A 57,387-nucleotide genomic window follows, 5' to 3' on the forward strand; every position below is an offset into this window, starting at 1 on the left:
ATGTCGGCGGTGAAGTCCGGGTGGGCGGCGTCGATGGTCTGCTCGACGTTCTCCAGCCGTGTCTGCGGGGCGGCTTCGGCCGTGTCCCACATGCGCATGACCAGGCCCGCGAAGCCGGGCGGGTAGGCGGCCTGGGCGGCGGCCGGCGGCGTCCAGGTGGAGCGGGTGACGGGCAGCGCGGCCGTCATCGCCGCGCCCCAGCCGAGCGCGATGGCCGGCTCCCACCAGGGGCGTCCGGGCACGACGGCGGCGGCGGCGTAGACGGCGCCGCCGGTGACCGGTCCCAGCACCCGCTGGGCGGTGCGGATCGTGCGGCGGAAGTCCCGGGTCTTGACCTTGCGGTAGAGCCACCACACGCAGCCGCCGCTGACGGCGGTGGCGGTGAGGTGGGCGGGTGCCGATTCCAGGGAGGGGACGTAGGCCAGGGCGGCGGCTGATGCTCCGTAGGCGGCCATCTCTGCTTTCGCCCGCAGGGGCATCTTGCTCATCGGTCGGTTCCTTCCGGGTCGGCTCAGGGCGGGGGGAGCTGTCGGTGGTCTCTGCTTGCGGGCTGGTCGTGCGGGGCGCCGTACCGCCCGGTAGCGGTACGGCGTCCGGCGAGGCCAGTACGAAGCAGCGGCCCGGCCGCCCGGCCGGGCTGCTGGGAAGCGGGGTGGCGGGCACATGCGCCGGGGCCCGCGTCCGGTGTGCGGACGCGGGCCCCGGCGTGGTTGCGGGTTGTCGGGTGGGTCAGGTCTGCTGGTAGAAGCCGGGCTTGGCCTGCTTGGCCCTGGAGGAGGTGGCGGCGGCGTGGATGCCGCCGTACTCCGCCCGGTGCTCGCTCTTGAGACGCCCGGCGGCGGTGTGCAGCGTGTCGGCGGTGCTCATCACCTGCTGGTAGCCACCGGCCACCCGGGAGAACGCCACGCTGATGTCGGCGACGGCGGCGACGTGCCGGCTGTCGACCTCGGCGGCCGCGCAGAGGTCGGCGACCGTGACGGCGGCGTCGGCGTTGGCCCGCATGCGGTGGGCCATGCGTTCGGCCTCCTCCAGCAGAGCCGACGCGGCGTGCTGCAGCGCGGTGAACTTCGCGACCAGTGCGGTGTATCCGTTGTTGGCGCCGTCCCCGGCGACTGTGCTCACGATGCGTGACATCGGCAGCCCCTTTTCTCAGTTCTCGTTGTGGATACGGGCGCTGGGCGCGGCGAGACCGGCGTCGGCGGTCGCGGCCTGCACGGGCCGGTAGTCCCGGGCCATCGCCGTCTCCTCCGCCTCGGACATCTCGGCGGCGCGCAGGGAGGCCCGGGCCATGCGCTCGGACACCGCGACCAGCTGCGCGACGCTCTCCATCACCACCACCACGGCGGCCATGGTGCGCGGGCCGCGCACGTTGTGCGTGGCGGCCAGGTCCTGCGCCATCAGCTCCAGCTCGCCGAGCAGCTTGCGGGCCAGCCGGGCCAGATGCGCGGCGTCGTCGTGGCTCTCCATGCCGGCGGTGGTCAGCTTGGTGAGCGCCTCCAGAGCATGGTCGAGGCTGATGTCGGTGGCGTGCCGGGAGGCCGGCGAAGCCGTCACGGTCGCCGTCGTGCCGGCGGTCCTCGCGGGGGCAGGGGGCATGGGGATGGGTTCCTTCCTGCGGGTGGTGCCGGGCCGGGACCCGGCGGGACGCTGCGGGGCGCGGGGCAGCGCGGGGGCGCCCTGCTGCGGCAGGGCCTGCCGCGGGGGTGCGATCTGGTCCGGTTCCCAGCGCTTGGCGTGCGCGCCGGGCGGGTCGACCTGCTCCCAGGTGACCGTGATGCCGTGGCCGGTGTCCGCGTCGAACGGCGAGGACCGCTCGTCCTCGAACCACTCCTCCTCGAGCCGCTCGTCCTCGGCCTGCTCCTCCTGGTCCTGCGGGCCGCCGCGTTCACGGCGGCCCGGCTTGCGGCGTGGTCCGCCGGTGGCGTCCCAGCGCTCGCGCCGCTTCTCCCACCGGTCCGAGACCGTCTTGAACAGCGCGTCGAGGAAGGTGACGCGGTCGCCGGGCGCCGTCCAGCCGTCGTTGACGGGCTTCTTCGCCTTCCCGCCGGCCCTGTCCCGGCCGGCGGCCGGGCCAGGGCGGCGCTTCCACCGGTCCCTGACCCGGTCCCCGAGCGCGGCCCACGCTGTCGGCGCGGTCCGGGCGTTCCTGACCGCGTCACGGACCGCGGCCTTCCTGTCCGCGCCGCCGGAGGACTTCGGCCCCGGGCTCGAACCGCCACCGGAACCGCCCGGCCCCCGGGAACCGCCGCCGGCCTTCTTGCCCTTGCTCCACCAGTCGGCCACGGCCTGCCGGGGGGAGCGGCGCCCGCCGCCCCCGGCCGCGCCGCCGCCCGGACCGCCGGCACCCCGGGCACCGCCGCCCGTGCCAGTGGCGCCCCGGGTACCGCCACCGCCGGCCGAACCGCTCCCAGGACCGTCCTTGCGTCCCTGCGGGCTGCCGTTCCGTGAAGGACCGCCGCTTCGCCCCGGCCCGACGCCCGTCGAGCCGTTGCTAGTGCTGGTGCGGCCGTGCGCGGGCCGTCCCGCGCCGCCGGTGCCCCGGCCGTGCGCAGAGCCGCTGTGCGGCCCCGTGCGGCCCGTTCCGCCCCTTCCCGGACCGATGCCGCCACCGCCGCGTCCCGGGCTGCCAGAACCCCGCCCGAGGGCGCTGCGGCCGTACTCGTGGCTGGAGGGGACCCGGCGGGCTCTGGCGTTCTCCTTGTCGGCCTCGGCGCCCAGCCGGGCGGCGTCCGCGCGGGCCTTCGCGGCGAGCAGCTCCACCTCGCGCTCGTGCTTGGCGGCTTCGGCCCGGCGCGGCCCGGCCTCCTTCAGCCACGTCTGCAGCCCCTCGAACGCGGCCAGCGCGATGGCGAGGACCGCCGCCAGCGACAGCGCGCCGGTACGGGGTGCAAGGCCGTGCGGGTCCGGCGCGGCGGCGGGGTCCACGCCGTCACTGCGCAGGGCCGCCGGAACGCTGTTGGAGGTGCCCGGCGCGTGGGGCACGGCGGGCGCGTCGAACGCGGAAATTCGAACAGTCGCGGAGTCCGCGCCGGGCTCCGGCGGGGGGTCGTCGAGGGCCGGCGGGGGCGGGACGGGCGGAGGCGGCGGGGAGCCGATCCGGGGCATGGGGAACACGTTGTCCGGGCTGTCGTCGTCGGACACGCGCCCTCCTCTCCTGGTGACTGCCGGTGAGGGAAGGGGGCCGCCTCGCACGCGTACGCGTACGCGTGGTTGGGACCCCCGTCAACCCCCTTTCCGGCGGTGATGATGATGACGATGACGATTACTGGCAGTGATCCCGGTAAAGGCGTTCCAGCTCCGCCGACAGCGCGTTGAACACGGCGTGGTCGCCGGTGCTGCGCACCTTCTGGATCGCGGAAACCTTCACCAGGTCGAGCCAGGTCCGGAAGAACTCCTCCGGACCCTTCTCGCCCGCGGCCCGGGCCTGTTCGAATCGGGCGTTCCAGTGGGCCGCCTTCTTCGGGGACATCGCAGCGGGCATCAGGCCCCCCGCTGCTGCTTGCCGAAGTAGTCGCCGAGCAGCTTCGGCGCTCCGGCCGGCGCCTCGTCGCCCTCGCCCGGAACGAGCCTCTGGAGGGTGGCCTGGGCGCTGTTGTGGGCGGCCGCGCCGAGCTGCTGCTTGCGCTGCGCCTTACGCAGCGCCTTGTCCTCGCGGCGCCGCAGGACGGTCTCGGGCTGGGTCTCCTCGTACGCCGCGACCGTGCCGTTGATGGCCTTGGCGGCCTGCCGCATTGCCCGGGCGGCGTCCCTGAGCGGCTTGACCCGCTTCCGGGCCCGGGCCGCGGCCGAGATGCCCCACGGCAGGTCACCGTCCAGACGGCGGGCCTTCAGATCGGCCTGGATCGCATCGGCGAGAGCGTCGTAGGTCTGCGCGTCGGTCAGCAGACTCCCACGGTGCTGGGCCTGCCAGCCCTCACGCTGCCCGAGCAGCGCCAGTGCCTGCACGCCCGTGGTGACGCGGGTGGCAATGTCCTTGCTCATCAGGGGTTTCTCCTCAAACGAATCGGTGGGGGTGCTGTACTGGGGGACTGGGGCTGCTTCCGGCAGTCGCAGCGAGGGCCAGCCCGATTCGAGCGGGCTGGCCCTCACTGGTGTGTGCCGGACTCCAATGACCGGCTCAGCGCCGCTTGCGCGGCCCCAGCCGGGGGTGGCACCACCAGCAGCCGGGGCCGTGGTCGCGCAGCGTGCGGGAGTGGGCCAGAGCGAACGGCGTCGCCGTGATCAGGGCGAGGGTGATCACGGCGAGGATCAGGCCGATCGCGTAGGTCAGGGCGCTCATGGCGAGCTCCTCTCGGTCGGGTGGGTGTGCGGGTGGTGGCCCGGGGTCGGGCCGTGTGATCTCACGAGACGTTGCGGAAGCGGGTCCGTGCGATCTCAAGGCGGCGGCCGGCGGTGGCGCGTGAGACACCGAGGACGTCCTTGGCTTCGTCCACTGAGACGGTCTCCGCGCCCTGGCGCCGGTACATGAGACTGAGCAGCGAGGTGATCTGCCCCTCGATCTCAGCATCCCGGGCGAGTGCGGGGCGGCCGGTCTCACCGGAGCGCAGCGCCACCGGAGCGGTGCTGCTGGCCGGGGAGTTCGTCTCACCGCCTGACCTGGGCGTCTCACGCATGTGAGACGCCGTCTCAGTCGTGCTCACCGGGCCGCTGATCTCAGCGGTACCGGTCTCAAGTTCCCGGCGGGTCTCACCCTCACCCGTCTCAGCGGCGAGTGCCGGGGCGGTGCGCGGGTGGGGAACCGTCTCACCGAAGCCGGTGAGATCGGCGGCCCGGGTGTGCTCGGTCTCACCGGCGGGCACGGTGCGCGTCGTCTCATCCGGCCCGGCGCCGCCCGCGGTTGCGGTCTCACCGGTGCCGGTCTCACCGGGCTCCTTGGTGATCTGGTGGATGCGCCACATCACCCAGGGGGCGATGGCGGCGACGCCGACGATGAGCCACCACAGCGGGTCGCCCTTGGCGTTGACACCCATCAGCTTGGCGTCGGCGAGGTGGTAGATCGCGTTCGCGGCGACCATGAGGATCAGCGCGCCCGCGACATCGCGGTGCCGGCGGAACGCCTGCACGACGTAGACGTCGATCGCCAGCGGCAGCGCCCAGGCGACCTGGGCGGGCCAGCCGCTCAGCTGGGCCAGGGCGAACTCGCCGGAGGCGGTGAGGACGATCGTCGCGCCCAGGGCCACGCGCGGCCCCCAGGTGTTGACGAAGTTCTTCCTCTTCTCCTGCTTCGCGATGAGCGCCTGGGCGGCGGTGACCTCCGCCCGGGTGGCCTCCAGCTCCGCCCGTGCCTTCTGCTCCTCGGCACGGGCATGGTTGCGGACCTGCGCGGCCTCCCGCTTGGCGTCGGCGACCAGGCGGCCCGCCTCCTTCTCCGCCGCCGTGATCCGCTCGGCCGCGGCGGCCTCCGCGCTGGAGATGGCGCCGGCCGCCTTGGCCTCCGCGATCGAGCGGACCTTCAGGACGTCCTCTTCGGCGCGGGCCTGCGCGGCCTCGAGGACCTCCTGCGCCTCGCCGCGCGTGTCGTTGGCGTCCTGCTCCGCCTCGCGCAGGACCTCGGCGGCCTGGCCGCGGGCGTGGTCCAGGATCCTCGCCGCGTCCTCCTCGGCCGAGGAGACTTCCTCCCGGGCCTGGGCGCGCAGCTGCTCGGCGTCCTTCTCCGCCTGCTGGCGCATCTCGGTCGCGGCCTCGCGGCGGGCGCGGGCGTCGTCCTCGGCAGCGGCCACCAGGTCGGCGGCCCGCTGCTTGGCCTCGGCCACCAGGTGCGCGGCGTGCGCGGCGGTGGCGTCGGCCTCGGCCTGGACGCGGTCCTTGTCCTGCTCGGCCTCGGTACGCAACTGCGCCGCGCGGGTGCGGGCGGCCTCCACGATCCGGGCGGCTTCCGCTTCAGCCTCGGCCTGGAGCTTCTCCGCGGCCTGGCGGCGGCGGGCGAGGGTCTGCTCGGCCGCCGCCAGGTCACCGTCGGCGATCGTGCGGGCGCGCTGCACGGTCTCCTCCGCCGCCGCGATCTGCTCCTCGGTGAGCTTGCGCATCCGCATCGCCTGGTCCCTGGCAGCCGTGAGGATGCTGTCCGCCTCCGCCTGCGCTTTCTCCGCGGCGGCGTCGGCGTCGGCGCTGTGCTGGCGGGCCTGCGCGAGAAGGGCCTCCGCCTCGGTGCGGGCAGCGGCGAGCAGCTGGTCGGCCTCCGCGCGGGCGGCGGCCACGATCGCCTCGGTGTCCACCTCCGGCACCGGCGCGGGGGAGGGGGAGGAAGGGGCGGGGGCGGGGGAGGAAGGGGCGGGGGCGGGGGAGGTGGCCACCGTGGTGTCGGTGCCCTCGCTCGGGCCGCCGGCCGCCGCGGCCGCTGCGGCCACCACGGTGGCCGTGGTGGTCTTGGCCCTGGTCGTTGTCTTCTTGGCGGGAGCCTTGCGGGCGGGCTGGCGTCGGGTACTCACAGCCGGGGTCCTTTCTGGGGGTGCCTGCCGGGCCGCCGCCGGCCGGGGGAGCGGCGGCGGCCTGGCAGGGCGTGAGGGGAGGGCGGGTCAGTGGGGCGGCAGCTCCGGGCTGCGGTTGGCCGTCGTGTGCTGCTGGGCGAGCCAGGCCATCGCGGCCGCCGTCATGCCATCGCCGGCGTCGGCGGCGTTCAGCGGGGCGGTGTCGATGTCCCGCATCGCGTCGAGCGGCGGCAGCAGCCGCATGTAGTCGCCCATCGCGTTACGGATCAGACCGCCCGTCACCGGCACGAGCGTGTAGCGGGTCTTGCCGCTGCTGTACCGCTCGGCGTTGGTGACGCGGCAGACGACCGTGTGGCCGGGCTCGCCGCGCCAGAACATGACCGGGTCCCGGTACAGCACGAAGTCGTCGACCCGGAACGTAGTGGTGGCCGTCGTGGTGGCGGCCGGGGTGGAGATGGGCATCCGTAGCTCCTCACGGATCACGCGGGCCGGGCTGTCCGGCTCCCCGCCACCGCCCGCCCGCGCCGCCGCGGTGGCGGGCGGTGCGGGCGGTGACGGGGAGCCGTCAGACCAGGGCGAGGTGGCGGTGCGGGGTGACGGCCCGGCCGTCGGGCAGGAGCTCGCCGGTGTCCTCGAAGAGCAGGACGCCGTTGCACAGCAGGCTCCAGCCCTGCTCCGGGTGCTCGGCCACGGTGCGCGCCGCTTCCCGGTCGGGGCTGTCGGCCGTCGGGCAGGCCGGGGTGTGCGTGCACAGCGACGCCGGCAGCCGCCGGGCGCCGGTCGGGGTGGTGCGATTCATGAGATCTCCCGAGAAGGGTGGGGAAGGCCCGAGGCTCTCCCGGGCCGGGGTCGTACGAAAGACCGGCCGCCCGCGGTGCGGGCGGCCGGGCGACAGCAGCACTGCGGGGCGGGCGGTGACGTGCCGACCGGTCCCGTACGGCGGGGAGTCAGGCAGCCCCGGCCCCGGCCCGGGCGCGGGCATCGCGGCGCCTGAGGGAGCGGCGCTCCTGCTCGGACAGGCCGCCCCAGACGCCGGCGGCCTCGCCCCGCTCCAGCGCGCCCTGCAGGCAGGGCTCGATCAGCGGGCAGCGCGCGCAGACCGCTTTCGCTTCCCGCTCCTGGAGGAGGGCCGGGCCAGTGTCTCCGACGGGGAAGAACAGGTCGGGTTCCTGGCCGGCGCAGGCGGGCTGGGGCCGGTCGGGGGCGGCGGTGGACGTGGCGCCGTAGCTGTAGCGGGCGGTGCGTACGATGGTGTGCATCAGGGCCTCCCAGAAGGTCCGGTAGGTGTACGAGGGCGGCCCCGGGGATGCGACCCCCGGGGCTTGTCTGTGTCGGGGGTCCGGCGAGACGCCGGGGAGCGGCGCGGTCAGCCGCGTCGGCGCTTGAGGTAGGTGTCCTGGGCCCGCGCGAACGCGGCCCAGACCTCCTGGCCCTCGACGCAGCGGTCCTCGTCGGTGCAGGTCGAGCAGGCCGCGCGATGGTCCCGGTGAGCGCGGTACGCCTTCATGTAGCGCTGGTAGAGCGGTGATTCAGGCACTGGGCATGTCTTTCGTGCCGACGGGTCGGATGGAGGTCGGCGACGCGGTGGCCCGCCTCCCACGCGGCGGCCACGGCCAGGGCGGCGGCCGCGAGGAGCAAGCGGGTCAGGGGATGAGCGGCGCCGATGCTGGCGGCGGCCCGGGCGGCGCGGTGCTGCGCCGCCCGGGCCGCCTGTATGAGGTGCGGCATCAGCTGCCGAGGCGCTGGCAGGCGCTGCACACCCAGGCCGTACCCGTACCGGCCGGTGTCGGGACGGTGCCGAACCTCCCGCCGCACACCGCGCACTGCAGCGTGGTCCCCGCCGTGACGGGCGCGGGCGCCGTGGATGCGGGCGGGCAGGTGGACGGGTCGCAGCCCCACCGGCCGCACAGGAAGCAGGGCTCGTCGGGCTCGTCGGGCTCGGCGGCCATGACCGGGCGGTGCAGCACCAGCACGGGCTGCCGCTCGTAGCCCGGCATCATCTCCTGGAGCGTGCGGCGGGTCCGGCGGTCAGCGGGGATGCGGGCGTCGGCCTCGTCGACGAGGCGGGCCAGGAGCTCGCCGAGCCGGCGGTCGGCGGTCAGCGGGGTGGTCGCGGCCTCTGTTGTCGGGGCCGCGGGGCGTGTCATGATCGCGGTGGTCAAGAGGATCTCCTAGTCAGGTTCCGTTGACCGGACAGCCCCGGAGCTCTCACCTTCCGGGGCTGTCGCCGTGACCGGCCGGGCGGCCGGCCACGGCCCGCCTCCACCCCCTGGGACGCCGATGAGGGTGGAGGAGGACCGTGGCCGTCCGTCAGGCAGCGGCGGCGTAAGGGGGCTTGCCGGGCCGCAGCAGGTAGTCCTCGTTCGTCCAGACCATGCCGACCGCGTGGGGCTGACCGTCCGGGCGGAGGGTGTCGCGGACGATGACCGCCCAGCGGGCGCTGTTCCGGCGCAGCAGCCGGGCGGCCTCCGCCGGGTCCGTGATGAGCGCCAGGACCTCGTAGCGGCCGGTCGTGTTCTGGTAGATCGCGCCGGGGTAGCGGGGGCCAATCTCGTCGACGACGGCCGGCACGGGGACGATCCTGGGCACCGTCACGGCGTCCTCGGGCTCGTAGCCCTTGGAGTCGTCCTCGCGCTCGATGTCATCGATGATGCCGGCCGACGGCTGTACCACCTGGCGTGTCATGCTCTGCTGCATCAGGTCCTCCGAGTCAGGTCCTGGGCAGCTCCGGAGGCCCTAATCTCCGGGGCTGCCGTCCTGCACTCCCCAGTCGGGGAGTCGACTGCTGTACGAGCGACCACGGCCCGGCCGCCCCTGTAGAAGGGGCGGCCGGGCCGTGGTCGCTCGTCCAGAGCGCGTCAGGACGTGCGGCGGCGCTGGGGGTGCAGCGTCGTGAGCGGGACCGGCGGCGCACCCAGCGGCGCGTCGCCGCCGGGCAGCTGCGCGCGGCGGGCGTCGGCGTCGCGGACCCGCTTCTCGGTCGCCGCCCACTGTTCCTTGCGCACCATCCACAGGAGCCGACCTCCGTCTTCCGACGCCGCCACCCGTGCCGCGATCTGGCTGACGGCCAGGGCGGGCGCGACTTTGGGCTTGCGCCGCACGGTGGTCTTGCGGCGGTGGCCGGTCTCCGCGTGCCCGTCCTCCAGGCGCTCCTGCCACGACCGGACCGTGACGTCGACCGTGATGAGGCGGTTGCTGCCCAGGCGGCAGCGGACGGCCGGGGCCTGGAGCGCGCGGCCGGTGTCGTGCGGCACCACCTTGGGCGCCTTGGTCCCGAGGCCGGTGATCGGCACCCACGTCCCACAGTCGGGGCAGACCAGCGACGTGCAGGCGGGGCGTAGGTCGTACTGGTTGGGCTTGAGGGTGGAGAGGACGAGCGCCGGGCGAGCGTTGACGGTGCGGGAGCGGGTCCGGCTCCTGCGGGGCCGGGCGGTGCGCTCAAGGGTCGAATCAGACATCTGGACTCCTCGTGACGGAGCGGCAGGGAAAGCGTCGCGATGCTCTCTCCGCCCTCCGGGCCGCACGGCACAAGGCCGGCCTCCCGCAGGACAGACAGCGCACAGCGCTGCGACCTACACACAGTCGTCATGCGGTCAGGCCCGGGGGAGTTGGATGGTGCTCTCAACCCCGGCCGCCCCGAAGGACGGACGACTACTGCGGTCTTGCGGCTGATGGGTGTTCCGAAGCGCGCGAGCACACCACCGACTACTCCCTGCATCCGGCTACTCACCGCTTGCTGGGGCACCTCGATTAGAACCCTCGTATCCACCTTGAGTCAACCTGTCTAGCTAACCTGCCCCAGTAACCCACTCTGACCTGCTATTTTCTGAAGCAGATCACATAGAGACGAGCCCTAGCTTTCCGGAAACAACTAGTCATGCCATGCTGTGCGTATCGGGTAGTGAGATCCGCTAGCCCGCACGATGCGTACGAGAGGGGGAGCGGTGGCCGCCAAGCAGAAGGAGCCAGGGAAGGTCGAACGGATCGCAGCCGAGATCCGAGACAAGATCGCGCGGGGCGTACTCGCGCCTGGGTCGCGCCTGCCTGGTGTGCCTCAGCTGCAAAAAGAACACGGCATCGCCTACCAGACGGCCCGCGACATCTATGGCCTGCTGGAGAGGGAGGGCCTGCTGTTCTCCAAGCAGGGGAAGGGCACCTACGTCTCGCTGGTGCTCGGCAAGATCGTGAGCGAGCGAAACCGGCGATACCTGCCATCGCTGCGGGAGGCCGGCGGGGCCGTCGGTGCGTTCGAAGCCGAGATGCGCGCGATGGGGTTCGAGCCGCGACCGGTGATCCTCACCATCGCTAGGGACGTGCCTCCGAAGAAGGTTGCCGAAGCCTTCGGCATGCACCATCGCGCCAAGACCCTCAAGCGCGAGCGGATCATGCCTGTCGGGATCCCCGGCAACGATGAGGCCGAAGAGGTCATCCAGGTTGCCACGTCGTGGTTTCCACAGGACGTAGCGGATGCCTGCCCGGTACTCGCTGAGAGCAATACGGGTACTGGAGGCAGCAAGTCCCGCCTGGCGGAGGCCGGCTTCAGGCAGGTACGTCTCCGAGAGGAGATCGAGGTGCGATCTCCAACCTCAGCAGAGGCAAAAGCACTCGGCGTCCCAGCCGAGCAGGCCGTCATGGAGATCACGCATAAGGGACTGACCGCTGAAGGTCGTGTTGTCGAGATCGGCCTACATGTCCTGCCTCGGTCCAAATGGAGGTTGGCGTATGAGTGGGTGATCGAGACGCCTGACGCGATCTGATCGCGCCTTCGCGCTGATTCAGCTACATACCGAAGACCCTGAGCACCAATAAGGAGCACGCACCACATGCCCAGCAACAGCATCGACAGCACCGGCACGATCCTGCGTGACGCACGCACTCGGTACACCACCGGCCAGCGTGAAGAAGACGGGGCGCATGGCGCCTTTGACGCCGAGCTGCGCCGCACTGGCCGCACTCCGCGCACCGACGTTTCTGTGAGCCGCGTCGCCGCGCCCGCCGACGTCGCCGAGCTCCTGGGCTCGAACACGGTAGTGGTTCGTAGTCGGGAGATGTTCGACGGCGACCGCCTGGTCCAGCTCGCCAAGACCTACATCCCGGTTGATGTGGCCGAGGCTGCGGGCATCGAACAGGTGGACACGGGCGTCGGCGGCATCATCAGCCGGATGAAGGAAGCTGGCTTTGATCAGGGCGACACGGCCGTCGAAGACATCGAGCTCCGCCTCGCCACACAGGAAGAGGCTTCCCGCCTCGGCCTGGCCGAAGGCGAGTCGGTCATGACCATCACCCACGTCGGCCGCACGGCTGCAGAAGGCCGTGTTGTCGAGGTCACCCAGCACGTGCTGAGCAAGGGCTGGAAGCTCCGCTTCGCGGTTCCGCTGGCCTGACCACCAGGCGCCCCAGCCAGATGGCTGGGGCGCCTGGTCGTACCCCCTTCAAGCATCAGGAGTTCACTTTCATGACCGCTGAGAGGCGCCTGACCAGCGAGGAATTGGTGCGGGAGCTTCGCAGCGCCTTGGACGCTGACACCGGTTGGCTCCCCGCCCTCTGCGTGCCCAACGGCCCGGCCGGCCTACCTGCCGATGCGAAACTTGAAGCGGTCGTGGAACGACTCCTGGCTTTCGCCTCTGCTCCCGAGGTGCCGGCCGCCGTAGCGCCGACCCTCCAGCGCGCCGCAGACGCTGCGGACATGGCACTCGTGACCGTAGGTGCAGCCCGCTACCACCATGTGGGCATGGCTTACGCCTACCTGACGCAAGCTCAAGGGTTCATCGGTCGGGACGGCCAATGAACAGCTTCCCGGGACAACCCGCGCCTCCCCGAGGTGACTTTCTACAGCGCGCTGGTGCCCTCTTCTCAGCAGCACTCGCCGCGCACACCGATCAGGCAGCAACTCCTCGAGGCGAGGTAGGCAGTGAAGACACGTGAGACCGAGCGGCACCGCGAATCTCAGTTGGCCGGTAGAGTGGCCCCGATCGTTGATCAAAAGAAAGTGGCCCCGGTCATCGCCCTTGAGCAAGGCGAGAGGGGCCACGTGGCCGACGGACCTTGTAGGAGGGGTCCGAGAGCCTGCCGAGCACCCTTTTCGCAGAAGGAAGGTGCCGACGTGACCAGGGTACCCGTACCTGTCACCCGACACACCGCACCCCGCCGTGGGCACAGCAACCGTGGTTGCTGGTCCTTCGACGGGGTGTTCGTGATGTCCGCGCACGCCCGGTTCCGCGCCTTGAGCGAGGAGGCCGGGATGACGTGATCGTCGAGGGCGGCGCCCATACGGGTCTTCGTGCCGCCCCGGGTCGCTCAGCCAGGTGATTGGGAGTCACCTCGGCTCAGCGCCCATCTGCCACCGGAAAGGGCTTGGGAGGCCCTTCCGAAGGAGTCGTCCGTCCGGTTGGGAGCCGGTCGGACGGTTCTCGTAATTCAGGTTTCGCCGAGAAACCGGAAGCACCTTTACGGGGGCTTCGTCATGCCGTAGGCGGGAGCCCCGGCAGGAGTCATTGTGCATGACCATCCTGCGGGCCGCCAGCTTCGGCATGCCTGCACATACCGGTACTACCGCACAGAGCAGTCATTTTGCCGCGCGGTCATGGCCGACATCACACCGTCAGCAGTCACCGGAGCCGCCAGGTCCGGCTTGCCAGCGCACCGGTCGTCGCCCGCCACCGCGCGGGGCGGCGTCCCGTCCGACGGGACGCACTTCAAGATCCTTTGTCGTCTGGCGGGAGGGATGGCCGCAGCTGGCGCTGGCCGGCCTCTGTCCACAGGCAGCCTCGGGCACTCTCGGCGGATGGATCACGAAGCACGCGTTCTGCCTGCTCAGGGAGGTGTCCGCTTTGGCGTGTACACCGGCCCGATGACAACACAGATCGCTCAGGCTCTCGAATCAGTCGGCGGTGGTCTCCAGCGGTGCGTCCGCTTTCTTCTCCACGAAGACCCAGCGGTCGTTCGTACCGGTCCCGGGTGGCACGGTCATCCACAGGGAGCCGTCGTCGGCGATCAGGAGCTCTCCCCGCGCGTGGAGAGTGTGCAGGTGCTCTCGCGCCTCTTCTGGCGGGATGTCCATGGTCTGAGCAAGGCCGGTCGCAAGGTCTGTCCGGACCACGATCTGATCGAGCTGACGTGCGGCCATGACTGGAACGCGCGGCCCGTAGGTCTTGCGGTACTCCAGCACGAAGCGCATGCCGAGGGCCGCATCGGAGTCCGGCCCGAAGGTGTCGTTGACCTTGTGCATCACCTCTTCGTCCGTGCCATTCGGCGTGTCCCACTCTCGGTAGTAGGAGCCCGGGGGGTTGAGGTCGTAGAGGTGCCGCGGGCGTGTCGGCCTTGCGGGGCGCGGACCGATGCGTTGTGCTGCTGCGGCTCGGCGGGCGGCTTCACCAGCTCGGCGGGATGCGGGGTTCTTCTTAGCTGCCATGTCCCGCACAACGATCGGTTCGGCAGCAGGTTCCCGTTCACCCCGGTGTGCTGCGTGGGCGGAGGTGCGTTCCTGTGATGTCGAGGGCGGCGCTCGTCGCGATGCAGTCTGACCCGGCCGACGGCCCTGTGAACGGCTCTGCAGTCCTTCCGCGGCAGCGGGCCGCGCTGCGGTCGGTTCCGGCCTCCGGGCAGCCGAATGACGGCTGCCTGGACGACCCTCTGCACCTCGGTCGGAAGATGCGACTGCGGCTGCTCGCCGCGGTCCAGGCGCTGCTGTCGCATCCGTCGATCGCCGGGCTGAAGGATGCAGCGAAGTTGGCGGCGGTGGTGTTGTACGCGAAGTCGCGGGCGCCGCAGGGCGAGAAGAACGACCTCCAGACGTCCATCTGGGGCTCGGAGCTTGGCCGATGGATGGGCGTGAAGGAGTCGACCGTTCACCACAAGGTGCTGCCGGTGCTGCGTGGCTCGGGCGCGCTGCGGACCCGTGTGGTGAGGGACGCGAAGGGGCACCCGACCGGGCTGGACTGCCTGGTCATGCCGCTGTGGAACGCCCACCACGGCGGGGGAGCGGGGCACCCGCTGGCGCTGGACAAGGTGGAGCTGGCGACGCTGCTGCGCCTCATCGAGGCACTGTTCGGGCACGGCTGGACGCCGGAGAACCGGGAGGCGACGCCACCGGGGCTGCTGGCCGGCCGTACGGGCAAAGGGGCTGCGACCGACCGGCTCGGGCTGCTGCTGATGGTGCTGAACACGCGGGCGTCGGGCTGGCTGCAGCTGTGCGGCGGCTCGGTCAAGAAGAAGGAGGGGCGCGGGGCGGCGACGCTGGCCCGGCTGCTCGGCTGCTCGCCGTCCGGGGCACGGAAGGTCCTGGCGCGGCTGACGGAGGCCGGTGTCGTGGCCCGGCAGCGTCGGGACACCAAGACGCGGATGAACGGCCGGGGCCGGGTCATGTTGCTGCCGGTGGCCCGCGCGTATGGCCGCACCGTGGCCTCTGTGGAGGCTGTTCAGAGCTCCGGGACCGTGTTTTTGGCGCGTCCCGATGGTGCAGTCAGAGATCATGCTCCTGCCGATGCTGCTGGTTCCCTTGGTACGCCTGGGATCAGCGGTACTGAGGGTGCCGGGAGTGCGGGAGATCAGGAGCGTCCCGATAGTGCAGAGCTCCACACAGACCACGCTTCTGTGGGTACTCCCGTCCTTCCTCCGCAGCTTGCTTGTGGTTTTTCCGGCGAAGGCCGTGGGGGTGAAGGCCGTCGGCCGGAGCGCGCGTGCGCGGGCGAGGACCAGGCCGTCGACGGCAAGGACGGCGCTGTCTGTCCGGTGTCGCTAGTGGCTGTGGGCGGCCCGCTTCGCTGGGAACAGCTGAAGGAGTCCCCGGTCGATGAGCGGGGTGGGCAGCGTGCTGCCGGGGCTGGTGCCGGTGGCCGGCCGAAGGCCGTGGGCTGGCAAAAGGCGCAGCTGCAGCGGAGGGTGGGGCTTCCGGCTCGTCCTGCTCTGCAGGTTGCGCTTGGGCCGGTCGCGGGGCTGTGGGCGCAGCTTTCCGGCTGGCAGCAGGACCAGGTCCAGGCGGCTGCGGAGGCGGAGATCATGCGGCTGGAGGGCCTGCTGGAGCACCAGGGCGGCGGGCCGCGGCTGCTGGCCGACCGGCTCACCGACCGGCTGGCGGAGACCGGCGGTGAGGCGCTGGTCGACAAGCCGTTCCCGTGGCTGATCCGGCGCGGTCTGGTCCAGCGGCCGGCCTGCGCGGACCCGCGGTGCGACGACGGGACCCGGCTGGACACCCGCAGCGAGTGCCCCTCGTGTGCCACGGCCATCGCTGACCGCCGGATGCTGCGGGCCCGGGTCCGTGCCGTCATGACGGCCGAGCAGGGCCAGGGACCGGTGAGCCGGGCCGCCTATGAGGAGCGGCTGCGTGAGCACTCCGCCCTCGAAGCGGACCGTGCACGTGCCCGGCACGCTCGTACCGCCGTCGAGGTGGAGCGCCGTCGTGCGGCCGTGGCCCGACGCCGGCAGCGGGAGCAGGAGGCTGAGCAGGCCCGGCTGTCCGCGCCGTGTGCCGACTGCGGGCTCGCCGACGCGGCGGGGCTGTGCCCGCGCTGCTCCTGGACCCGGCGTACGGAGGTGCTGGTGGCGGAGGCGGTCGACCTCGCGGTCGCGGCGCGCTCCGCCCTCGACAACCCGGAGAAAGTCGCCGTGCTGAGCGAGACTTGCGAGGCCCGTATCCGGGCGCTGGTCACCGAGGGCTGCCGCGGGCAGGTCGGCGACAAGGCCGACAAGACCCTCACCGCCTTCACTGCGGTGCAGGTGGCCGAGCGGGTCCGTGACGAGGAGCAGGCCGCTGCGCTGCGACGCCTGACCGCGGGCCCGGAGGCGGAAGCGGAAGCGGCCGCTGTGCTCGCCGCCGAGCTGCGGCGCAGTCCCCGGCGGCCCGAGACCGCCCGGGCCGCCGGGGAGGCCGCGCGGCACCGTACGGCGGAGTACCTGCTGCGCCACAGGCTCGGGCAACTGCGGGTACTGCGAGCTCGGCAACGGCCATGTGAGCCGGCCGCTGCTGGGCAGAGCTTCCCCGCCCGGACGCAGGGATGACACAGCCATCCAACCGAGCTGCCACCCGTCCATCGAGCTACCCCCGCGGGCGCGGGGACGACTACGGCGTCGACACCCCGGCCGTGGCCGACGTGAAGCAATCCCCGCGGGCACGGGGACGACCAGGAGGACCGTGCGCAAGCCCTGGAGCCCGAGGAGCAACCCCCGCGGACGCGGGGACGACAGGTGGGTGAGCACCGTACGGGCGAACTCGCTCGAGCAACCCCACGCGGACGCGGGGACGACTCGGTGGGACGATCCCTTTGAGTTGGCTGCCAAAAGCTCATGGCCAGTACAGCTTTACGTCGTCGTGTGACGCTCTCGGCCGGATGACCGTTGGGGACTTCACCTCATAGCCCAGCGCCCGCAGCACATCCGCTGCGGCTTCGGGTGCGTCCCGGACCGCAGACATCAACTGGATCTCTCGCCAGGTCCGAAGCCGTTCTTCGATCACTGTGCGCCAACTCTGCACCGTGTCGATCGCGAACTCCCTCTTGAGAAAGAGCAGTACGTCCTCCAGAGCCGGTCTCATCCGATGCCCACCGACGGGGATGTGCATTTCCGAGAGCCGCGGGAGCCTGCGCCGTCTGAGACCCTGCTTCGGCCGGCCCGCGTCAGCCAGGCGCAGCAGGTAAGCCATCTCGTCCCGGTGGGCGTGTACCTGGATGTGCGCGCCGGGTGGCTCCTTGCTGTCCCGTACGTACTCGAAGCGGATCAGTGGGTCCGTGATGCCCGCGTAGTGGATGTGGACGTCGGCCTGGTCAGTGGCCAGAAACGTGCTGGTGCCGTCCCAGCAGCAGAAGTAGCGCACTTTGAGACTGAGTACCGGCTCGCTGTTGATCGAGACCGGAATACGCAGTTCCGTCTCGTCTGCAGATATGGGTGAGACCCGCACGCGCTTGCCCATGTTCAGGGCAGCGAAACGCGGGGTGTCATCACCCAAGACACCCCGCGTGAGAGCAGTCAGGTCATCCGCAAACGCGGCCGCTAACTCGTCCAGCTTCGACGTCTCCTCGGTCACCGTCGAGAAGGTAGTCGATCCCCTCGATCGTGTGCCACACGTCCAGCTGATCCAGCGACAGGCTGTACACCTCGGCCCGGTCACGAAGCTGCTCATAGGACATGCCCGTTTCAGCCAGCAACCTGTCCCGCTGCTCCCGTAACTGCTCCGGCGTCTTGTGAATCACCGTCGTCATAGCGAACCCCCAATTCGTTTCCGGCTGCCAGTCAAGCAGCTGCCACTGACAACCGGTTAGCCACCAGGCCAGGGCAACATCCGACCGAGTGAAACTCACAGATCAGATACCCACAAGACCAGCTTAAGAAGCACAGGCCACCCCCCATGCCAGCACAACGGCCGGGCTCCTGCCGCGTTAGGCCGTACGAGCCGTGCCCCGCTCAGCACACAATCGACAGTAGGACTGGCGGTCGATACAGCGACTTCCGCACCAGCCGAACCGCAGCCTCACGGCGCAGAGGCGTATCCCGCGCGCGGGGATCACGGGCTACGACGACGCAGGACACATGCGGTGGCAGGGTCCTCCCTGCGGACGCGGGGAGCAGCACACCACGGAGAGCGGGGCAGGGGATGCGGCGGGACCATCCCCGCGGGCGCGGGGACGATTATCAACGGTGACACGGCCGTTGAGCCGAAGGGGAGCTACCCCCGCAGGCGCGGGGACGACATCCAGGCGCCGCGTTCGAGGGCGCGGATGAGGGAACAACCCCCGCAGGCGCGGGGACGACAGCAGCAGAGCCGGGTGGGCCTTCCGGCTGATCGAACAACCCCCGCGGGCGCGGGGAGGACCCCGGCCAGGACCGGGGCCGGGGCCGGAGCCGCCGAGCTACCCCCGCGGGCGCGGGGAGGACAGTTCCCGCGGGGTCAAGTACCGCCGCATGAGGGAGCTACCCCCGCGGGCCCGGGGAGGACCGGACACTGTGAAGCAGAGGGTGTGAAGCACGAGAGCTACCCCCGCGGGCGCGGGGAGGACCCGAGGGGTGGACGGCAAGCACAGCCGCGAGCCGAGCTACCCCCGCGGGCGCGGGGAGGACCCGAGGGGTGGACGGCAAGCACAGCCGCGAGCCGAGCTACCCCCGCGGGCGCGGGGAGGACGCGGCGATCAGCGCGGCCGAAGCCGAGATCAGCGAGCTACCCCCGCGGGCGCGGGGAGGACCAGAAAACCCCCGCCCGGGAGTCGGGCGGGGGCGAGCTACCCCCGCGGGCGCGGGGAGGACCATGGCGCGGCGTTTCGGGGACACCGGTCCGCGGAGCTACCCCCGCGGGCGCGGGGAGGACCTCCGCTCGCTCCCGCAACATCCGGGGAGTCAGGAGCTACCCCCGCGGGCGCGGGGAGGACACTTCTTGAGCTGCGGTGATGCATGCGAGGGTACCTGTTTTCCTTCACCTCGTTTGGCCTGGCGTGAGTTGCGAGCAGCTCGGTGGGACGACAGCCGGCCGATCTCGGAGTTACCTCCTTAGCCGGAGACGACCGAGGCGTCCGGCTCCGGCCTGGCCCTGGTGCAGCACGACGTGCGGGAGCCACTCCCATCGGGTGCGGGGAGGAGGACGGCGGCCTCGCCGAGGTCCGGGAGGACATCGTCGAACTACCCCCGCAGACGCGCAGACGACAACAGCCGCCGCCTTCGACGCCGAGCGCACGGTGGCGCTGACCAGACCATGCCGGATCAGCCACGGAAACGGCTGGTCGACCAGCGCCTCACCCCCGGCTTCCGCCAGTCGGCCGGTGATCCGGCCGGCCGGCATCTGCGGCACCGCCTCCGGCCGCCTCACCAGACCCGAGCTGGCCAACCGCGCCACCGTTGGCGACTTCAACCGGCTGCGGACTACCCCGCGAGCGCGGGGACGACGGCACCGACCGCAAGCAGTCCGCCCGCCGCGGAGAGCAACCCCCGCAGGCGCGGGGACGACACGTCCATGGTCTGGGTGGGGACGTCGCCCTCGGAGCAACCCCCGGCGCGGGGACGAGCCAAGCTCCTGCGCGAGCTGGGCGACGACGTGGAGCAACCCCCGCAGGCGCGGGGAAGACGGAACCCGCTCTCCGGCCGGCACGGGGCACTCGGAGCTCCCCCTCCTGCGGGCTCAGGGACGATTTCGCTTTGATCCGCTCCCGCTCCGCGTGCTCGAACTACCCCGCAGGCGCGGGTACCACCCCCGGAGGCTGCCGATGCTGCGCCCGGTCCACGAGCAACCACGCCGGTGCGGGGAGGACGCCCAATAGGTGATGTTCCAGCGCCGTTCGTTCGTTCGAGCTACCCCCGCGGGCGCGGGGAGGACGGAGGAGGCCGGATGGGTACAGCGGAGGATCGCCACAGAGCTACCCCCGCGGCCGCAGGGACGACCGAGCTGGTCGACGTAGGCGGCGTGGTCAGGCAGAGCTACCCCCGCGGGCGCGGGGACGACCCCTCCGTGGCGACCGCATGTGGGAGTTCCTGGGAACAACCCCCGCAGGCGCGGGGACGACCCAGCCCTGGCTCATGGAATGCCGCCTCTGCGGGAACAACCCCCGCAGGCGCGGGGACGACTTGATGCACGCCTCGATCGACGCGGACAGCACCGAACAACCCCCGCAGGCGCGGGGACGACGATGTGCATCTGGTCCCAGGGGTGAACTCCGCCGAACAACCCCCGCAGGCGCGGGGACGACACTTCTTGACCTGCAGCGATGCACGCGACGGTACCTGTTTTCCTTCACCTCGTTCGGCCTGCTGTGAGGGGGGAGCAGCCTGGCGGGACGACAGCCGGCCGATGTCGGCGAAGTCTCCGAGCTACCTCTGCGGGCACGGGCCCGTCCTGACCGGCCCGCCGGGGAGCAGCTCATACGGCGAGCCCCCAAACGTGAGGACGACATCGCAGCCACGCACCGGTAGACGACGGCGCTGGAGCTACACCCCTGCAGACGCAGGGACGACGCGCTGCGTTCCTAAACGCGACGAGCCGCTCCAGGGATACCCCCGCGAGCACGGGGACGACTCGGTCGGTCGTGCAGCTCCGCCGTACCGCCGGGAGCAACCCCCGCGGGCGCGGGGACGACCCGCTGTCCGCCGGGCCGACGCCGCCCGTGCGGGAGCGACCCCCGCAGGCGGCGGGGACGACGTGGTGTCCCCGGCGATCCGGAGGACGCGCATCGAACAACCCCCGCAGGCGCGGGGACGACGTACAGGGCCATGTACCGGTCGATCAGGCCGTGGAGCTACCCCCGCGGGCGCGGGGACGACAGGACGACCGGTCGTCCCGCGGGCACGCCTCGGAAGCTACCCCTGCGGGCGCGGGGACGACTCTTGAGCTGCGGTGATGCATGCGAGGGTACCTGTTTTCCCACCTCGTTCGGCCTGCCGCGAGTTGAGAACAGCCTGGTGGGGCGGCTGCGCCCTGGCAATGCCGCCAAGCTAGCCCTGCGGGCGCGGGCACGACCCCAGTACGTTCGCCGGCAGAAGCCCAATGCCGGAGCTACCCCGCGGGCGCGGGGACGGACGACGACATCCTGGGTAGCGACGCTGACGTTGACCGGGAACAACCCCCGCAGGCGCGGGGACGACTGGGCGACGGTTTCGAGGTCGGTTCCGGCCAGCGAGCGCCCCCCGCGGGCGCGGGGAGGACACCCGGCCGAGGTCCGCGTGGACGACGACGACCGAGCTACCCCCGCAGGCGCGGGGACGGCATGGGACGTCCCATCGACGCCCGTGGGTGGGACGAACTACCCCCGCGAACGCGGGGACAACCGAGGCGTCTGGGCTCCGGCCAGGCCAGCCCGAAGAGCTACCCCCGCAGGCGCGGGGACCACGGGGGTGTCGTCGTGGTGGCGCGGGGCCAGGTGTCGAGCTATCCCCGCAGGCGCGGGGACCACTTCCGCACCAGCCGGACCGCAGCCTTACGGCGCAGAGGCGTATCCCGCGCGCGGGGAGCACGGGCCACGACGACGCAGGACACATGCGGTGGCAGGGTCCTCCCCGCAGACGCGGGGAGCAGGATCAGGGCTGGATCGAGGCGCCCGAGCGGGAGGGACCATCCCCGCGTACACGGGGAGCAGTTCGCGGAGTATGCCGCGCGGGCCTACGGCCTGGGACCCTCCCAGCGTGCGCGGAGAGCAGCCGGTCAAGTCCCGGTCCGCCATCGCCGCCGTGGGACCATCCCCGCGGGCGCGGGGACGACCATCCGCACAGTTCGCAGCGCAGGTACCACGGGGGACCAACTCCGCGGGCGCGGGGACGACGGCCTCTACGCGTGCGCGCGCGAGGCGGGCCGAGGACCAACCCCGCGGGCGCGGGGACGACGTGAGCTGAACGAAGAAGCGGGCGAGCTCGGTCGGACCAACCCCGCGGGCGCGGGGACGACCCCCTGGCACTCGGCCTGCACGGTGGCCGCGGCGGACCAACCCCGCGGGCGCGGGGACGACCCCAAGCTGTCCGACCTCGCCAGGGTGCAGTTCCTCTGAAGTGAAGGTCGTGGATCAGGCGGTCAGTCTGTATGTGGCCAGGCCAGAGCTGGGGTAGAGGCGTTCGTGTTCGCGGGCGGTGTGGTAGGTGAAGTAGGCGTCAAGGTGTCCGTTGCTGGTGACGGCGCGGAGTTTGAGGACGGCTTCGGCGCCGGCGAGGCCCCAGCGGGCGCCGGTGATGTCGAGGCGGTCGGCGATGAGATGCCGGCAGGCTCCTTCGATCGCGCCGGTGGCGATGGGCCAGCCCGCTGCGAGGGCGGTGTCGTAGTGGAGTTGGTCGAGGTGGCCGGTGAGGTAGCGGTGGCAGGTGATGACGGCTTCGCGGGGTGAGGCCGCCAGGTGGGCCTGGTCGGCTTGTGCGAGGAGTTCGTCGGCGACGCGGGCGGCGTGACCGGCGAGGATCGCGGTGAGCCGGTCGGCGGTGAAGGCTTCGGCCTCACGGCTGCCGGGCTTGTGGAAGGCGTGCGCGGCCGCCCAGACGTATTCGGTGACGTGGACGAAGTCGATCAGGACGTGGATCGTCACGCCCCGGCGGGCGGCTTCGGCCTGGACGACGTCGAGCTGGTGTCGGGCGCCGTCGACCAGGACGATCCAGTGGCGCAGGTGGTGCGGGTCGCGGGCCTGGGCCTGGTCGAACGCCTCGGCGATGACCTCCTCGGGGGGTTTGACCAGGGAGGCGGTCAGCCACTTGTTCTCCGCCCTGGGGTGCGGGCGGCGGGTGCGACGGTGGCTGCGGCCCTCGGGCGGGCCGATCACGTCGTGCGGGCGGCGCGGGGCCGGGCGGATGTCGAAGACGCAGGCGATGGTGGCCATCCGTTTCCGGTTGGGTTTCTCGCCCGGGGCCAGCCGCCCCCGCCGGCCCGCGGCGGCGGCCCGGGCGGCCTTGCGGCGGGTGGCCTCGCGCAGGGCTTCGGGCCGCATGACCACACCCTTGCCGTCGGCCTGGATGACCAGCGGCATGTCCCGGCTGCAGGGCAGCGCGGTCTTCGCCCGGTAGAAGCCCTCGACATCCGCGGCGGTCTCGACGACGAGTTCCTCCAGCCGGCGTTTGCCCAGCACCGGCCCGCACTGCCGGCCGACGGCAGCCACGGCCTGGTCGAAGGAGCCGCGCACGGCCTCGGTGACGGCCAGGCGGCGCAGACCGGCCGAGTGCCGGCCCGCGGGCAGCGACAGAGCTACGTCCGCGGGATGCACGTTGCTCACCCCAGGTCCACGATGCGCGACCCGTCGTACCCTCACGTGGCCGAAGACGGTGGACAGCCACCGCTCATGCCCCTTCTCCCGCCACGGACGCGGGATGCCGTCGCCACCCGTCACCCTCAGGCAGGGACGGGCCGCGAGGTGTTCTTCCTCGCGCAGCGCGCGCAGGTCGAGGTGGTCCTGCAGCAGTTGGCGTATCAGCGCGCGTCCGGCTTCCTGGAGGTGTTCCTCCAGCTCACCATGGGTCCACTCTTCGGCCTCGCGGCCTGACAGGGTGGCCGTCAGCAGGTCGAAGGCACTGACCGAGCGTGCGAACGCCTCAGGCGTGCCCCGCATGTCGTAGGGTTCCATCCGGGCTCTTCTCTCGCAGGTTCGTTCTGGTTCGCACCTTCGAATCTAGAAGGAAGAGCCCTTCTTTCAGGGCGTGTTGGACGAATGAGTCTTTCTCGTGGCGGATGGGGTGAACAGGCCGGGAGTGGTCTCGTCCAGCCAGCCCCGTACCACCAGACGCTTCAGCTTCGACCGCGTCACCTCGATCTTCCCGTTCTCCACCGGCAACCCGATCCTGGGCACGATCTGCTTGGCCCGCACCGGCCCCGGCGCATCATCGACGACCTCGAGAATGTCCTGGTAGACCCGCGGCAGCACAGTCGCGGCCATGCCCGGCTGCCACTTCGGCACCGACAGCACCCCCACGACCTGGCGCTCGGCCCCGGCGAACGGCGATACGTCCGCCGCCGCCGCCGTCGGCGGCGTCTCGTCCGCAGCGCTGCCGTCGCTCATCCTCGCCAGGAGTTCCCCTGCCGTCTCACGGGTGATCACCAGCCGTGACAGCCTCTCCTGCTCAGCCTCCAGCCGCTCGGTCAACTCGGCCAGCTGGGCCTTGAGTTGTTCCACCCGGCCCCGGACCTCCGCCTCCTCGGCCTCGATCGCCTCGAACAACGAGCCCACCGACACCACCTCCTCCCCTCAGGGAGAAGACCTGCCCACCTGGACGCCAATCAACGTCTCCCCAGGTCAGCCCGTCCCTCGAAACGAGCCGCACCCACCTCGCCAAGCTCCTCGCCGGACCAACCCCGCGGGCGCGGGGACGACCGTGGCTACGGGTGCGAGAGCCAGTCGTGCAGTGGACCAACCCCGCGGGCGCGGGGACGACACCTCCGGGTCGGGCGACTGGTGCCACTGGACGGGACCAACCCCGCGGGCGCGGGGACGACGTGCCGCTCGGGCCGGGGGTAGAGGAAGCCAAGGGACCAACCCCGCGGGCGCGGGGACGACTGGCGGCGGCAGACGGCGAAGGTGCTGCGGCCAGGACCAACCCCGCGGGCGCGGGGACGACGCGAGGTCCTCGCCGAGCAACTGCGCGACCCGGGGACCAACCCCGCGGGCGCGGGGACGACGCTCAGACGGGCGCCTACGGCCTCTGTGGGCGGGGACCAACCCCGCGGGCGCGGGGACGACTGGACCAGCGGCACCCTCCACGGCGGCATCCACGGACCAACCCCGCGGGCGCGGGGACGACGGCCGGCGAGTACCTCGGCCTCGACTCCCACCAGGACCAACTCCGCGGGCGCGGGGACGACCCCTCCCCGATCGTGAACTCGCGGCGGCGAGGCGGACCAACCCCGCGGGCGCGGGGACGACCGGTGTGTGGAAGCCCGGCCGGGGCTCGTTCTGGGACCAACCCCGCGGGCGCGGGGACGACTGGCCGCCGCAGAACAGGGAGTGGAACCGCGGGGGACCAACCCCGCGGGCGCGGGGACGACAACCAGGTCCTCGCCGTGAAGACCCCCGAGTCCGGACCAACCCCGCGGGCGCGGGGACGACGGGCGACTGGACGGGTGTGTGGCAGCACGTGATGGACCAACCCCGCGGGCGCGGGGACGACAGCTCAGCAGCCCCTGCGGGCAGCTGTCCACGCGGACCAACCCCGCGGGCGCGGGGACGACGCGCCTGGCTGACGCGGGCCGACCGAAGCAGGGGGACCAACCCCGCGGGCGCGGGGACGACACTTCTTGAGCTGCAGCGATGCGTGCGAGGGTACCTGTTTTCCTTCACCTCGTTCGGCCTGCTGTATGTCGGCAGCCCGGTGGGACAGCCGACCGATGCCGGTGAAGTCTCCGAGCTACCTCTGCGGGCGCGGCCTCAAGCCACCCCGACGGACGCAGGAACGACTGGAACGGCAAGCGGAAGCACGACCGTGACGAGAGCTACCCTGCAGACGCGGGGACGGCCCGCTGCGTTCCCGTACGCGACGAGCCGCTCCAGGGGCACCCCCGCGAGCACGGGGACCACTCGGTCGGTCGGGCAGCTCCGCCGTACCGCCGGGAGCAACCCCCCGCAGGCGCGGGAAGGACGCGCAGCGCTGCCGGAAGGTCGGCCTGGTCCACGAGCTACCCTTGCGGACGCGGAGACGACGAGGACGAACCGGCGGCGAGCAGGACGACGGCGACGGCGAGGGAGCTACCCCCGCGGGCGCGGGGACGACAGGCTCCCGCACGGCGGACACCGTGTACGACCGGAGCTACCCCCGCGGGCGCGGGGACGACCCGCGCAGGAGCTGACGGCGGGCGCGGGCGACGGAGCTACCCCCGCGGGCGCGGGGACGACGGGACACCGAACCGGGAGAAGGTGAGCTGCCCGGAGCTACCCCCGCGGGCGCGGGGACGACCCGGGGCACCCCCCAGGCGCGGGCGGTCTCTAGGAGCTACCCCCGCGGGCGCGGGGACGACTCCTCCACGGAGTGGCTCGGCGTACTGAACCGCGAGCTACCCCCGCGGGCGCGGGGACGACGCGGGGAGCGTGCCGCAGCGCGGCCCGGTCGGGGAGCTACCCCCGCGGGCGCGGGGACGACGATCTCGGCGTCACTCACAGGAGCGCCTCCGGGGAGCTACCCCCGCGGGCGCGGGGACGACAGCAGGCCGAAGATGAAGAAGTAGACCGCCGCGTGAGCTACCCCCGCGGGCGCGGGGACGACGTGCAGTGCGCGAAGATCTCCAGGGCGCGCCGGGAGCTACCCCCGCGGGCGCGGGGACGACCCGCTGCTCCACATCGAGCCGGGGACCCCGAACGAGCTACCCCCGCGGGCGCGGGGACGACTGTCCGCCGGGGTCGGCACCGAGCCGTCGACCGGAGCTACCCCCGCGGGCGCGGGGACGACGGAAGGTCCGTTCGCTTGCCCGGCGTCGGCGGGGAGCTACCCCCGCGGGCGCGGGGACGACGGGTACAGCACGGAGCCGCCGAGCGTGACGGAGGAGCTACCCCCGCGGGCGCGGGGACGACCCACCGACGGCGGCGCGGCCGCCAGCGGGCTTGGAGCTACCCCCGCGGGCGCGGGGACGACCCGATGAAGTACCTGAACGGGGGAGGCGGAGGCGAGCTACCCCCGCGGGCGCGGGGACGACCAGCACGGCCACCCCGAGCACGACGTAGAACAGGAGCTACCCCCGCGGGCGCGGGGACGACACTTCTTCACCTGCGGTGATGCACGCGAGGGTACCTGTTTTCCTTCACCTCGTTCTGCAAGCCGGGAGTTGCGAGCAGCCCGGTGGGACGACAGTCGGCCGATGTCGGAGTTGCCTCCGCAGACGCGGGGACGACCTCGACGCCGCCCTCGATGTCGAGCGTACGGTGGCGCTGGACCAGACCGCGCCGGGTCAGCCACGGAAACGGCTGGTCGACCAGCGCGTCACCCCTGGTTTCCGCCAGCCGTTCGGTGAGCCGGTCGGCCAGCATCTGCGGCACCGCCTCCGGCGGCATCACCAGACCCGAGCTGGCAAACCGCGCCACCGATGACGACTTCCCCCGGCTCCGAGCCACCCCCGCAAGCGCGGGGAGGTGACCAGGGCGACGCCGTACAGGAGCACGAGCCGGGAGCTGCCCTGCGGGCGCGGGGAGGACGCGAGGATCGGGCGGACCGTCACGCCCGGTACTGGGCCAGGCGAAGCCGCCCGGTCGGGGTCAGCGGGGCATTGCGGTGGAGCACGAGGGACTCCTGCGGTCGGGGCGTAGATGTCGCGATCCACACCGAAGTCAGAAGGCCCTCACCCGTTCGAGCATCCAGCACGCGTGTCACCATCGTTTCGGAACAGCGCAGCCAGGCGTTTCTCCGGGCGGGGGCTTCCTCCCCGCCCTGCCCCGGCGCTTACGGTTGTCTTACGGGCTGTGTGCGCCCTGCGTGTGCGTTGTTCAGCTGACGGGGATGACGTAGGCGCGGGCGAAGTGGGTGCCGATGTGCGCTTCGTGGAGGTGCCCGGCGATGGCGCGGTCGCCTTCGACGCCGATGACGACGTGGATGTGGGCGAAGCCGTTGCGGATCTCGCCGGTGCCGGTCATCTCGCCGGGCAGGTCGTACTTGGTGATGTTGTCCTTGAGCGCATCGTCTTCGGGCATGGTCGAGACGGTGAAGGAGTCGGCGGCCCCGATCAGGGAGACGATCGCCGCGTCGGTGATACCGGCCTTGGCGGCCTGGCGGTTCAGCTCGTCGATGAGCTCGCCGGCGGGGACTTGGAAGACGATCATGCGGGACTCCGTCCGATCATGGGGCTCAGCTCCCGCAGCATGATTGAGGAGCACCAGCGGGCGCCAGAGTCCTTGGGGTTGAGGGCTTCCCTCGCGAAGCGGGTGGCCAGGAAGTCCGCGCGGTGGCCGTACGAGGCGGGCTGGGAGACGATCCGGCCGGCCGTTGTCCAGTCCACGGCGCATACGCGGGAGGTCACGGCCGTCATGTAGAGGTGGCGGGCTTCCTCGTCGTGGGCCAGGGCGCGGGCGACCTGGTCGGCGTGGTCCTGACCGGGCAGCTTCGCGAGGATGCCCGCGGCGTTGACCCGCAGGATCGGTATATCGCCGTCCAGCATCCACCGGCGCAGGTGCACGGTGGACGCTTTGTCCGCCATGGAGGCGGTGACGATGTCTGCGCCGTGCGTGGTCTGGACGCGGCCCAGGGGGACCGGGTCGCTCCCGGCGATGCAGGCCGCTATTTCGGTGGCGAGCGCGCCGTGCGTGACGGCAAGGGCGGACAGTCCCAGGAAGGCTCGTCGGTTCACGCGATCGAGCCTAGCTTCCGCTTGCAACTGCTCGACAGGGAGGCCCAGTACGCGAGACAGGTGCCCGATCCAGTACCTGCCGGGGATGACCTTTCCGCTCTCCCACCGTTTGACCGCGTCCCGGCCCGGCGCTCCGGCGGGGTCACCTGCACAAATGGCCAGCTGCTCGGCGAGCTGGACCTGGGTCCAGGGCTTGAGTAATCGCAGATCACGGAGCAACTGTCCGATCGGCATGGGCACATGATGCCCCACGGGATGCCCCTCCGTGACGGTGTCGGCATGGTTCACCCTTGCGGGAGCCCGACCGATGGAGGTTGCGTCATGAACACCGCGCGCAGGCCCGTCTCCCACCGGCAGCTGCCCGACTGGCTCACCGAGGACGCTACGGCTGTCGACGAGGGCGGCCACGGCCGCCGAGGCATCGTGCAGTTCATCGGCGAGTGGGGACCCCTCTACCTGGCGCGTCACCGACTGCCGTCGTCTTCCTGCGCCCCGAAGGCGGCGGCACGGAGTGGATCGTCGCCGACCACCGCACGCACCCTCACCCAGGGCTGAACCCCATAAGCTCCCCGCCCCAGCCAGAGGCGGGCAGGCGGGCCCCAGGGGGGTCCGCGGCACTACCGGTTACGGGCAGCCGTCCCGCACCGCCGTTTTCTCCGCAGAGAAGGAGCCCTGCCATGGAGCAGTCCAAGTCCACCATCGCCGTTATCAGCGCCCAGTCGCCGGCCCAGGAGACCGACGAGGTCACCGGGCCCGTCGTGGTCGCCGTCGACGTGGAGGACGAGGAGTAGTCCTCGCCCCTCGCCCGCGCCCTGACCTGGGCGCCTCTTCCCCGGCCTCTGGGCCCGGGAAGAGGTGCTCCTCAGGCTTCACCCTGGAGGCCGATAGTGATTCACGTGTTCGTCGGGCCGACGCTGCCGAGGTCCGATCCGCAGCTTGCCGCGCCGGGTGTGCGGGTGTGGCCGCCGGCGCGGCACGGCGACCTGTTCGACACCGCGGTCCGCAGCGGCGACACGGTGGTCCTCATCGACGGCGTGTACCACCAGGCGCCGGCGCTGCGGCACAAGGAGATCCTGGCCGCGATGGGCCGGGGCATCCGGATGGTCGGGGCGGCGAGCATCGGAGCGCTGCGGGCGGCCGAACTGGCGCCGTACGGGATGCTCGGTGTCGGCCACATCTACACCGGCTACGTCCGCGGGGACATCGACGGTGACGACGAGGTGGCGATCGGGCAGGCCCCGGACGGGGAGTTCGGCGCGCTGACCTGGCCGCTGGTCAACCTCCGGCACGCCCTTCAGCTCGCGGTCGCGGACCAGGTCCTCGACGCCGAGCGAGCCGCCGGGCTCTTGTCGGCGCTGCGCGCGGTCTACTACCCGCAGCGCACCTGGGCCGCCGTGCGGGCCGTGTGCTGCGGCTGCGGTGAGAGGGCGTTTGCTGACTGGCTGGCCGAGCGGCGCGAGCAGGACCGGCACTTCGGTGACCTTAAGCGCGCCGACGCGCTCGCTGCCGTGCGGACCGCGCTCGACGGTACCGCGGCGACGAGCGTGGTGGCCGCCCCGCCGCCGGGGTGGGAAACGACCTACTTCCGTCGCTGGTCCAACGCCGCCGTGCGGGAGCGGGTGTACGGCCTGGAGCTGTCCACCGAGGACCGCCTCGTCTACCAGCAGGTGTTCGACCCCGCGTTCCGCGACAGGTGGGCGGCCTACCTCGAACACCTCTCCCGGCACCCCGCGGACGGCGAGCCCGGGCTGCCGCTCGCCGTACGCCTGGCCCGGGCGGGCGTCGGGGGCCTGCCCGCCGACCGTGTGTTCCACCCGAGGCTCGACCTGCGCGACGAGCAGACCGTGGCGCTGCTGCTGGCCGGCGAGACCGCAGAGGACCGGCGCGCGGTCGCCCGGTACGCCGATGCCCTCGCCTGGGCCCGCCGCAGCCGGCCCGGGTTCTCCACGGTGGCGGTCCGCGACGAGGTGGCCCGCGACTTCCTGCTGCGGGTGTGGCGGTGCGACGAGGGAGGATTCGACGCGGAGGCGTCCGCGCGGGGACTGCGCCGGGAGGCGAGCGCGGTGGATGCGGCCAAGCGGTTCGTGCCCGGGGTCTGGGAAGAGACGAAGAGGATGGAGACGGCCCGTGGTGGGCGTTGACAAGCTGGTTGCGCTGCCGGGCACCGTACGGGCCCGTACGCCTGAGGAGACGTGGAAGGCGGTGGCCGGCCGCCTTCACGAGTTCGGCATCACCCGCCTCGCGAACCTGACGGGCTTGGACGTGATCGGGATGCCGGTGTGGACGGCGATCCGGCCTGCGTCGAAGACCTTGTCCGCGTCGCAGGGCAAGGGCGCCACCGTGCTACTGGCGAAACTGTCGGCGGTGATGGAGGCGATCGAGCTGTGGCACGTCGAGCAGCCGGTGTCCGTCGCCGCGGTGGGCCCCGCCGCCGAGGTCGCCCCCCACTGCCCCGTGACCGCGCTGCCGACCACCGCCCCGTACCCTGAAGAAGCCCTCGCCAGGGTGGTGTGCGAGTGGACGCACGCCGCCGGCCTGGTGAGCGGGGTGAGGGTGCTGCTGCCAGTCGACCTGGTCCGCCGCCGCGGCCAGCGCCCCGACTGGACCCCGGACGTGTGGCGGGCGACCAGCACGGGCCTCGCCTGCGGCAACACCCGCGCCGAGGCGGCGGTGCACGCCCTGCTCGAGGTGGTCGAGCGCGATGTGCTGTACCGGGACACGCTGGTGGGCGGACGGCGGCGCACGCTGATCGACCTCCGCACGGTCGACGACCCGCTCGGCCAGGAGGTGATCGCCCGCCTCGCGGCCGCGGGCATGGCGCTGGAGATCGCGCTGGTGGACGGCCCATACGGGCTGCCCGTGTGCGTCGCGTATCTGTGGTCGGAGGACTACCCGGTCGTCTTCGCGGGCGGCGGCTGCCACAGCGACCCGGCCATCGCGCTGACGCGGGCGGTGACCGAGGCCGCGCAGTCCCGGCTCGCCGCCATCGCCGGAACTCGCGACGACCTGACCGCCGACCACGGCAGCTTCGACACCTCGCCCTTCCACCCCGCCCAGACCGCGGGACTCGCGCCGTGGCCGGAGGCGACGGCCCGCTTCACCCCGGCCGCCGACGGCTTCGCCAGCCAGGCCCGCGACATCGCCCGCCGCCTCCAGCACGTCACCACCCACGAGCCGGTCGTCCTAGACCTGTCCGCCCCGGACGCCCCCATCCGCGCCGTGCAGGTCGTCTGCCCCGGCACCCGCTCCCGGATCAGAAGGTCAATGCCCCGATGAACCCCACGGCCACCAGCCCGCCCCCAGCGCCGTCCGCACCCGCGCAGGGACGCTCGGCCCAGTACGACGCCTTCCACGCCGCCCGCGCCCGCACCAATCTGGTTGCGAGCCTGTACGCCCAGGCGATGGGCGAGGACTACCCAGTAGAGGTCGCCGCCTCCAGCTCCTGTGACTGGCCCCTGCTGGGACTGCTGACCGCGCGACTCCGGATGCATCCCGGACAGGTCCTCGTGGACGCCGGTTGCGGCGCCGGCGGCATCGGCCTGTGGCTGGCCCGCGCCCTCGCCGTCCGCCTGACCGCCTTCGACTTCTCACCCGTAGCCGCCGCCCAGGCCACCGCCCGCCGCGCCCACTTCCTCGGGCCCGCCGCCGACCGCGCCGTCTTCCACGTCGGGGAGCTGGAGAACACCGACCTGCCCGACGGCTGCGCCCACGGCATCGTGTGCGTGGACGCCCTCGGTGGCGCCGCCGACCGCGGGGCCGCTTTGCGCGAGCTCGGCCGCGTCCTGGCCCCAGGCGGCCGACTGGTCGTCACCCGCGCCCTGCGGCAAGGCGCGGAACCGGCGTGGCACGAGCAGGTCGCCGCCGCCGGCCTGACGCAGGAGCACCTGGACGAGCGGCCCGGCGAGCCCGCGATGTGGGAGCGGCTCTACCGGCTGTGGATCGCCCACACTGACCAGCTGCGGCGCGAGCTGGGCCAGGCACCGGCCGAGAACATGCTCCACGAGGCACACCGGATGCTCCCCAAGGTCCGCGGAAGGCGGGCCGTCCTGCTGACGCTGCGGCGCCTCCCATCAGCCCCGGCCGGAGAAGGGGCGGCCGATAGGATGGCCGCGCCCGACCGCCATCCCGGGGACAGGCCCGCGTCCAGCAAGGAGACCCCGCAGTGAACCAGCACCACGCCCGTACGGCGGTGTTCTCGGCTGGTTCCTGGGGCACCGCCGTGGGCAAGATCATGGCCGATGCGGGCACCAGCGTGATCATGCACGCCCGCCGCGATGAGATCGCCGACGCGATCAACGCCACGCACCGCAACGCTGGGTACTTCCCGGACGTCGAGCTGCCCCACACGGTGACCGCGACGACCGATCCGGCCACCGCGCTGGACGGCGCGGACTTCCTCGTGCTGTCCATCCCCGCGCAGTCCCTGCGCACCGGCCTCGCGGCCTGGGCCCCGCACATCGGCCCGGACACTGTGATCGTGTCGCTGATGAAGGGCATCGAGATCGGATCCGGGCTGCGGGCGAGCCAGGTCATCACCGAGGTGACCGGCATCGGCGCCGAGCGGGTCGCGGTGCTGTCCGGCCCTAACCTCGCGCGCGAGATCATGGATGGCCAGCCCGCCGCCGCCACCGTCGCCTGCCCCGACGAGGACGCCGCCCACCGCGTCCAGCGCGCCTGCCACACCCCGTACTTCCGGCCCTACACCTCCACCGACGTGACCGGGTGCGAGCTCGGCGGCGCAGTGAAGAACGTCATCGCCCTCGCGGTCGGTATCGCCTCCGGCATGGGCATGGGCCACAACGCGCAGGCCATGCTCATCACCCGGGGACTCGCGGAGACCACCCGGCTGGCCACCGCGATGGGCGCCCACCCGGCCACCCTCGCCGGGCTCGCCGGCCTGGGCGACCTGGTGGCGACCTGCTCCTCCCCGCTGTCGCGCAACCGCACCTTCGGCACCCACCTCGGCCACGGCCTGACCGTGGCCGAGGCGACCGCAGCGACCCGCCAGACCACCGAGGGTGTCAAGTCCGCCGAGGCGATCCTCGCCTTGGCGGGCGCCCACGATGTCGAAATGCCGATCACCGAGATCGTCTCCGACCTGCTGCACGAGAAGGTCACGCTCGACCAGGCCGCGTCCGCGCTGATGCAGCGGCCCCCCAAGCCCGAGCGCTGACCCCCGCGACGCCCCGGCCCACGGGGCCTGCCGCACCTCGCCTTCACCCTCCCGACACGGAGGTCCTCAACTCATGCGCGAATCCGTGCTGTCCGCTGCCCACATCGTGCTCACTCTCGCCCTCCTCACGTGGATGATCACCGGCTTCACCCCTCTGCCCGGCCGCTGGCTGCGATGGAAGATGTTCTGCCGCGCCACCTTCACCATCGTCCAACTCACCGGCACCAAGGACGGCCACGCCGAACCGGTCAACGTCTACGACCACCTCTCGCCCGGCTCCTTCATCCTCGGCCCGCCCCAGCTCAAGGCGATCCTCGACCACCTCACCAACAGCGGCCAGTACGACCGGATCGACGGCACCGGCCGCGTCCTGTCCGCCCGCGGCGAGCAGCCCGTGAAGGTGGTGGCCAGCCGTGTGGTTCTTTGACCATCTCGCCTCCGGCTTCACCCGCCCCACCGACCCTGGCCGGCTCCAGTTGTTCCGGATCGTCTTCGGCACCGTGCTCACCGCCCGGTTCGCGCTCGCCCTCGGCCAGGGCGGCTGGGGCCGCCTCGCCCCCGGCTCCCTCGGCCTCCACCTCGCCGAACAGCGCTTCGGCCCCCGCCGAGCCCGGCTCCTCGTACCCGTGTACCGGCCCGCGCTGATCACCCGCACGATCGCCGCCGCCGTTCTGGCCGCCGGGCTCATTCCCCGCCTCGCCCTGCTGGTGGTCCTGGCCGGCGCCGCCATGGAACTGCTCTACCTCAAGAGCCCCAACGCCGTGCGCTACACCCTCCTGACCGGCACCTGTCTCCTCGTCGCCGGCGACCTCGGCCACGGGCTGAGCATCGAGCATGCCCCGAGCGCCTCGAACGCGTGGGCCCAGTGCCTCCTCGTGCTGATCACCACGAACCTCTACTGGAACAGCGCCTGGCAGAAGATCCGCAGCAGACAGTTCCGCAGCGGCCTCTACCTCGCCCAGTGGGTCCACACCTACACCCAGGTCAGAGAACACCTCCCGTACCGCCGCGGCCAGTACATCGTCCCCGCCATCGTCCGCCGCCACCTGGGCAACCTCACCGACCGCGACATCCGTATCTGGCGCCAGATCGCCGCCACCGTCATCGCGGCGGAGCTCGCGCTGCCCATCGCGCTCCTCATCCCGCAGACGATGCCGTACGCCGTCGCCGCCGGAATCGCGATACACGCCGCATTCAGCTGCCTCAAGCCCCGACAACTGATCACCTTCTCCGGCCTGACGACCGGCACCTACTTCGCCTTCGCCGCCTGACCCTGGCCATCAGGTCCACCGGGTGCCCCGTATCGTCAAGCTGCTGACCTGCGGGTCTGCACACCAGGTGGGGACTCCACCCTGTCAGCAGGGGATTCGCGAGAGTGGCGGGGCCCTGGCGCGGGCCGGTCCCGCTCCAGGCGGCGCACCCGGTCGTGGACGCACTCCAGACCGCCGGTCCCCAGCCCATCGCCGTGCAAGTAGTTGAGGCCCTCCTCACCATCGAGGGCGACGGGTAGGGCCGCCACGCTGCGGATCTAGTGCGACCACAGGACGCTCTGCACGAGGTGACCCTGCAAGTCGTGGCCGAGGAGATCGGCCAGCTCCAAGGCGGCGGCGCCCAGGTACACGCACCCCGCAAAGGGCTCTGCCGACAGCTCGGCCTTCGCCTCATCGAGGAGGCGCTCGTACTCCCCGGGGTGCGCGGAGAACAGGCACCGGACCGCGATGTCCTGGGCCGGGAAGTAGCTCGGCTCGGTGGTACCCCAGACGGACCTGGGACCATCCCCGCGGGCGCGGGGAGCAGTTAACCAGGCCCGTAGTCGTGGGGAGCAGCGCGGGACCATCCCTGCGGGCGCGGGGAGCAGACGGCAGCTCAGGCTGTGTGGCCTGCGGCAGAGGGACCATCCCCGCGGGCGCGGGGAGGACAAGCTGCGGAATTGGCGCGGCCCGTACGACCGGGAGCTACCCCCGCGGGCGCGGGGAGGACGGGGGTGTGTTGCGGAGGCGGGGCGGGTGCGGGGAGCTACCCCCGCAGACGCGGGGACGACAGCCGCCGCCTTCGACGCCGAGCGCACGGTGGCGCTGACCAGACCATGCCGGATCAGCCACGGAAACGGCTGGTCGACCAGCGCCTCACCCCGGCTTCCGCCAGTCGGCCGGTGATCCGGCCGGCCAGCATCAGCGGCACCGCCTCCGGCCGCCTCACCAGTCCCGAGCTGGCCAACCGCGCCAGCGTTGGCGACTTCAACCGGCTGCGGGCTACCCCCACGAGCGCGGGGACGACGGGGTGATGTGCGCGCGGACGTACGGGGTCGCGGAGCTACCCCCGCAGACGCGGGGACGAAGACACAGGTGTCGTCATTCCAGCCGCCCTGCTTGCGGTTTCTGCAAAGGCAACCGCCTTTCGTGACGGGCCTGCCCTCGCTCGGCGCGGCTTTCTCTCCGGTCCCGTCTGGTTTGCGTCCTACTGGCGGCTGGCATACACCCGCAGGCTCGCGGTATGGGGCTTATCGAGGAGCGGCCGCGACGGATCGGCACTGGCCAGTCGGCATGCCCGTATTGCGGGCTGCCGCAGGATCGGGCGGTGACGCTGGACGGCGACTGGGTGCTGCTGGAGCCGAGGGTGCGGGTGCTGGCGCACCTGGTGCCGGCGGAGCATCGGTGGATTGAGCTGTCGGATGGCCGGGTGACGGTGTACGGGACGTTCCCGGCAGCGCGGGATCAGCAGTGCCGGATCGAGCACCGTCTGGGTTGCCCACGGCAGGCTCTGCCGGATCTGTGGCCGTGGCTGACCGCTCTGCGTGCGGAGAACGGCTTGGCGGCGGACCGGCGGGGTGAGGAGCCTCCGTCGGAGCCACCTGCCGCTTTGCCGAACGTGGGGTAGCACGCCATGGCGCGGGGACGACGACCTGGCGGTCTGGCGCACGGCCCGGGAGTCGGAGCTACCCCCTCAAGCGCGGGGACGACCGCAGCGACTACACCGCACCGATCTACGACATGGAGCTACCCCTGCGAGCGCGGGGACGACCACGTCTCGGCCGCACACACCGGCTGGACCGTGGAGCAACCCCCGCAGGCGCGAGGACGAGGGCTGGGCCGGAACCTCAACCGCGGGCGCCTCCGAGCTACTCCCGCGGGCGCGGGGACGACCCCGCCACCCTCAGCGAGAACCGGGTGAGCAGGGAGCAACCCCCGCAGGCGCGGGGACGACGCGCCCACAGAGAGGACGCCGCCCCGTGGCATCGAGCAACCCCCGCAACTGCCGGTCAATCACAGCCCAATCAAAGGGCGCGGAGCAACCCCCGCAGGCGCGGGGACGACGCGGCGAAGGCTCCGATGGTCATCAGGACCATGGAGCAACCCCCGCAGGCGCGGGGACGACGGTCTGCTCCTCGTGGTCGGTGGTGGTGGCTACGAGCAACCCCCGCAGGCGCGGGGACGACGCGTCGACGATGCCGCCCGACGTGGCCGACCCGGAGCAACCCCCGCAGGCGCGGGGACGACGGCATGTCGCCCCAGCGGTAGACGAGTCCGGGGGAGCAACCCCCGCAGGCGCGGGGACGACGAGCCGGCCGCCGGGGGTGGTGGTGTCGAGCGCGAGCTACCCCCGCAGGCGCGGGGACGACGACCCGGCCACCGTCTCGGCGGCGCTGGGCGAGGAGCTACCCCCGCAGGCGCGGGGACGACGGATCAGCAGGGACGCCTCGATGCCGAGGATGAGAGCTACCCCCGCAGGCGCGGGGACGACGGACCGCCCCATCTCGTCGGGCTCGCGGGGTCAGAGCTACCCCCGCAGGCGCGGGGACGACGTGGTCGCTGATCGGCTGCCGATCGACTGCCGAGAGCTACCCCCGCAGGCGCGGGGACGACACTTCTTGAGCTGCGGTGATGCACGCGACGGTACCTATTTTCTTTCGCCTCCTCCACCCTGCTGTGAGTTGGCGGCCTGGGGGCAGCCGGCCGTTGTCGGCGAAGTCTCCGAGCTACCTCTGCGGGCGCGGGGGCGACCTGACGGGCCCGCCGGGGAGCAGCTCATACGGCGAGCCCCCAAACGTGAGGACGACATCGCAGCCACGCACCGGTAGGCGACGACACTGGAGCTACCCCTGCAGACGCAGGGACGACGCGCTGCGTTCCTGGACGCGACGAGCCGCTCCAGGGATACCCCCGCGAGCACGGGGATGGCTCGGTCGGTCGTGCAGCTCCGCCGTACCGCCGGGAGCTACCCCCGCGGGCGCGGGGACGACCCGCTGTCCGCCGGGCCGACGCCGCCCGTGCGGGAGCGACCCCTGCGGGCCCAGGGACGATCCGTAGGTCAGCGAGGCGCCGCCGCCGGCCGGGGAACTACCCCGCGGGCGCGGGGACGACGGCCACGACGGCGGCGCGCACGACAACGGCGAGGAGCAACCCCCGCGGGCGCAGGGACGACCTGCCGGGCGGCCGGTGTGACGTGTCCGGTGCGGAGCAGCCCCTGCGGGCGCGGGGACGACGTGCCGGGCGACACGAGATCGACGCTAGAGCCCGAGCAACCCCCGCAGGCGCGGGGACGAATTCTTGACCTGCGGCGATGCGTGCGAGGTCACCTGGTTTCCTTCACCTCGTTTGGCCTGCCGTGAGTTGCGAGCAACTCGGTGAGACGACAGCCGGCTGATGTCGGCGAAGTCGTGCGGACGACGTGGCATCGGAGACGCGCTCCAACATGGTCGGGGAGCGAGCCCCGCAAACGCGGGGCTGACTCGGCGGCGAGCAGGACGACGGCGAGGCGAGGGAGCTACCCCCGCAGGCGCGGGGACGACGCGGTGCACGTCGTGCCCGCGAACATCTGGCGGGAGCTACCCCTGCGGGCGCGGGGACGACGACGCCGAAGAGGCCGTCGTGGGTGCCGAGCGCGAGCTACCCCCGCGGGCGCGGAAACGACGGGCTCACCGGCATGCAGCTCTACGAGTACCAGGAGCTACCCCCGCAGGCGCGGGGACGACGAACTGGTGGTCTTCGGGCAGGACGCCCGCGTGGAGCTACCCCCGCAGGCGCGGGGACGACTCAATGCTGTCTAGGGCAAGCTCAGCCGCCATGGAGCTACCCCCGCGGGCGCGGGGACGACCGTGCCCAGGGGCTGGGCTGGCGGCGCGGGGCCGAGCTACCCCCGCGGGCGCGGGGACGACAGCCAGGGCCGGGGCTCACTGGTCATCGTCGGGGAGCTACCCCCGCGGACGCGGGGACGACATCACGACCGAGGCCCTCGTCGGGGCGCCCACGGAGCTACCCCCGCGGGCGCGGGGACGACCGCGAGCGCTTCCGGGTTGGTGCTGGCGCGGCGGAGCTATCCCCGCGGGCGCGGGGACGACACCGCCGGCCTGGTCAGCTCCTCGGGCAACATCGCGCTACCCCCGCGGGCGCGGGGACGACACTTGATGACATCGCCGGAGGCGAGCTTCTCCAGGGCTACCCCCGCGGGCGCGGGGACGACACACTTCTTGAGCTGCGGTGATGCACGCGAGGGTACCTGTTTTCCTTCACCTCGTTCGGCAAACCGGGAGTTGCGAGCAGCCCGGTGGGACAACAGCCGGCCGCCGTCGGAATTGCCTCCGCAGGGGCAGGAACGGCGCCGCAGTGACGATGTTGGCGACGGGCCCGGAGAGCTACCCACTCGCGCTGGCCTCGAGGACGACGTCCCGATCAGGGCGGCGGGAAGTCAGTCCGCGCGCGGGCACGTCCTGGCCGGCCTGTCAGGCATGCAACTCGTACGGCGAGCTCCCCCTCTCCGCGAACGCGAGGACGACATCGCGGCCACGCACCGGTACGCGACGGCGCTCAAGCTACCCCGCAGACACGGCAACGGCGGCCTCCCTGTCCTGCGAACCTGGAAGCCTAGAACCCGTACCGCGGGCGCGGAAACCACCGCTGGTGCGGTGAACAGGCGCAGACCACCGTCGAGCTACCTCGTGAGGCCTGGCCGCTGGCGGCGGCCGCAGGCACGGGGACAACTCGTGGTCGTCGGTGACGGGCAAGCCGTCTACAGAGCTACCCCCGCCCTCGCCCCCGTGAGCGCAGAGACGACGACGGCGTCCACGCCGGGGTCGCCGTCGAGGGGTGCTCGACCAGGTGCCCAGTGGCCACGCCCTCCGCCCCCGCCAATGGAGACCACCGTGTCCCTCACCGCTCAGAAACCCGAGGAGCAGGCGCTGACGCGCAAACAGCCGTGAAGGCCGTCTATATCCCGACTTCCGAGTCACTGGCTGGAGCGAAAGCGCAGTTCGGAGGCCCACTGCTGAAGTTGGTCGGCGAGGGGGAGGTTGTCTCCGCGGTCGACGGTCTGCAGGAGCATGGCGCACACGGTGGTCTCGGCCGCGAGGCCGTCCGGGGTGCCCAGGATCGGGAAGGCAGCCCGGACGCGGGCGGCGGTGACGGGCTGGAGCAGGGAGTAGGCGTAGAGCATCGCGCCGTCGAAGCCCGCCGGCGCCAGCCCCCATGCCTCCCAGTCGAGGAGTTGGAGGGGGTTGGTGAGGTTGGCCCAGTGCAGGTCCGCGTGGGCCGGCGCCCAGCGGGGTGCGGCGGGGGCGGGGATGCCGAGGAAGGCGGGGATGGCGCGGTCCGTGTACTGCGTGCGGACGGCGATGCGGTCGGTGGAGGCCGCCGCTACCTTCTCCAGGGCGTGGATCAGGTCCGCCCACCAGCCCAGGGGGAGGTCGAGTTCATGATGCAGGACCGGGTCGTCGGAGAGGACCGGTGCGCTCACCCGGACTGTCAGCTCGGCCCGGTAGGCGGTTCCGTCCTCGGTCGCGTCGTGGACGGCGAGGAGGGCAGGCCGGTATCCGTCGAGGTCTGCCAGCGTCTGCTGGGCGGTGGCGGCGCCGTCCCAGAGTTTGCCGGACGCCTTGGCTGCTGGGGCGGACACCAGGCGCAGCCACGCGGCGTCGCCGGCGGCGGTGCGGGCGGGAGTGCCGAGGGTGCGTCCGGCCCAGCCCCAGGATTCGCCGCCGGGTTCGACGGCGGCGGCGAGGGCACGGGCGGCGCGCTGGTGGTGGGTGCGCATCCGGTGTTCGGTGGCGGGGTCAGGCGGTGGCGAGTACACGGGTGATCTTTCGCAGGTGGTCGGGGGTGGGCGGGGCTGGGCGAGTGCGTCGGTGGCCTGGCGCCAGTGTGGCGTACGGGAGGCGGCGAGGAGGACGGGTGTCACTCCTGGGCATGACGCGGTGGTCAGGAGTGACGCCTGGGCGGGGGTGAGGCCGGGGCGGATCAGGTCGGCGAGGCCCTGGCCGACGATGCGGGGCAGTTCGCCGCCGTGCAGCGGGGCGGAGGCCATGACCCGCAGGCCCGCACGGGCGGCCGCGGTGACGGGGCCGTGCCCGGCGAGGGCCTGGAGGACGTGCCGTTGGACGCCCGGACGACGAATTTGTAGGAGCTACCCCCCGCAGGGGCGGGAGGACCTGAACGCGAACCAAGTCGGCTACGACCTCGCCGAGCTACCCCTGCGGGCGCGGGGACGGCGGGTGAATCCGGGCGTCGCGTACGTGTGCGCGGGAGCAATCCCTGCGGGCGCGGGGACGACGGCGGGGGCGGCCGTCCTTCCCGCCGGCGCCGCATCGGCGTACGGCATCAGCGGTGGTCACCGGGCCACGCGCGCCCTGGCGAGCGCGTCCAGGTCGGTCACCGGCTCGACGCCGACCAGCTCCACGATCTCCCGGGCCGCCAACACCCAGCGGAGGCCAGCATCGTCGGTGCAGGCGACCCGCACCATCCCCTCTGGTCGCTCTGGGTCCGGGCCCGGCAGCGGCTGCAGTGTGTCCGGCGAGTACCGGATGCCGGCCACACCCCACGAGGGGGCGCCGGTGACGAGAGCTGCAGCCCAGCCGGTGCGCAGGTGTGGGCAGAGGCGGACGGCCTGCCGGGCGCACGCCGGATGGACTGGAGGCACCGCGGTGGTTTCGCCTTCCTCGATCGGTCGTCCGTCTCGGGCGGCGAGGACGTACAGCAGCCGGCCGCCGCGCTGGTGGGCGGGGTGGCCGCAGATCATGCACAGCTCGGTGATTACGGCCTGTCGCTGCCGGAACGCGTGCACGCGCGGCCACTTCGGCTGGCCAATGCCGCGGGCGTAGTGGACGCGGACCCAGAGGACGTCGTCGTGCCGGTCGTAGGGGCCTTCGTCCTCGTAGGCGAGGCGTCCGTGGCGGACGGTGAGCGGCGCTCTGATGACGGTTTCGCCGGTCCACGGGGTGATGTACGGCACCGGCACACCGGCCTGCCGCATGGGGCGGCCGGGCGCACTCATGATCCCTCTTTGATGTAGGGGCTGCGGCCCTCGCAGCCGTAGCCGGGCGGGCACTGAGAGACCTCGGTCGACATGTCGTGCGCGCCGACGTAGCCGGTGGCGCGGCCGGCGGGAACGGCGAGGACGTGCCGGAGGGAGGCACCGCACCAGACGCAGGCCCAGCCCGAGTAGCGAGCACGGGGCAGCTCGATTGCCGGGGGCAGCTCGCGGGTTTCGCCGGTCATGTCGGCCTCCCAGCCGAGGCCCGGGAGACGTCGACGAGCGCGGCGGCCAGAGCGCCGGGGTCGGTGAGCAGGCCGCCGTCGCCGGGGCAGATTCGCCAGTACGGTCCCGGGCCCGCCGTCCGCCGTGGCGGTGGCATCACCAGGCTCGACCCGCTGCCCAGGGCACGGGTGGTGTCGTCCGACCACGTGGTGGTGCCGGTGGGGACGAGTAGGTAGACGACGGCGCGGCCGTCGTAAAGAACGGCGCCGCAGCGGGAGCCGAGCAGGTCCACGGCGGAGAGACCGACCGAGCGGGGTACGCGGATGGCGTCCCAGTCGTGGCCTGCGTCGGTCAGGGTGCAGCCGCCGGACTGTAAGGGGGTGGTCGGCATACGCGCTCCTCGTACCGTGCGGTTCGGTGGGTACAAGGGTGGTCCTGGCATTGCAATTGCGCGAGGGCTTAAAGAGGTCTCTGTGCGGACGGAAAGAGGACTTTTTGTAAGCAGAGCGAGTGATAGCTAGGCAGATGGAGGACTTTTCGCAACACTGACCTCAGTCCGAAGGAGGAGGTCTTGTGGCAAACACCCGGTTCAAGGCGGTCCGACTCGCGGCTGGCTACCACTCTCAGGAGTCCCTGGCCAAGGCGCTGGGAGTCGGCGTGCGGCAGGTCCGCCGGTGGGAGTCCGACACCCCGCCCTGGCCGCATCCCGAGCAGGTGCAGGCTCTTACACGGCTCCTCGGCCAGTCCCTGGACGACCTCGGGTTCACTCCGCCGGGCGGAGCTGTGCCCACCCCCGGCCGCCGGACCGTACTCGCTGCCACCGCGGGTGCCTTCGGCCTCGCCGCCGTCCCCACGCAGGCGCTCGCCATGCAGCCCGCCAGTGCCGCCGACGACTACGAGGCCGTCACCCGCTCGCACCGGCGCCTGTACTGGACGGTCGCCCCGGCCACCTTGCACCCGGCCGCGCTCGCGCACGCCACCCTCGGCTGCGCCCTGCTCACCGAGACCGCCGGGCAGACCCGGGCCCGCATCGCCGCTGCCCTTAGTGAGAGCTACCTCCTCGCCGGGCGGATCGAGTTCTTCGACATGCGGGACGCCGACCGCGCCGCCGACACCCTGCTCCGCGCTCTCCAGGCCGCGGGCGAGGCCGATGACCCGCTGCTCGGCGCCGCCGTGCTCGCGCACACCGCGTTCATCCCCGGCTGGGCCGGCCGCCGTGACGAGGCCGTCGAGCGGATGGTGGCCGCGCGGACCTACGCCCGGCGGGGCCCTGCATCGGCCGAGCTGCTCGCGTGGCTGGACGCGGTGGAGGCCGAGTGCGAGACCCGTTGCGGGAACGCGCGAACGGCGCTGCACCTGATCGGGCACGCCGAGGACGTCCTCGCCGCGGGCAGCGAGCACGAGTCGCCGGAGTGGCTCGACTGGTTCAGCCCGGTCCGGCTCGCCGCTTTCAAGGGCAACACGCAGCTGCGCGCCGGGCACCTGCCGCAGGCGAGGACCACCCTCCAGGGCGTCCTCGACGCGCTCACCTCGGCCGAGGAGAAGCAGCAGACGGTCGTCCTCGGCGACCTCGCCGCCGTCGAGGCCGCAGCCGGCCAGCCGGAAGCCGCGTGCGAGTACGCGCAGCGGGCTCTGGGCCTGCTGGAGCGGACGTGGTACGCGATGGGCATGGACCGGGTGCGGGAGGTGCGGCGCGCGCTGGCGCCGCACCAGCACGAGCAGTGTGTCCGGGACCTGGACGACCGGCTGTACCAGTGGGGTACGACAGTCAGCGCCCTCGCTCGTTGAACTGCTTGATCTGCGGCGACAGCTCCGCGAGGCTCTCCACCCGGAACGTGGGGAGCCTCTGGGCCTGCTCGCTGCGCCATTGGATCGTCGCCCACGGCCCACGGTGCACGAGTGCGGTGCGCATGCCGGCCTGGCGCGCGGGGGCGATGTCGTTGTCGACGCGGTCGCCGACGTACAGCATCTCGCCGGGCTCGGCCGGGACGCCTTCTGCAACGCGGTCGAAGAAGGCGCGGTCGGGCTTGCTGGCGCCCCAGTCGTCCGAGGTGCCAATCAGGTCGACATCCGGTGTGAACAGCTCTCGGAGGATGCGCCCGGCGCGGACGGTCTGGTTCCCGGCGATGCCCAGCCACAGCCCGTCCGCGCGCAGCGTGGCGAGGGCGTTGCGGACGTCCGGGTACAGGTCGTCCTCGCCGAAGGTCTCCGGCTGCCCGGCCTCGGCCCGCTTCTCGCGTTCGGCGTACAGGTCGAACCCGGGCCGGAACTCCTGGAAGACGTCCCGGTAGTCGCGGCCCTGGGCGATGACGGCGCCGAACACGGCGGCGAAGGTGTGACGGGGAACGCCGAGCCAGTCGGCCCAGGTGCCGTACTCCCGGGTCTCGTCCACGAGGCACTCGCCAACGTCGAAGATGACTGCGCGAATCATGCGCCGACCCTATCCGGACACCACGAAACGGCCTCCGCCACCCGACAGTTCCGGGGCCGGCGCCCCGTCCCGACGACACACGAGCGCGTCGGGATCATCCGGCGGCTGAATCGCGTACCCGTCCGGGCACGCCGGGCCCGCCGGACCTTGATCTCCTTGCGCCCCCGGCTCACCCGTCGGGCCCTGCGGACCCTCCGGCTTGGCCGGGTCCGGCTCGCCCTGCGACCCCGGTGGCCCCGCCACACCAGGCTCACCAGCGGAGCCCGCCTCTGGTTCGCCGGTGCGTCCGGCGCACCGGACGCACCGGCAAATCCCGGCTCGCCTGCCGCACCGTCAGCGCCCCGCGCGCCCGCGATGCCCGGCGGACCGGATGGGCCCAACGGACCCGTCGCGGACTCGCCAGGATCAAGGCAGTCCCGCGGGGGCGGGGAGGACGCCCTGGCCGATGACGACTTGCCAGACGTGGAGGAGCTACCCCCGCAGGCGCGGGGAGGACAAGCAGAACCCGCCGGACACGATGACGGTCATGGAGCTACCCCCGCGGGCGCGGGGAGGACGTCCCGCCCGACTGGGTGCCGTAGAAGAACCTGGAGCTACCCCCGCGGGCGCGGGGAGGACCTGTGGCTGCGCTGGCCCGAGTTCGGGTTCGGCGAGCTACCCCCGCGGGCGCGGGGAGGACACTTCTTGAGCTGCGGTGATGCATGCGAGGGTACCTGTCTTCCTTCACCTCGTTTGGCCTGCCGTGAGTTGCGAGCAGCTCGGTGGGACGACAGCCGGCCGATCTCGGAGTTACCTCCTTAGCCGGAGACGACCGAGGCGTCCGGCTCCGGCCTGGCCCTGGTGCAGCACGACGTGCGGGAGCCACTCCCATCGGGTGCGGGGAGGAGGACGGCGGCCTCGCCGAGGTCCGGGAGGACATCGTCGAACTACCCCCGCAGACGCGCAGACGACAACAGCCGCCGCCTTCGACGCCGAGCGCACGGTGGCGCTGACCAGACCATGCCGGATCAGCCACGGAAACGGCTGGTCGACCAGCGCCTCACCCCCGGCTTCCGCCAGTCGGCCGGTGATCCGGCCGGCCAGCATCTGCGGCACCGCCTCCGGCCGCCTCACCAGACCCGAGCTGGCCAACCGCGCCAGCGTTAGCGACTTCAACCGGCTGCGGGCTACCCCCACGAGCGCGGGGATGACGGCGCGTTGCACACCGCGACGTGGTAGGCGTGCGAGCTATCCCCGCGGGTGCGGGGACGATTCCAGTCAGCTGCTGGTGCAGCACGACGTGCGGGAGCTACCCCGCTGGCGCAGGGACGACGACGAGGACGAGGGGTCAGCTGAGGTCATCGGGGGGCTACCCCGCGGGCGCGGGGAACATATGCCGTCGGGGGACCATCCCCGTGGCTGCAGAGACGACCGTCCTCCCGGACCTGGATGGAGACCTGGACCGGAAGCTACCCCGTAGGCGCCGGGACGACTCGATGACGACGTGTGGGGCGCGGAACGAACGACCTACCTCCGCAAGCGGGGGGAGCAGCGTCGCGGACAACGGCCCGCCGATCTGCGCCAGGGACCATCCCTGCGGGCGCGGGGACAACTACGAGCTGGTGGACACGGAAGGCCCGCGCACCGAGCTACCCCCGCAGGCGCGGGCACGACTCGGCGACGGAGACGCGCTTCAACACGGTCGGGGAGCAAGCCCCGCAGGCGCGGGAACGACCAGCAGGTGACGGCCAGCGACGTCCACCATGTCGAGCCACCACCGGGGGCGCGGGAACGACGCGGCCTGGATCGCTGCGGTGTCGTCGGTGACGGAGCTACCCCCCGCGGGCGCGGGGACGACCAGCGGGTTGCGCTTCTCACCGAAGGTGCGAAGGAACTACCCCTGCGGGCGCGGGGAAGACCAGCCGGGCGCCGAGGTCCGCTCGTGGTACCGGGAGCTGCCCCCGCAGGCGCGGGGACGACCGTGGACACGAGGCGTGCACGCCGTCGGTCCAGGAGCTACCCCCGCAGGCGCGGGGACGACGCTGCCGCACGGGCAGGCAACGCTGATGGGCCGGAGCTACCCCCGCGGGCGCGGGGACGACGACCGGTGCGCCCAGTGGGTGAGGAGCACACCCGAGCTACCCCCGCGGGCGCGGGGACGGCAGGAGGCCGTGCCGGGCGAGCCCGCGCAGGTCCGAGCTACCCCCGCGGGCGCGGGGACGACGTAGAAGTCGCTGCTGGTCACGATCTCGATCACGAGCTACCCGCGGGCGCGGGGACGACCCGATGCGCTCGCCGAGCTGCTCTTGAGTCAGGGAGCTACCCCCGCGGGCGCGGGGACGACGACCCGGCCACCGTCAGCGCCGCCCTGGGGGAGGAGCTACCCCCGCGGGCGCGGGGACGACGTGGGGTAAGGGCCGATCTCGGCGCCGTGGGGCGAGCTACCCCCGCGGGCGCGGGGACGACCCAGCCATGCGGTCACTCCCTCCAGTGCTCCGGGAGCTACCCCCGCGGGCGCGGGGACGACGTCCACCCGGACGCCCCCGGCGACCGGTAGCGGGAGCTACCCCCGCGGGCGCGGGGACGACAAGACCCGCCGCTGCTCGGCCCTGGAGAGGCTGGAGCTACCCCCGCGGGCGCGGGGACGACACTTCTTGAGCTGCGGTGATGCATGCGAGGGTACCTGTTTTCCTTCACCTCGTTCGACAAACCGGGAGTTGCGAGCAGCCCGGTGGGGCGTCGGCCGGCGGGTGGGCTGCGTCCTGCGGTGCCTGGGTCTCGGGCTCGTTGTCAGTGGGTCCGTTTACAGTGCCGCGCAAAGTGCGCTGTGGAGCGGGGGGCGGTTGTGGAGGACGAGCGGTCGGTCGTCGAGTTGATGCGGTCGATGGGGTTGGCCGATGAGGTCGTCACGCGGGTGTCGGTGTTGTGGGGGAAGTCGGCGGCGCGTAACGGTGGGCGGAGGCATCTGCTGCTGGGGCATCTGCTGGATACGGCGGCTGTGGCGGGGATGATGTGGGACCGGTACGTGTCGGTGGCGTTCCGGCGGCGGCTGGATGAGGTCAGCGGTGGCCGGGGGCGGTTGTGGTTCATGTGGGTGTGCGGCATTCATGATTGCGGGAAGGCGTGCCCGGCGTTCCAGTCGATGGATGCGGTTGAGGCTGCGTCGGTGCTGGCGGCGGGTTTGTCGTGGGGGCGGCTGCCGGTGGGGCAGAAGCGGTGGCGTCATGATGTGGCCGGGGCTGTGCTGCTGATTTCGCGGCTGGTGGCCGAGTGGGGTGACGAGGAGGCCGTGGGGTGGGTGTGGCCGCTGGTCGCCGGGCATCACGGGGCGTTTCCGTCGGGCGGTGCTCTCGATCCGCCGCGGGGGGCTCAGGGGCGGGGTGCTGCCTGGGAGGAGGTCCAGCGGGGGGTCGTTGACGTTTTCACCCGTGCGGTTGGTTTTGAGGATGTGGCGGATGCTCGGCCGGTCGGCTCGCTGCGGAAGGCGGAGCAGCTGGCGTTGTCGGGGCTGATCGTGATGGCGGACTGGATCGCCAGTGACAGCAGCCAGTTCGAAGGGCTGGCGGACGCGAGGGAGGTTTCCTTCGCCGGGGCGTGTCGGCGTGCGGAGGTGGCGTGGGGGCGGTTGCGTCTTCGTGGTGGCTGGCAGGGTCTTCCGCTGCCGGGGGGCCGGCTGGAGCCGCTGACGGGGCGGCTGGGGGTGCGGCCGCGGGCGTCGCAGCGGGAGTTGGTGGAGCGGGCGTGGTCGATGCCGGCGCCGGGGCTGCTGGTGGCGGAGGCGCCGATGGGGGAGGGGAAGACGAAGGGGGCGCTGGCGGCGGCCGAGGTTCTGGCGGCGCGGTTCGGTCTCGATGGTGTGTTCGTGGCGATGCCGACTCAGGCGACGAGTGATCCGATGTACGAGCAGGTGCTGCAGTGGGTGCGCACCTTTGATCCGGAGTTGGAGTCGCAGGTTGCGCTTTTGCATGGCCGGCGGCGGTTCAATGCCTGGTGGCGGGCTGTCTGGGCGGGGAAGGCGCGTCCGGACGGTGACGGGTGCGGCTGCGGCTGCGGCTGCGGCTGCGGCTGCGGCTGCGGGGACGGAAGCTTGTCCGGTGGTTTCGGCGTGGCCGAGGACGATTACGGGGCGATCGATGAGGACGCCGATTACGACCTGGTGCCTTCGGGGTCTTCGCCGGCGGGGGTAGGGGGGCGTGGGGCGGACGGGCCGGCGTATTGGTTTTTGGAGGACAAGCGTGGTCTGCTCACCGCGTTCGCGGTGGGGACGGTCGATCATCTGCTGCACGCGGCGACTCGTACGCGGCACGTCATGCTCCGGTTCGCCGGGCTGGCGGGGAAGGTCGTGGTCGTGGACGAGGTGCACGCTGCGGACGTGTACATGCGGCAGTTCCTTGTGGAGGCGCTGCGGTGGCTGGGGCAGGCGGGGGTGCCGGTGGTGCTGTTGTCGGCGACGCTGCCGCCTGCTCAGCGGCAGCGTTTCGTGGATGCGTATCTGTCCGGTGTGCTGGGCAGGGCGGATGTGCACCAGCCTGTGCCGGAGCCGGCCGGGTATCCGTGTGTCACGGCGGCCTACGGTGTCGGAGGCCGGGCAGTTGCCGAGTCGTCCAGGGAGGCCGTGGGGTCCTGGCGGGAGTCGGTGCCGGTGCGGCTGGACTGGTTGCCTGACACGGATCCGGCGGGCGCGCGGGTTGCGGCGGCCGTACGGCGGGCTGTCGCCGATGGGGGTGTCGTCCTGGTGGTGGTCAACCAGGTCGACCGGGCCCAGGCGATCTACCGTGATCTGCGGGACGGGGGTTTCGACGGTGTCCTGCACCTTCTGCATGCCCGGCTGTGCGCTGCTGACCGTGCGGAACGTACCGGGCAGTGCCTGCGTCTGATGGGCCCGCAGGCGGGTGAGGACCGGCCGGAGCGCATGGTGGTGATCGCCACCCAGCTTGCCGAACAGTCGTTCGATGTGGACGCCGATGTGCTGATCACCGATGTGGCTCCGACCGATCTGCTGCTGCAGCGCATCGGAAGGCTGCACCGGCACGCAGGTACCCGGCGTCCGGACGCGCACCGGGAACCCAGGGTCCTGGTCACCGGGGTGGCGCCCGGCAGGGACGGAGCGCCGCGGTTCCTGCGTGCCTCGGAAGGAATCTACGGCGAGTGGTCGCTGCTGAGGGCGGTGGCCCTGGTCTCGGAGGCCGCGGGCGCGCTCGCGGCCTCCGAGGCCGCGGAGTCGGCGGCTTCGTGCTGGAGCATTCCCGCCGACGTGCCCGAGCTGGTGGCGCGCGCCTACGGAGACGCCGGGGTCTGTCCGGCGGGCTGGAACGAGGCAGCGGCGTGGGAGCGGTGGCAGGCGGGTGAACGGAAGAGGGAGGAGAAGGCCGAGGAGTTCCTGCTGTGCCGGCGGCGGGAGTGGGCGTTCCCGACTCTGGAGGGGCTGCACTACGCGGGGAGCGGGGCCGCGTCCGAGGAGCAGCTGGACGCTGTCGTCCGTGACGGTGATCCGTCCGTCGAGGTGATTGTCGTCCGCAGGGACGCTGCTGGTTACCGGGCTGTTGACGGGTCCTGGCTCGGGGTGCACGGCGAGGTAGACGATGACGAGGTGACCGACCGGCTGATGGGCGGCACGGTCCGTCTTCCCTCGCGTCTGACCGGTGCGGTCCTCGGCGGGCTGAAGCCGCTTGCGGGGTGGGCGGGCCGGCCCTGGCTGCGGTATCGCCCGGCGCTCGTGCTGGAGGAGGACGGCACGGCGCTGCTGGGCGCGGACCGGGTGTCGTACGACGACCAGCTCGGTCTCGTCGTCGAGTGGGGTGTCGGGTGAGTGGGCCGTGGAGCCGGGGGGCCGTTCACCCCGCGCTGCGGGGACAGCTCCTGGTGCTGAGCGGAACATCAAGCGGGAACACCCCCGTCTGCGGGGAGGCCCGGCTCCACGAGCCGTGCGCAGGGTACCGGCCGGGCCGGGGTCGGTGGGCCGTCTCTGCCGATTTCGTCGAAGTCGCTTGAACAGCAAGCATTTGGGTGCAACGCTTCCAGCGACCGATCTCAGGCAACTCCCGTTCAAGACAACGGAGTTGGCCTGCCGTTCGCTGCTTCCAGGGGGGATGCGGCGAGCTCAGTACATACGCGCATGGAGGGGGGAAGCGCCATGGCCAGCGAGGGAGACCTCGTCCACGGCACCTTGTTCGACGCTGTCGTCCGTGACGGTGCCCGGCAGCCCGTCGGCCTGCTGGAGGCACTGCTCGAATCGCACACCGTCCGGCGGCTGGAGCTGCCGGTGCACACGATGCTGCCGGTGGTGCTCCGCCAGCTGCTGCTGCCCATGATGATCGACGTCCTCGGGGTGCCCCGCACCCGGAAGGAGTGGGCGGAGCGGTTCGGCCGCGGCTGCTTCTCGCCGGAAGAACGGGACCGGCTGGCGCACTACCTGGGCCCGCGCTACGGGGACCGGTTCCGTCTGTTCGACGCCGAGCGGCCGTTCGCCCAGGTCGCTGGTCTTCAGTCGGCGAACGGGGAGACGAAGACGGCCGCCCAGCTCGTGCCGTCCGTGGCGTCCGGCAACAATGTGCCGCTGTTCAGCTCGCTCAGCGAGGCCGACGAACTGCTGCTGACGCCAGGGGACGCGGCGCTGTGGCTGCTGCACGCGCACTGCTGGGACACGGCGTCGATCAAGACCGGAGCGGTGGGCGACCCGAAGGTCAAGAGCGGGAAGACGACCGGCAATCCGACCGGGCCGCTCGGTCAGTTCGGTGTGATCGTCCCGACCGGGCGGACCCTGTACGAGACGCTGCTGCTGAACACGCCGGTGAGGCCCGACGGTCTCGAGGCAGGGGACCGGCCGCAGTGGGCGTGGGACGAGCGTCCGGAGGGGCTGGGCTGCCTGTCGCCGGCCGGGGCCGCCTGGTCCGAGCGTCCGGCGACCGGCCTGCTGGATCTGCTGACCTTCCAGGCCCGCCGGATCCGTCTGCTCACCACCGAGACGAAGCAGGGACTGCGGGTGCACCGGGTGATCGTGTCGGCCGGTGACCGGCTGACGCAGACACCCGAATTCGAGCCGCACACGGCATGGCAGCACACCGCCAAGCCGAAGAAGGGCCAGCCGCACCGGCGGCCCCGCCGGCACGCCTCGGGCCGCGCCGCCTGGCAGGGGCTGGGCACGCTGCTGGCGATGAACCTGCCCGTGCAGGGCGACGGCCCCTACACCTCGCTGCTGCTGCGCCAGGTCAAAGACCTGCAGATGATCGGGGCACTGCCCGGGCAGTATCCGCTGGGAGTCGAGACGTCGGGTCTGGAGTACGGCACACAGTCGGCCGTGGTGGAGAACGCCATCGGCGACGACCTGCCCCTGCCGGTCAGGGCACTGCTCGCCCAGGACAGCTCGCTGCGCGAGGTCCTGCTGGAATGCGTGGAGCAGGCCGACCAGGTCGCCCGTGCCCTGGACGGGCTCCTCAACGATCTGCGCCGTGCCGCCGGCGGTGATCCGCTGCCCCGGGACAAGGGAAGCCGGCCCTCCGCGCAGTTCCTGCACTCCCTCGATACGACCGTGCGCCGCCTGCTCACCGGACTGCGGACCGTGGAGGAGGACGACGACGAACTCCTCGACCGCGCCCAGCTCGCGTGGGAGCAGTCCGTGCAGATCGCCGCGGACCGGGAGGCCGGTCTCCTGCTCGCGGCGGCGCCGCCGCGAGCGGTGGTGGGCCGGGCGGTGAAGAGCGGCGGCACGGAGTTCGTCTACCGCAGCGGCAAGGCCATCGGGATGTTCCGCGCGAAGCTCGCCAAGATCCTGACACGGGTCGCCGAGGAACGCCGCGCCGACCGCGAGGAGGGGGACGCGGCATGACCACCACCAGCACCCCTGCTGCCCGCTCCGGGAGGGGACGGGCCAGGCCGTTCTTCTGGGAGGAGGCCGCCGACGACTGGCACTCGGCACACGAAGAAGGGCGGCGTCCCCGCTTCTCCGAATACGTCACGCGCAACCTGCGGGCCCTGCGCGAGGGCGTCGGCCGGGAAGCCGGCACCGTCGCGTCCCTGCGGCCCGTGCACCGCGTCCCCCTGCCGGACGGCGGCGCCGACCGGCTTCCCGGCCGCTACGTCGCCGAGCACTGCGCGCTCACCCTGTTCGGTCTGCATCAGCACGCCGCGTCCGAACCCGTCCACCGGCCGGGCCTCGGACTGGGCACCGCCGGCCGGCTGCTGCACAGCAGCCGGGCGATGACCGAAGCCGCCGTGGAGCGGCGGCTGGTCGCGGCCGCGACCGCCCAGGACCTCAACGAACTGGTGCAGCATCTGCAGCGGCTCGTGCCGCTCCTGCGGCAAGCGGGCATCGGCCTGGACTACACCCGCCTGCTGGGAGAGCTGGCCGCGTGGGACGGGCCGGGCCGCGAACGGGTGCTGCGCTCCTGGGGTCTGCAGTACACCGATCCCGGCACACCGGACAAGACGGACACCGCGGAGGATCCTGATGCCGGGCGGGCAGCGTACTGGGTGACGTTCGAGCCCGGCAGCCGGGAGGCCGCAGCCGAGCTGGCCGCGCTGCGCTCGGGCACCGGCCGGGAGCCGGGGACGGTCGCCGCGATGTGGCCATTGCACCGCACCCGCATGGACTCGGCGTGGCGGAACAAGGGCGCCCTCACCCGGGACCTGGCCGCCGAGCACACCGCGCTCACCCTCTTCGCCCGCCACCAGCAAGGACACGACCGCCGGATGCACGTCACCGGCAACAGCCCGGGCCGCGCCTGCGGCCTGCTCGCCCGCCAAGCCGCCACGGGCACCGAGGGACGGACCACCGCCGCCGCGTTGGACAAGCGCCTGGGCCATCTGCTCACCTCCGCCGACACCGGCGAACTCGCCCAGCACCTGAGGTCCTTGGTGCCGCTGCTGCACCGGGCCGGTATCGGACTCGACTACGACCTGCTCCGCACCGCTCTGCGGACGTGGGACGACCCCCGCCTCCCGGACGCCGCCAGCCGCTACCGGCAGCAGTGGGACCGCGACTTCCACACCAGCAGCACCACCTCCTCCTGACATCCGGGAATCCGGCCGGCCACGCCACCGCGCTGACGGCCCGCCGTCCCCGTCACACCACCACGTCTTCGACCGCGCCGTACGAGCGGCGCCGCATGCGTTCAAGGAGTCATGCCATGAAGCCCACCCTCTTCGTCGAGGCCCACATCCTGCAGAGCCTGCCGCCGTCCAACGTGAACCGGGACGATTCCGGCACCCCCAAGCAGGCCGTCTACGGTGGAGCCCGCCGTGCCCGCGTCTCCTCCCAGGCGTGGAAGCGCGCGACTCGCACCGCGTACGCCGAGCACGTGCCCGAGGCCGACCGGGCCACCCGCACCAAGCGGATCGCCCACCTCCTCACCCAGCGCCTCACCCGCCCCGCCGCCGTGGGCGGCGCCGGCCTGCAGGCCGCGCAGGCGGACCGCCTGGCCGCCGCCCTGCTGGAGCCGCTCGGCATCACCAAGTCAGCCAAAAAGGACGACCAGTCCGCCTACCTGCTGTTCTTCGGCAAGAAGCAGCTCGACTCCCTGGTCGCCCTGCTGGGCGGCCGGGCCGCCAAGCTCGCCGCCCTGCCCGACGACGACCTCAAGACCGAGGTGAAGAACCTCCCCGTCGTCCAGACGCTGTCCACCGGTCACCCGGCCGAGGTCGCCCTGTTCGGACGTATGGTCGCCGACCTGCCCGCCCTGAACGTGGACGCCTCCGTCCAGGTCGCACACGCCCTGTCCACCCACGCCGTGCGCACCGAGTTCGACTACTACACCGCGGTCGACGACGAGAACACCGACGACCACGGCGCCGGCATGATCGGCACCGTCGAGTTCAACTCCTCCACCCTGTACCGCTACGCCGTCCTCGGCGTGCACCAGCTGCGGGACAACCTCACCGACACCGACGAAACCCGGCAGGCGGCCGTGCGGTTCATCGACGCCTTCACCCGCTCCATGCCGACCGGGCACCAGAACTCCTTCGCCCACCGCACCCTGCCCCACCTGGTCCTGCTCACCATCCGCACCGACCAGCCCGTGAACCTGGTCTCCGCCTTCGAGGAGCCCGTCACCGGCATCACCGGCCTGGCCGCCGAATCCGTCGTACGGCTCGCCCACGAACTCCAGACGGTCGGCGAAACCTGGGGCGCCGAGCCCCTGCGGACCCTGGCCACCTACACCACCGAAGGCGACAAGGCCGCCGAGGTCTTCGGCCCCTCCCTGTCCTTCCCCGCCCTCCTCGACTCCGTCGACTCCCTCGTTGGGCAGTGGCTCACCGACGGACAGATCACGCCCGCCCCGACCACGCAGGACGGCGCCCGGTGACCGGTACCGACCACGCCGTCCTCGTGCTGCGGCTGGCCGCCCCGCTGCAGTCCTGGGGCGGCCCGTCCCGCTACAACTGGCGCGAAACCCGCCCCCAGCCCACCAAGTCCGGCGTCCTCGGCCTCCTCGCCGCCGCCGAGGGCCGCGACCGCGAGGCCTCACTGACCGACCTGGTCGGTCTGCAGCTCGGCGTCCGGGTCGACCAGCCCGGCACCCTGCTGCGGGACTACCACACCTACAGCGACTACCGCGGCGTACCGATGCTGTCGGCCAAGACCAACGCCAAGGGACAGCAGACCAGGACCACCCCGGCCAAGTACACCGGCGTCACCCGGCGGTTCTACCTCCAGGACGCCGTCTTCGTCGCCGCCCTGCGCGGCCCGGACACCCTCGTGCGCGCCCTGGAGGAAGCGGTCCGCAACCCCGTCTACCCGCTCAGTCTCGGCCGCCGCTCCTGCCCGCCCACCGGCCCCGTGAGCCTCGGACTGCACGCCGACGGCCCGCTGGACAAGATCCTCGAAGACGTGCCGTGGCAGGCGGGCAGCCACCGCCGTCAGCAGGCCAAGAGCACCACCGTGTCGCTGGAGGCCACCGTCGAGGACCCGGACGGCGACCAGCTCGCCGTCGACGTGCCCGACACCTACGACCTCAAGACCGGCACCCGGTTCCGCCGGCGCGGCGTCCGACACCTCTGGCTCATCGTGCCCACCGGCCTCGACCAGCCGGCCACTGCCGAAACAGACACCGCCACCGCCGGCCACTCCGACCACGACCCGTTCGCCCTCCTGGGCTGGTGACCACATGCCCTACCTGTCAAAGATCGCCCTGAACCCGCGCCGCCGCGCCGCCGTGTCCCTGCTGTCCAGCCCCCACCGGCTGCACGCCGCCGTCCTCGCCGGACTCGCCGTGCAGCCCGTCACCGAACGCGTCCTGTGGCGCCTGGACAACAACACCCCGCACCGGACCGACCTGCTCGTCCTCACCCACAGCCGCCCCTCCTGGGCCCACCTCGTCGACAACGCCGGCTGGCCCGGCGCCGACGACGGCGCCCCGCTCATCGCCGACTACACGCCCCTGCTCGAGCGCATCACCCGCGGCCGCGAATTCGGCTTCCGCCTCACCGCCAACCCCGTCCGCAGCCTCACCCAGCCCAGCCGCCCCAGCCAACAGCAGGCCGCCCGCCTGAAAGCAGGAGCCGAAAACGGCACCAGGACCCGCGGCTCCCGCGTCGCCCACCGCACCGCCGCCCAGCAGCTCAAGTGGCTCCTCGACCGCAGCGAACGCCACGGCTTCACCGTCCCCGACGCCACCGCCACACCCCCCGCCCCCGGCCTGCAGACCGAGGACCACAGCCTGTCCGCCGGCCCTGCGGCGACCATCGTCAGCCGCGACATCCTCCGCTTCCGCAAGCACCCCGACGGCCCCCGCGTCACCCTGTCCACCGCCACCTTCGAAGGACGCCTCCGCGTCACCGACCCCGACACCCTGCGTACCACCCTCCTCGCCGGCATCGGCCCCGCCAAGGGCTACGGCCAGGGCCTGCTCACCCTCGCCCCGCTCCGCCCCCGCGAGGCCGACCATGGCTGAACCCTGGTGGCGGACCAGACCGCAGGACGTGCACCGGCTCGAGGACCGCATCTCCAGCCTCTACGCCGAGCGCTGCCACATCGACCGCGACGACAACGCCATCGTCCTGGTCAACAAGGCCCGCACCGTCCACGTCCCCGCAGCCTGGCTCGCCGTCCTCCTCATCGGCCCCGGCAGCCGCCTCACCCACCCCGCCGCCACCCTGCTCGCCGACTCCGGCACCGCCATGTGCTGGGTCGGCGAGCAGGGCGTACGCCTCTACGCCACCGGCACCAGCACCGCACGCGGCTCCCAGCTCCAGCTCCGCCAGGCCTGGCTGGTCACCCGCCCCAAAGAACGCGTCGCCGTCGCCCGCCGCATGTACGACATGCGCTTCCCCGGCGAGGACACCACCGGCCTGACCCTTCAACAGCTCCGCGGCCGCGAAGGCACCCGCATCCGCCGGCTCTACGCCCAGCACTCTGACCGCACCGGAGTCCCCTGGACCAAGCGCGACTACAAACCGGGCGACGCCTTCGCCGCCGGCGACGACGTCAACCGGCTCCTGTCCGCCTCCAACTCGGCCCTCTACGGCATCTGCCACGCCGCGATCACCGGCCTCGGTGCCAGCCCCGCCCTCGGCTTCGTCCACACCGGCAACGCCCTCTCCTTCGTCCTGGACATCGCCGACCTCTACAAGGCCGAGTTCACCATCCCCCTCGCATTCGACCTCGCCGCGCAGGGCCTCACCACCGAACGCGACGCACGTACCGCCCTGCGGGACGCCGTCGTAGGGGGCAAACTCCTGCCCCGCGTCGTCGCCGACATCAAACATCTCCTCGTCCCCGACGGCGGCGACCTGCCGGACGAGGACCTCAGCGCGCTGTGGGACGACGGCGACACCATCGTCAGCAGCGGCCGCAACTGGAGCGCCGAACACCACCTCGACATCATCCCGGAACCCCCCGGCCCCGCTTCCGCGGAGACGGCTCCATGAGCGCCGGAACGACCGTGATCGTCCTCATCGCCGCCCCACCCGGCCTCCGGGGCCACCTCACCCGATGGTTCATCGAAGTGGCCCCCGGCGTCTACGTCGGCAACCCCAACCCCCGCATCCGCGACCGGCTGTGGAACGTCCTCGCCGAACGCATACATGACGGCCAAGCCGTCATGATCGAACCAGCGGCTACGGAACAAGGCTGGACGGCCCGCACAGCCGGCCGCGATCGTTGGACCCCCGTCGACTTCGACGGTCTCACCCTCATCGCCCGCCCACGCCAGAACGGACAAGCCTGGCGGCCCTCGACCGACGTAAAGCAAAACGGCATGATCACCTGACAACACCGCAG

General features: G+C 72.2%; 49 protein-coding genes and 8 CRISPR repeat arrays (1 of these 57 running past the window's edge). Of the genes, 22 read left to right on the plus strand and 27 right to left on the minus strand.

The genetic code is table 11. The features are described 5' to 3' along the window. From Sdagh_RS24635 to Sdagh_RS24700, 14 genes are all read right to left on the minus strand, one after another. Positions 1-488: the 5' end (the start) of a DNA translocase FtsK gene (locus Sdagh_RS24635; RefSeq protein WP_226535678.1), read on the minus strand. The gene continues 1,963 nt to the left of window position 1, outside the view; 488 of the gene's 2,451 nt are visible here — the first part of the coding sequence; it begins with the start codon at positions 486-488; its stop codon lies beyond the left edge, outside the window. 241 nt (positions 489-729) lie between these two features. Continuing rightward, positions 730-1,134, minus strand: coding sequence for a hypothetical protein (locus tag Sdagh_RS24640; RefSeq protein WP_190078514.1), 405 nt, complete (start codon positions 1,132-1,134; stop codon positions 730-732). A 15-nt stretch (positions 1,135-1,149) separates the two neighbouring features. Further along, complete coding sequence (locus Sdagh_RS24645) at positions 1,150-3,141, minus strand: hypothetical protein (RefSeq protein WP_190078513.1); 1,992 nt, start codon at positions 3,139-3,141, stop codon at positions 1,150-1,152. Between the two features lie 121 nt (positions 3,142-3,262). Further along, entirely contained in the window at positions 3,263-3,481 is a 219-nt protein-coding gene (locus Sdagh_RS24650) for a hypothetical protein (protein ID WP_190078512.1), read from the minus strand. Further along, entirely contained in the window at positions 3,481-3,981 is a 501-nt protein-coding gene (locus Sdagh_RS24655; RefSeq protein ID WP_190078511.1) for a hypothetical protein, read from the minus strand. The genes Sdagh_RS24650 and Sdagh_RS24655 overlap by 1 nt, the downstream gene beginning before the upstream one ends. 136 nt (positions 3,982-4,117) lie before the next feature. Beyond that, positions 4,118-4,279 carry a hypothetical protein gene (locus Sdagh_RS24660; RefSeq protein ID WP_190078510.1) on the minus strand — a complete coding sequence of 54 codons (162 nt, stop codon included), beginning with the start codon at positions 4,277-4,279 and terminating at the stop codon, positions 4,118-4,120. 61 nt (positions 4,280-4,340) lie between these two features. Beyond that, the gene (locus tag Sdagh_RS24665) at positions 4,341-6,428 is read right to left on the minus strand and encodes a coiled-coil domain-containing protein (protein WP_190078509.1); all 2,088 of its coding nucleotides are present in this window, start codon (positions 6,426-6,428) and stop codon (positions 4,341-4,343) included. Positions 6,429-6,515: 87 nt separating this feature from the next. Then, the gene (locus tag Sdagh_RS24670) at positions 6,516-6,890 is read right to left on the minus strand and encodes a hypothetical protein (protein WP_190078508.1); all 375 of its coding nucleotides are present in this window, start codon (positions 6,888-6,890) and stop codon (positions 6,516-6,518) included. Between the two features lie 103 nt (positions 6,891-6,993). After that, on the minus strand, positions 6,994-7,182 hold the full coding sequence (locus tag Sdagh_RS24675) for a DUF5999 family protein (RefSeq protein WP_308288765.1): 189 nt from the start codon (positions 7,180-7,182) through the stop codon (positions 6,994-6,996). 193 nt (positions 7,183-7,375) lie between these two features. After that, positions 7,376-7,687 carry a WhiB family transcriptional regulator gene (locus tag Sdagh_RS24680; RefSeq protein ID WP_190078506.1) on the minus strand — a complete coding sequence of 104 codons (312 nt, stop codon included), beginning with the start codon at positions 7,685-7,687 and terminating at the stop codon, positions 7,376-7,378. A gap of 107 nt (positions 7,688-7,794) precedes the next feature. After that, a complete protein-coding gene (locus Sdagh_RS24685) occupies positions 7,795-7,965 on the minus strand; it encodes a hypothetical protein (RefSeq protein WP_190078505.1) in 171 nt (56 codons plus the stop codon). Between the two features lie 190 nt (positions 7,966-8,155). Then, positions 8,156-8,590, minus strand: a complete 435-nt coding sequence (locus Sdagh_RS24690) for a hypothetical protein (protein WP_226535680.1) — start codon at positions 8,588-8,590, stop codon at positions 8,156-8,158. 148 nt (positions 8,591-8,738) lie between these two features. After that, complete coding sequence (locus Sdagh_RS24695; RefSeq protein ID WP_226535682.1) at positions 8,739-9,113, minus strand: hypothetical protein; 375 nt, start codon at positions 9,111-9,113, stop codon at positions 8,739-8,741. A gap of 173 nt (positions 9,114-9,286) precedes the next feature. After that, complete coding sequence (locus tag Sdagh_RS24700; RefSeq protein WP_190078504.1) at positions 9,287-9,886, minus strand: hypothetical protein; 600 nt, start codon at positions 9,884-9,886, stop codon at positions 9,287-9,289. A 486-nt stretch (positions 9,887-10,372) separates the two neighbouring features. Between Sdagh_RS24700 and Sdagh_RS24705 the strand changes: the two genes are divergently transcribed. From Sdagh_RS24705 to Sdagh_RS24715, 3 genes are all read left to right on the plus strand, one after another. Further along, positions 10,373-11,185: a GntR family transcriptional regulator gene (locus Sdagh_RS24705; protein WP_226535684.1), complete on the plus strand. Its 813-nt coding sequence runs from the start codon at positions 10,373-10,375 to the stop codon at positions 11,183-11,185. 66 nt (positions 11,186-11,251) lie between these two features. Next, positions 11,252-11,812, plus strand: a complete 561-nt coding sequence (locus Sdagh_RS24710) for a UTRA domain-containing protein (RefSeq protein ID WP_190078502.1) — start codon at positions 11,252-11,254, stop codon at positions 11,810-11,812. Between the two features lie 71 nt (positions 11,813-11,883). Next, entirely contained in the window at positions 11,884-12,216 is a 333-nt protein-coding gene (locus Sdagh_RS24715; RefSeq protein WP_190078501.1) for a hypothetical protein, read from the plus strand. Between the two features lie 1,092 nt (positions 12,217-13,308). Here the strand turns inward: Sdagh_RS24715 and Sdagh_RS24720 are convergent. Next, entirely contained in the window at positions 13,309-13,656 is a 348-nt protein-coding gene (locus Sdagh_RS24720; RefSeq protein ID WP_226535686.1) for a hypothetical protein, read from the minus strand. Positions 13,657-14,078: 422 nt separating this feature from the next. On the opposite strand from Sdagh_RS24720, the gene Sdagh_RS24725 reads away from it, so the two are divergent. After that, a complete protein-coding gene (locus Sdagh_RS24725) occupies positions 14,079-16,424 on the plus strand; it encodes a hypothetical protein (protein ID WP_190078499.1) in 2,346 nt (781 codons plus the stop codon). A 283-nt stretch (positions 16,425-16,707) separates the two neighbouring features. Here Sdagh_RS24725 and Sdagh_RS24730 read toward each other — a convergent pair whose 3' ends face one another. The 7 genes from Sdagh_RS24730 to Sdagh_RS24760 form a co-directional block, all read right to left on the minus strand. After that, complete coding sequence (locus tag Sdagh_RS24730) at positions 16,708-17,445, minus strand: hypothetical protein (protein ID WP_190078498.1); 738 nt, start codon at positions 17,443-17,445, stop codon at positions 16,708-16,710. Continuing rightward, positions 17,393-17,620: a hypothetical protein gene (locus tag Sdagh_RS24735; RefSeq protein ID WP_190078497.1), complete on the minus strand. Its 228-nt coding sequence runs from the start codon at positions 17,618-17,620 to the stop codon at positions 17,393-17,395. The genes Sdagh_RS24730 and Sdagh_RS24735 overlap by 53 nt, the downstream gene beginning before the upstream one ends. Before the next feature lie 405 nt (positions 17,621-18,025). Next, positions 18,026-18,782: direct repeats of the CRISPR family, unit length 23 nt; unit sequence ACCCCCGCGGGCGCGGGGAGGAC. Between the two features lie 2,784 nt (positions 18,783-21,566). Continuing rightward, a CRISPR array of direct repeats spans positions 21,567-21,838; the repeat unit is 28 nt; unit sequence GGACCAACCCCGCGGGCGCGGGGACGAC. Between the two features lie 54 nt (positions 21,839-21,892). After that, complete coding sequence (locus Sdagh_RS24740) at positions 21,893-23,428, minus strand: ISKra4 family transposase (RefSeq protein ID WP_190078773.1); 1,536 nt, start codon at positions 23,426-23,428, stop codon at positions 21,893-21,895. Positions 23,429-23,494: 66 nt separating this feature from the next. Further along, positions 23,495-24,028: a hypothetical protein gene (locus Sdagh_RS24745; RefSeq protein ID WP_190078772.1), complete on the minus strand. Its 534-nt coding sequence runs from the start codon at positions 24,026-24,028 to the stop codon at positions 23,495-23,497. Between the two features lie 116 nt (positions 24,029-24,144). Beyond that, positions 24,145-25,088: a CRISPR direct-repeat array (repeat unit 28 nt; unit sequence GGACCAACCCCGCGGGCGCGGGGACGAC). A 449-nt stretch (positions 25,089-25,537) separates the two neighbouring features. Then, positions 25,538-26,542: direct repeats of the CRISPR family, unit length 28 nt. Positions 26,543-26,548: 6 nt separating this feature from the next. Beyond that, on the minus strand, positions 26,549-26,866 hold the full coding sequence (locus tag Sdagh_RS24750) for a hypothetical protein (RefSeq protein WP_190078679.1): 318 nt from the start codon (positions 26,864-26,866) through the stop codon (positions 26,549-26,551). 399 nt (positions 26,867-27,265) lie between these two features. Then, positions 27,266-27,598, minus strand: coding sequence for a PCC domain-containing protein (locus Sdagh_RS24755; protein WP_190078678.1), 333 nt, complete (start codon positions 27,596-27,598; stop codon positions 27,266-27,268). Beyond that, on the minus strand, positions 27,595-28,122 hold the full coding sequence (locus Sdagh_RS24760; RefSeq protein WP_190078677.1) for a hypothetical protein: 528 nt from the start codon (positions 28,120-28,122) through the stop codon (positions 27,595-27,597). The genes Sdagh_RS24755 and Sdagh_RS24760 overlap by 4 nt, the downstream gene beginning before the upstream one ends. Before the next feature lie 321 nt (positions 28,123-28,443). On the opposite strand from Sdagh_RS24760, the gene Sdagh_RS24765 reads away from it, so the two are divergent. The 9 genes from Sdagh_RS24765 to Sdagh_RS24805 all read left to right on the plus strand — a co-directional run bounded on the left by Sdagh_RS24765 (position 28,444) and on the right by Sdagh_RS24805 (position 36,172). After that, the gene (locus Sdagh_RS24765) at positions 28,444-28,677 is read left to right on the plus strand and encodes a hypothetical protein (RefSeq protein ID WP_190078676.1); all 234 of its coding nucleotides are present in this window, start codon (positions 28,444-28,446) and stop codon (positions 28,675-28,677) included. 341 nt (positions 28,678-29,018) lie between these two features. Then, positions 29,019-30,263 (plus strand): TfuA-like protein, encoded by a 1,245-nt coding sequence (locus tag Sdagh_RS24770; protein ID WP_226535688.1) that lies wholly within the window; start codon positions 29,019-29,021, stop codon positions 30,261-30,263. Beyond that, entirely contained in the window at positions 30,250-31,398 is a 1,149-nt protein-coding gene (locus Sdagh_RS24775; RefSeq protein WP_190078674.1) for a YcaO-like family protein, read from the plus strand. The genes Sdagh_RS24770 and Sdagh_RS24775 overlap by 14 nt, the downstream gene beginning before the upstream one ends. Continuing rightward, the gene (locus Sdagh_RS24780; RefSeq protein WP_190078673.1) at positions 31,395-32,288 is read left to right on the plus strand and encodes a class I SAM-dependent methyltransferase; all 894 of its coding nucleotides are present in this window, start codon (positions 31,395-31,397) and stop codon (positions 32,286-32,288) included. Before Sdagh_RS24775 ends, Sdagh_RS24780 begins: the two co-directional genes overlap by 4 nt. After that, positions 32,285-33,295, plus strand: coding sequence for an NAD(P)H-dependent glycerol-3-phosphate dehydrogenase (locus Sdagh_RS24785; protein WP_190078672.1), 1,011 nt, complete (start codon positions 32,285-32,287; stop codon positions 33,293-33,295). The genes Sdagh_RS24780 and Sdagh_RS24785 overlap by 4 nt, the downstream gene beginning before the upstream one ends. Before the next feature lie 73 nt (positions 33,296-33,368). Further along, positions 33,369-33,722, plus strand: a complete 354-nt coding sequence (locus Sdagh_RS24790) for a hypothetical protein (RefSeq protein WP_190078671.1) — start codon at positions 33,369-33,371, stop codon at positions 33,720-33,722. Continuing rightward, entirely contained in the window at positions 33,709-34,566 is an 858-nt protein-coding gene (locus Sdagh_RS24795) for a hypothetical protein (RefSeq protein ID WP_190078670.1), read from the plus strand. The genes Sdagh_RS24790 and Sdagh_RS24795 overlap by 14 nt, the downstream gene beginning before the upstream one ends. An 815-nt stretch (positions 34,567-35,381) precedes the next feature. After that, positions 35,382-35,579: a hypothetical protein gene (locus Sdagh_RS24800; RefSeq protein WP_190078669.1), complete on the plus strand. Its 198-nt coding sequence runs from the start codon at positions 35,382-35,384 to the stop codon at positions 35,577-35,579. Positions 35,580-35,788: 209 nt separating this feature from the next. Beyond that, positions 35,789-36,172 (plus strand): DUF6083 domain-containing protein, encoded by a 384-nt coding sequence (locus Sdagh_RS24805; RefSeq protein ID WP_190078668.1) that lies wholly within the window; start codon positions 35,789-35,791, stop codon positions 36,170-36,172. Positions 36,173-36,581: 409 nt separating this feature from the next. After that, positions 36,582-37,159: direct repeats of the CRISPR family, unit length 28 nt. 897 nt (positions 37,160-38,056) lie between these two features. Continuing rightward, positions 38,057-38,755: direct repeats of the CRISPR family, unit length 28 nt; unit sequence GAGCTACCCCCGCGGGCGCGGGGACGAC. Positions 38,756-39,517: 762 nt separating this feature from the next. Here Sdagh_RS24805 and Sdagh_RS24810 read toward each other — a convergent pair. The 4 genes from Sdagh_RS24810 to Sdagh_RS24825 all read right to left on the minus strand — a co-directional run bounded on the left by Sdagh_RS24810 (position 39,518) and on the right by Sdagh_RS24825 (position 42,152). Continuing rightward, positions 39,518-40,591, minus strand: coding sequence for a hypothetical protein (locus tag Sdagh_RS24810; protein ID WP_226535690.1), 1,074 nt, complete (start codon positions 40,589-40,591; stop codon positions 39,518-39,520). Positions 40,592-40,894: 303 nt separating this feature from the next. Next, entirely contained in the window at positions 40,895-41,557 is a 663-nt protein-coding gene (locus tag Sdagh_RS24815; protein ID WP_190078667.1) for a hypothetical protein, read from the minus strand. Beyond that, on the minus strand, positions 41,554-41,781 hold the full coding sequence (locus Sdagh_RS24820; RefSeq protein WP_190078666.1) for a hypothetical protein: 228 nt from the start codon (positions 41,779-41,781) through the stop codon (positions 41,554-41,556). The genes Sdagh_RS24815 and Sdagh_RS24820 overlap by 4 nt, the downstream gene beginning before the upstream one ends. Beyond that, complete coding sequence (locus Sdagh_RS24825) at positions 41,778-42,152, minus strand: hypothetical protein (RefSeq protein WP_190078665.1); 375 nt, start codon at positions 42,150-42,152, stop codon at positions 41,778-41,780. Before Sdagh_RS24825 ends, Sdagh_RS24820 begins: the two co-directional genes overlap by 4 nt. Positions 42,153-42,334: 182 nt before the next feature. On the opposite strand from Sdagh_RS24825, the gene Sdagh_RS24830 reads away from it, so the two are divergent. Continuing rightward, entirely contained in the window at positions 42,335-43,549 is a 1,215-nt protein-coding gene (locus tag Sdagh_RS24830; protein ID WP_190078664.1) for an NsdA family TPR-like regulatory protein, read from the plus strand. Here the strand turns inward: Sdagh_RS24830 and Sdagh_RS24835 are convergent. Beyond that, positions 43,530-44,192, minus strand: coding sequence for an HAD family hydrolase (locus Sdagh_RS24835; RefSeq protein ID WP_190078663.1), 663 nt, complete (start codon positions 44,190-44,192; stop codon positions 43,530-43,532). The two genes, Sdagh_RS24830 and Sdagh_RS24835, sit on opposite strands and share 20 nt — an antisense overlap. A 1,870-nt stretch (positions 44,193-46,062) precedes the next feature. Next, a CRISPR array of direct repeats spans positions 46,063-46,396; the repeat unit is 28 nt; unit sequence GAGCTACCCCCGCGGGCGCGGGGACGAC. Between the two features lie 91 nt (positions 46,397-46,487). Further along, a CRISPR array of direct repeats spans positions 46,488-46,820; the repeat unit is 28 nt; unit sequence GAGCTACCCCCGCGGGCGCGGGGACGAC. Between the two features lie 196 nt (positions 46,821-47,016). Between Sdagh_RS24835 and cas3 the strand changes: the two genes are divergently transcribed. The 8 genes from cas3 to cas2e all read left to right on the plus strand — a co-directional run bounded on the left by cas3 (position 47,017) and on the right by cas2e (position 57,376). After that, positions 47,017-49,980, plus strand: a complete 2,964-nt coding sequence (gene cas3, locus Sdagh_RS24840; protein WP_190078319.1) for a CRISPR-associated helicase Cas3' — start codon at positions 47,017-47,019, stop codon at positions 49,978-49,980. Positions 49,981-50,304: 324 nt separating this feature from the next. Then, positions 50,305-51,996, plus strand: a complete 1,692-nt coding sequence (gene casA, locus Sdagh_RS24845; protein ID WP_226535691.1) for a type I-E CRISPR-associated protein Cse1/CasA — start codon at positions 50,305-50,307, stop codon at positions 51,994-51,996. Then, positions 51,993-53,180 carry a type I-E CRISPR-associated protein Cse2/CasB gene (gene casB / locus Sdagh_RS24850; RefSeq protein ID WP_190078321.1) on the plus strand — a complete coding sequence of 396 codons (1,188 nt, stop codon included), beginning with the start codon at positions 51,993-51,995 and terminating at the stop codon, positions 53,178-53,180. Before casA ends, casB begins: the two co-directional genes overlap by 4 nt. Before the next feature lie 116 nt (positions 53,181-53,296). After that, a complete protein-coding gene (cas7e, locus tag Sdagh_RS24855; protein ID WP_190078322.1) occupies positions 53,297-54,472 on the plus strand; it encodes a type I-E CRISPR-associated protein Cas7/Cse4/CasC in 1,176 nt (391 codons plus the stop codon). Continuing rightward, positions 54,469-55,269, plus strand: coding sequence for a type I-E CRISPR-associated protein Cas5/CasD (gene cas5e, locus Sdagh_RS24860; RefSeq protein ID WP_190078323.1), 801 nt, complete (start codon positions 54,469-54,471; stop codon positions 55,267-55,269). The genes cas7e and cas5e overlap by 4 nt, the downstream gene beginning before the upstream one ends. Positions 55,270-55,273: 4 nt before the next feature. Further along, positions 55,274-56,059 carry a type I-E CRISPR-associated protein Cas6/Cse3/CasE gene (gene cas6e / locus Sdagh_RS24865; RefSeq protein WP_190078324.1) on the plus strand — a complete coding sequence of 262 codons (786 nt, stop codon included), beginning with the start codon at positions 55,274-55,276 and terminating at the stop codon, positions 56,057-56,059. Then, positions 56,052-57,035: a type I-E CRISPR-associated endonuclease Cas1e gene (gene cas1e, locus Sdagh_RS24870; protein WP_190078325.1), complete on the plus strand. Its 984-nt coding sequence runs from the start codon at positions 56,052-56,054 to the stop codon at positions 57,033-57,035. Before cas6e ends, cas1e begins: the two co-directional genes overlap by 8 nt. Next, positions 57,032-57,376: a type I-E CRISPR-associated endoribonuclease Cas2e gene (gene cas2e / locus Sdagh_RS24875; RefSeq protein WP_190078326.1), complete on the plus strand. Its 345-nt coding sequence runs from the start codon at positions 57,032-57,034 to the stop codon at positions 57,374-57,376. Before cas1e ends, cas2e begins: the two co-directional genes overlap by 4 nt. The last annotated feature ends 11 nt before the right edge of the window (positions 57,377-57,387 follow it).

The sequence above is a fragment of the Streptomyces daghestanicus genome (assembly GCF_020521275.1).
In the GTDB taxonomy this organism is placed as follows: Bacteria; Actinomycetota; Actinomycetes; order Streptomycetales; family Streptomycetaceae; genus Streptomyces; species Streptomyces griseoviridis.

Bases quoted from the DNA above. Each gene is read 5' to 3' on its own strand.
- Sdagh_RS24640 (WP_190078514.1), bottom strand. From the start codon at position 1,134: ATGTCACGCATCGTGAGCACAGTCGCCGGGGACGGCGCCAACAACGGA.
- Sdagh_RS24650 (WP_190078512.1), bottom strand. From the start codon at position 3,481: ATGCCCGCTGCGATGTCCCCGAAGAAGGCGGCCCACTGGAACGCCCGA.
- Sdagh_RS24655 (WP_190078511.1), bottom strand. From the start codon at position 3,981: ATGAGCAAGGACATTGCCACCCGCGTCACCACGGGCGTGCAGGCACTG.
- Sdagh_RS24660 (WP_190078510.1), bottom strand. From the start codon at position 4,279: ATGAGCGCCCTGACCTACGCGATCGGCCTGATCCTCGCCGTGATCACC.
- Sdagh_RS24670 (WP_190078508.1), bottom strand. From the start codon at position 6,890: ATGCCCATCTCCACCCCGGCCGCCACCACGACGGCCACCACTACGTTC.
- Sdagh_RS24680 (WP_190078506.1), bottom strand. From the start codon at position 7,687: ATGCACACCATCGTACGCACCGCCCGCTACAGCTACGGCGCCACGTCC.
- Sdagh_RS24695 (WP_226535682.1), bottom strand. From the start codon at position 9,113: ATGACACGCCAGGTGGTACAGCCGTCGGCCGGCATCATCGATGACATC.
- Sdagh_RS24700 (WP_190078504.1), bottom strand. From the start codon at position 9,886: ATGTCTGATTCGACCCTTGAGCGCACCGCCCGGCCCCGCAGGAGCCGG.
- Sdagh_RS24710 (WP_190078502.1), top strand. From the start codon at position 11,252: ATGCCCAGCAACAGCATCGACAGCACCGGCACGATCCTGCGTGACGCA.
- Sdagh_RS24715 (WP_190078501.1), top strand. From the start codon at position 11,884: ATGACCGCTGAGAGGCGCCTGACCAGCGAGGAATTGGTGCGGGAGCTT.
- Sdagh_RS24720 (WP_226535686.1), bottom strand. From the start codon at position 13,656: ATGCACAAGGTCAACGACACCTTCGGGCCGGACTCCGATGCGGCCCTC.
- Sdagh_RS24725 (WP_190078499.1), top strand. From the start codon at position 14,079: ATGCGACTGCGGCTGCTCGCCGCGGTCCAGGCGCTGCTGTCGCATCCG.
- Sdagh_RS24735 (WP_190078497.1), bottom strand. From the start codon at position 17,620: ATGACGACGGTGATTCACAAGACGCCGGAGCAGTTACGGGAGCAGCGG.
- Sdagh_RS24740 (WP_190078773.1), bottom strand. From the start codon at position 23,428: ATGGAACCCTACGACATGCGGGGCACGCCTGAGGCGTTCGCACGCTCG.
- Sdagh_RS24755 (WP_190078678.1), bottom strand. From the start codon at position 27,598: ATGATCGTCTTCCAAGTCCCCGCCGGCGAGCTCATCGACGAGCTGAAC.
- Sdagh_RS24765 (WP_190078676.1), top strand. From the start codon at position 28,444: ATGAACACCGCGCGCAGGCCCGTCTCCCACCGGCAGCTGCCCGACTGG.
- Sdagh_RS24780 (WP_190078673.1), top strand. From the start codon at position 31,395: ATGAACCCCACGGCCACCAGCCCGCCCCCAGCGCCGTCCGCACCCGCG.
- Sdagh_RS24790 (WP_190078671.1), top strand. From the start codon at position 33,369: ATGCGCGAATCCGTGCTGTCCGCTGCCCACATCGTGCTCACTCTCGCC.
- Sdagh_RS24800 (WP_190078669.1), top strand. From the start codon at position 35,382: ATGCCGGATCAGCCACGGAAACGGCTGGTCGACCAGCGCCTCACCCCG.
- Sdagh_RS24805 (WP_190078668.1), top strand. From the start codon at position 35,789: ATGGGGCTTATCGAGGAGCGGCCGCGACGGATCGGCACTGGCCAGTCG.
- Sdagh_RS24810 (WP_226535690.1), bottom strand. From the start codon at position 40,591: ATGGCCTCCGCCCCGCTGCACGGCGGCGAACTGCCCCGCATCGTCGGC.
- Sdagh_RS24815 (WP_190078667.1), bottom strand. From the start codon at position 41,557: ATGAGTGCGCCCGGCCGCCCCATGCGGCAGGCCGGTGTGCCGGTGCCG.
- Sdagh_RS24820 (WP_190078666.1), bottom strand. From the start codon at position 41,781: ATGACCGGCGAAACCCGCGAGCTGCCCCCGGCAATCGAGCTGCCCCGT.
- Sdagh_RS24825 (WP_190078665.1), bottom strand. From the start codon at position 42,152: ATGCCGACCACCCCCTTACAGTCCGGCGGCTGCACCCTGACCGACGCA.
- Sdagh_RS24835 (WP_190078663.1), bottom strand. From the start codon at position 44,192: ATGATTCGCGCAGTCATCTTCGACGTTGGCGAGTGCCTCGTGGACGAG.
- casA (WP_226535691.1), top strand. From the start codon at position 50,305: ATGGCCAGCGAGGGAGACCTCGTCCACGGCACCTTGTTCGACGCTGTC.
- casB (WP_190078321.1), top strand. From the start codon at position 51,993: ATGACCACCACCAGCACCCCTGCTGCCCGCTCCGGGAGGGGACGGGCC.
- cas7e (WP_190078322.1), top strand. From the start codon at position 53,297: ATGAAGCCCACCCTCTTCGTCGAGGCCCACATCCTGCAGAGCCTGCCG.
- cas6e (WP_190078324.1), top strand. From the start codon at position 55,274: ATGCCCTACCTGTCAAAGATCGCCCTGAACCCGCGCCGCCGCGCCGCC.
- cas1e (WP_190078325.1), top strand. From the start codon at position 56,052: ATGGCTGAACCCTGGTGGCGGACCAGACCGCAGGACGTGCACCGGCTC.
- cas2e (WP_190078326.1), top strand. From the start codon at position 57,032: ATGAGCGCCGGAACGACCGTGATCGTCCTCATCGCCGCCCCACCCGGC.